Consider the following 50,999-nt stretch of genomic DNA (forward strand, 5'->3'; position numbering starts at 1 on the left):
AGCATTTGTGAACACTCCTTACATGTCGCGGACAGCTGGGAGAGTTACCCCTCCCGACCACCAGCTCACTTGTTGAGATATGAATTCATGTCCGACACAAACTGGCTCGTTGTCATCTGGCCGACCATGAACTTGCCAAGGTCCGTATCGAGTTCGTTGCCTTCTGCTGCCGGAAGCGCCGTGTCCCAGGACTGCTGGAAGTACGGAGCGTTCTTCACCAAGTTGTAGTAGAACGTCTCGTAAGCTGCTTCCTTGGAATGCTTCAGCTGGGCTTCGATCCCATTGACCGCAGGAACATAGCCGATGTTGAGCAAGTCCTTGACGTTCTGCGAGTCGAGATTGTAGTTCTTCAGGAAGTTAATCGCCGCTTTCTGCTGTGCAGGGGTTGCAGATGTCGGAATCGAATAGAAGTCACTCGGGTTGCCTGCGACGTCAGCCGGATTGCCCTTACCGCCAGCCACAGCCGGGAACGGGAAGTAGCCAAGCTGCGAGATGAAGCTGCTGTCGCTTGTCATGATGGAGCCGTATCCCCAGCTGCCCATCAGCCACATAGCTGCTTTGCCGCTGTATAACAAGGCCGCGTCGGACCCATCGTTCGAACCGACTGAGCTGTAGCCAGGTTCGAAGGCGCCTGCTTTGACCAGTTGCTGCATGTCATTGAGAGCTTGCACAATGGCCGGATTGTTCCATGCATCCGCTTTCCCAGCCGCGACATTGTTGTACGGCTGCTGACCACCGATGCGGTCGACGAGGTACTCGAAGTACATTAGGTATGGCCAGTTGTCCTTGCCGCCAACCGCGATTGGAATGATACCGTGCGACTTGAACACCTGAATGTCAGATAAGAGCTGACTCCAGGTGGTCGGCGGTGTGAGGTTGTACTGCTTGAACAACTTTTTGTTATAAAAGAAGTTCACAGGTTGCATGTTGCCGTACGGAATACCGTACACCTTGCCGTTAAATGTGACGGATTTCATGACGGAAGGCAGGTACTTATTCTTCCAGGACGGGTCAGCATTCAGCTGTGATGTCAGGTCAACCACTTTGCCCGGGGTCACATAGTTCTCGAGGCGACCGCCACCCCAGTTCATAAAGATCGTGGCTGCCTGGCCTGCGCCCATCGCAATCTGCAACTTCTGGATATACGGTGTCGATTCAAAGTACTGCGCCGTAATCGGTGCATTCGGATTAGCCTTGTTGTAGCTCGCAATCAGGCTGTTATCTGTCTGTTCAGCTACGCCGCTATCAACGCTCCATAGAGTCAACTGTGTTTCTGCACCTGAAGTTGTCGTGCTGTTTCCGTTGTTAGACGTTCCGCCACTAGTCCCACAACCAGCAACAAACCCAGTTATTGTGAGAACGCTTACACCTGCGAACAATGCCTTGCTAACCTTCTTCACATTTGTTCACCCCTGCTCATTAAGTTTGGTTATCAAATAAACTAAATAGAATTGTAGATCGTTTTTCATTGGGTTACAACACCAATTTGCAAGATTCGCCGAAACCGCTCTCATTTTTCGTACTCAGGTCATCTACATAGCCTCATCCAGGCGAACAAAACGATACCCAAGTCGCAGGCAAACCTCAATCAAATACGGCAGCGCGTCGACGGTCCCCGCCACATTGCCCGCGCTGTGGTGCAAGAGGATCGCGCCATTCTCTAAAGCCGGCACGACATTCGCCACAATCTGAGGCCCAGTTATCCCTAACCAGTCGAGCGAATCTACAGTCCATAGGACAACCTCGTAACCCGCGTCCGCGATGGCTCGCCCCTGCTCCGCTCCGAGTTCCCCGTATGGCGGACGAAACCAGCGCGGGCGCTCGCCTGTAGCCTCTTCAATTGTGTCCGTTGTATTCTCTACTTCTCGCAAAAGCTCGGAGACAGTGACGTCGGAAGCGTGCGGATGACTCCAGGTGTGGTTAGCAATTTGGTGTCCCGCTACGACAATTCGCTTGGCTACAGACCAGTTGGCAGCAACCTGAACACCCAGGCAAAAAAACGTTGCACTAATCCCATATCGTTGTAGGATGTCGAGCACGCTCGGTGTGAATTCGGTGTCCGGCCCATCATCGAAGGTAAGTGCCAGCACCCTCTCTGAAGTTGCTAGTGCCCTTATCCCTGGCGGAGTGTCTCTATGACTCTTGGCGTCATTGTGCATGCAATCCCCCTCCCGTTCCGTTCGTATCCGTACACATTCACGCTTTTGTTAGTTTGTTTGACATCAAAACAAATAAAAGTATAATTTAAAATGTGAGAAAAGGAAAAAGGACTGTATAATAAGTCATTATCAGTCAGCATCGAAATAAGTCATTGACATCGCGGGCAAACTTCACACTAAACACAATTCTATTACCAGATTGGAACATGTCATATGAGAACTGGCGATCAGACACTAATCAAAGAACTGAACAAGAATATCATTATGAACCTGATCCGTAATCAGAGTCCTATCTCCCGCGCACAAATTTCGGTAGAAAGCGGCCTGAACAAAGCGACGGTATCTTCCATCGTCGATGAATTTATCCAAGAGGGCCTCGTGATTGAACTCGGACCTGCCCGCTCGGCGATCGGACGCCGCCCCCGGATGCTTGGATTCAATGCAACCGCTGGCTACGCCATTGGTGTTGAACTTGGCATAGAGTATGTCCACGTGCTGACAGTGGACTTGGCGGGCCGCGTCGTCTCCAGCCACGAGTCGCCCCTACCCACCACCGACGTTCGAAGCGTCGTCGCGGAAATCGTAGCATGCATTAAGGAAGAAATTTCCAATATTCCCGATTCAGATCTTGGCATCATTGGCGTAGGTCTCGGTGTCCCCGGCTTGGTCGACTTCTCTTCGGGCAACGTTCTTTACTCGCCAAACCTTGGGTGGTCGGATGTTCCCTTACGGGCTTATCTGGAGGCGCACATCAACCTCCCGATTTTTATTGACAACGAAGCAAACACGGGTGCACTGGCAGAACAGTTGTTCGGGGTAGGCACAGCTGACGAAAACGCTGTGTATTTTAGTGTCGGGACCGGGATCGGCGTAGGCATCATTTTGAATCACGGACTGATCCGCGGCAGCGGTGGCACAGCTGGCGAGTTTGGGCACATGATTGTTGAAGCCCGAGGCCTGCGGTGTTCCTGTGGGAGTCGCGGCTGTTTGGAAATGTACGCATCGACGCGCGCGCTTGTCAGCAAATACGCGCAGCTCGCTGGAACCACCGTGTCTTTCGACGAAATCATGCGCAGACTTCGCGATGGCGAAAACAATGCGGTGCAAGCTGTCAACAGCATCGGGCACTATCTCGGTACGGGTATCAGTAACGTTATTAACGGTCTCAACCCCAGCCTCGTCGTCATTGGCAATCGCCTGAGCGAAGCCGGGGAATGTCTGCTGAATTCGGTCAAGGACGTGATCCATAGCTCAGCACTCGATGTGCCAGCGTCGCTCGCGCGCGTCGAACTTTCTTCGTTAGGGCGCAACGCGACGGCTACGGGTGCGGCCTCTCTGGCGCTGAACGACTACTTCCAAGGGCCATTCCCGTATGCACACACGGAACCTTCGCGGGTCGGGGGGCGGCAAGGTTAGGGACTAAGGGAAGGGTAGGCCAAACTTGCTGAAAAACCATGCTTGCTACGCCACTCGCCAAAGTGCCAAGTCTACCACGATGGCTTCGTTCCAGTATTTTTTTGAATATCCTATCCTCCCTTCCAACTTATAACCGCTTCACCAGCACAGATTCTACCAGATCGACGACCCACTGTGCAGAAGCTGACACCGATCCTTGCGCAGACTTCGCTTTCCCGCCGCCTTTACTGTCAAGCGCGGGCAGAACCTCCTTGACGAGTGTGTAGGCATCAACTACCGCGTCTTCCGACGCCTGGAAGACCAGGTGCGTCCGCCGTCCTCGCCCGCGAAGACGACGAAAATGCGGCTCTCCGCAGACGATCGACACACGGACGCCGCGCATGCGCTCCGTTGTCAACAACAAGCGGAATCCCCTCCTCCGACATACACTAACTAGTGGCCCTTGAAAAAATCTACATTTTTGCAGCGATCAGGTCGGCCCAATTAGGAAATATGTTATCGATCACGGTGCTTCAATGAGCCTGGAGTTATTACTTGGACACACCTCCCCCCTCCCAATCAAAATTCACTTTACCCCTACTCTAAGAGTTTCTTAAAACAAGAAGAAACACAGTGTATAAATGCTTCTTTTTGCATATTCATTCAAATTTATGTGATGGTCGATCTTGCGCTATTGCTCCCATTACTGCAGTAGCAAGTCTGAAAGCTGCTTTCATAGACTTACTATTTTATGTATGATGTATGAAAAGGAGTGAGAACCTTGTTCGTGGTCAACGTTGAAGCCGCCATATACAGAGATGACGTGTGGCTGGTAATACGAAGAAGCCTAAAGGAATCCCATGCAGCAGGCATGATTTCGTTAGTAGGCGGTAAAGTGGAACATGAAGGTAATCAGAGTGATATCTTGGAACGTACTCTTCGACGTGAAATTGCAGAAGAGGTTGGCATTGAAGTATCTGATGCCATTCATTATGTCCACAGCACATCGTTTGTGGCAGACGACGGTGACAACGTTATTGACGTGGTTTTTCTCTGCGAATACCTGAATGGCGAAGCGGTTTGTAAGAGTCCTGATGAAGTAGACGCTGTACTCTGGCTCCCCATTGAGCAAGTTCTCGGAGACGATGCAACTCCGCCGTGGACAAAGGAAAGTCTGAAACTTGCCCATGACATGAGAAAAAGACTTGGGAGCTAAATGACTTCTCTCCATACCCTTTGTACTGTAGCTTCATTCTCATCGACTGATACCAAAAAGACATCTGGATTGCTCAATCTAGCCCATTCATCGAACCCAAATCGTGCATCGAAATGTCTGAGCAACAAAATCATTAAATTTCCGTGGGTAACAACTGCGTTACATGTAGTTTCGGTTGAGACAAAATCATCTATGGCATGAACAACACGTTCCATGGCATGCTTGCTGGACTCTCCGCCGTCAAATGACAAATCGAAGTCATCGAACGTCTTCCGAAGACAGTCCAACCAGTTATCCATATTCGAACCACTCAAAACTCGTTCCGACAAACGATTATCGACCGTCAGTGGAATATTGTTCCCTTGAACAAACGGAGCGACACTTTGCTGAGCACGCAAATAAGGACTGCAAATGATTCGCTCAATTCCTATGTCTTTAAGGAAATTGGCAAGTAACTCCGCTTGTTCAAATCCTTTGGCAGTGAGAGGTGCATCCTCCGACTAACCTGTCGCTTCACAATGACGGATAACATAAATTTGCATCAACATTCCCCCAGTAAACTAAGTTCTTCTTCTGTAGTTCTTCTGCCCAAGTACGCAACAACTGCGCAGGGCTGACTGCTGCATATTGATACATCAACAGAGCCACAATGTTGTGGCTGACATGCCTCCGTTTGACAGCCGCGACTAGCAAATGGACTGGGCGAGGACCACTGATTTACTGACTGTATCCAACACAACCGATTGCACATTGTTCTTTGACACAAAAATCTCTTCGCCGTCATTCCCAATGCAATAGGCAATTGGAATTGAGACGTCACTATTTCGAAATGATCCATCTGCGTGACTGGCACCAATAATCATTGTTCTGTATTCAGCTGCGACTTTCCTTGCCTCGGAAATCCACTCTTCGAACTGTTCCTCACTGAACATCCCGACTCCGATTGGATGGGCAATCAGGTCAATGCCAACTAGGTCTTGTGATTTTAGACCTTGTACCATCAATTCATCACACAGAATATGACCGATTTTCAGCCCGTCCTCAACTGCAAATGCAGTGTCACTGTACTTGATTCTGTCGATGACGATTTCCCCTTGGCGGTTAATCATAATCACGCGGTCTTTCGGTTTTTCGTGTAATCTTCGATAACCACCAATGAGTACAACGCCATACTTCACGGCTAACGTGCATGCCTCTTTTACATTTTCGTTTAAGTATCCTTCTGGAAAGATGACTGCGTCGACGTGTGGATTACTCTGCAGTTCCCTCTCTAACTGCACTATCGCTTTTTCAAGTTTTGGTTGCACGATTAGTACCTTCATACGACAGCTCCAGTCAAATTTACTCATATGGTTGATATGGGACATTCCTGCCCTATAATGACATAACCAGGAAAGTTCCTTGGTTTATATTTATGCACAGACGGGAGCAAATCCTTGTTGAAGATCAGCCACCGTAAACTGAGAAAGGACGGGAATGTCATAACTCGGCAACAATAACTTCAAGAACGAATACTGTCCATTATTGCTTGAACATAAACGGCATCTGTGAGGCTCGGTAGGTTATCGACAGTTTCACCTGCAATGGATTTTGCCAGGTCACTATATAGGTGCCATTGTGCGTGAACGTAACCCTGAATGTCTTTTGGGAAGTCAGACACGTCCATAGTTTCTTCAACTGATACTGGAACGAAATCGGGTGCACAAGTCGTGGCTATTAGCAGTTGATGTCCGCTTATTCTCAGTGTTCCTTCCGTACCGAAAATCTCGATACGTGGTAGACATCCAATGCTCGCAACCGTACAACTGACGGAAAACGTGGTTCCATTTTCGAAAATACCGATGAATGAAAAACTGTCGTCTGCTGTCTTCCTTGTCGGCACTTGATTCATGGTTATTCCTTTGACTGTAGATACTTCTCCAAGCCAATGACACAAAGCATCAATGATGTGAGACCCTATTGCTCCTAACATTCCGCCTCCTTGCTCTGCTTCCGAGTCCCATCCAGGTTCGAATTCTTGAATCCGTCCCCATATCTGCCACGCCTCTGACCAACTGACGTGAAGAATCTTACCTAATGTACCTTCGTTCAAAACTCGTTTTATGGCTTTCCGTTCGGGCAAGTATCTCCATTCGAAATTCATAGCTGTTACACACTCTGATAATTTTGCGGCTTGTTCCATAGCCCTTGCTTCCACGAGATTCAATGCAGGCGGTTTTTCGCACAGAACGTGTACACCATAAGACAACGCTCCAAGGGTCATTAACTTGTGATCTGCTGGTCTGGTAGCAAAAACCACAAGGTCAATCGGAGCCTGTTCTAACATCTGTTTCCAATCATCATAGGCATGAGGTATTTGAAATGTGGATGCAACTGCTGAAGCCCGACCAGGACGCTGGCTTGCAATAGCCAAAAGGTCGTACGCTGGATGGCGTGCCAAGATTGGCGCATGTACCGTTGCTCCAAACCCAGTCCCTACGATTCCAACACGGATTGACAAACCAACCATTCCTTTCTTGTCGATTATGCTGTGATTTGTCGCAAACCGGCCAGATTGCGCAAGATTCAGAAAGTAAACGCCATCGTATAATCATACAACAGGTGGCACTCAGGGAATTAGAATTTTTGCCCCCTTATGCGACAGACGCAACCACCTTGAAACGAATTCCATTATACTGGCTTGCGGGACACCACTATCAGAAAATGAGGGTTTGTCATAAGTTAATTATATAACGCTGTTTTCTCCGGGATTTTTTTATAAACTCACTCACCGGTTTAGGCTCAATGATATGTACAAGAGTAAAATCCCCTGTCGTCACATTGATAATCTCAGACATAGGTCGTCGAAAGAAGGTTACTTCAACGGGACCAGATTCCTTCTTGTTCAACACTTCCTCCAATAATTCATGAACAAAGTAGTCAGGTCTGTCAAACAACTTAAAATCCATAAACGGATGATGCACGGAATACACAAACCGTCCCCCCGTCTTTATCACCCGGTGAAATTCTTGAAAAGTGGTTGTCCAATCATCGAAATAGTGAAGTGTCAACGAGCTCAATATGATGTCAAAGGTCTCATCTTCAAATAGAAGAACTTCACTCAGATCTTGTTCCAACACCGTGACCTGTGGACCAACTCTTATTCTAGTCGCCTCCACCATTTCCGGACTCAAATCTATAGATGTCACATTTGCACCGCGTTGCATGAATTGCTATGTATACCAGCCAGCGGCACATCCCGCATCAAGAACTTTTAACCCAGTCATATTGTGCGGCAATAATTTCATCATGGCTGGACGTTCGTAAAAAGCATTAAATCCACTTGTTGTATCGACATTCTTTTCATAATCTTGAGCAAGTTTTGAGTAGGCTACTCGCACTTTGTCTTTCAGATTTAGTACCTCCTATTTGGTACATGCTATCTTGCTACCGTTAGTCCGCAAGACTTGTCCTGTATAATCCCTCGTTGAGCCGGTTCCATTTTGTGATCGCGGATAAATTCATTGCCGAATTTATCGATCTGAAGTGTTGTGACACCTTAAGTTATAAACGTCTCTAGCACGCGGTGGTATTCGGCATCAACTTTGCCTGCGACGCGAATTGCATCAATTTCAAATTCGCTCTTGAGAGAAACCATAATCTATCCGCTATCTATAACAATAGTCTTGTTGCGCACTTCTGCCCAAGTGCGCAATAGTGCTGGCTCGTCACTTCCGCATATTCATGCACGACACGATGTCGGCACCCTGTTGTACCTGACCAACGTTCTACTGTATACACTGAGCCTCAACACATCCTTAGGAGTTCCACAATCGCCTGAATAATGACTTCAGGTCTGTCTTCATAAACAGAATGAGTTGAATTAATTGCTGTAATGAACTGGCTCTGTCCCGACAGTTTGCTCTGTTCAAGAATTAAATCATGCCACGTCTGTTCAAATAGCTCTGCTTCATCTTTCGGAATTCCATCATTCATTAATATCTGAATACAATATTTCGAATCCCTGGCAATCACTTTTAACGGAACGTCAGGGAATTGTCCCGATTCCTTTGTTTCCTTGGCACATTGATACCAAACTTCTACCTCTTGAAGCATCGTTTTATACAAGGTGGGATTGGTATAAAACCTTGAAATCCGTTCTCTTGTGTCTTTAGAAAGCTGAGACCGACTGTGATTCAATATATCGGAGTTACATTCAGAAATCTCTGTCGGAGTCATAGAAGCGTAACGTTTACATTCGGCTATCCAGTCAGCGTCTGACTGCTGTTCGTTTAGATTGGGTATTGGTAATAAGTTTAACCTGCTTAGATCAACGGAGGTTGAGTCGACAAGTGCAACGCCAGCAACACTATCGGGATATTCACGAGCAAAACGTTGCACACAAAGCCCCCCATAAGAATGACCTGCCAGGATTATTGGCGTATAAACCTGTAATGCACCCAACAACGACCGTAAATCCCGGACGGTCTGTAGGACCGATGCTCCAAATGGATTGGGTTCACTTTCACCACAGCCAGCTCGGTGAAAGCAAATCACTTTACACATATCAGAAAGTGCACGGATAACCTCGTTCCAGTCATCAATGGAAGAATTCATCCCCGGCAACACCACAACTGTCTTTTCGCCTGTTCCACGAATTTCAGTCTCAAGTTTTCTTTCCCCTATGCTTATGAGACGCCTCATTGGACCCTCCAGTTTGACCACTGTCGTTGTCTAATAACGATGCCCCAGCAAATCTAGTCTAAGGCAACATACTGAGGAAAGCAGGAAGCTCCTTCACGATGTAATCGACCGTGATTTTTGGGTAGTTGTCAGAATCCTGAGTTACAGTTGCTATAAACTCAACAGCCGTCCTAATTTTTGTTTTTGCTAAACGAATTTGAACTGCGAAATCCGACTCTGATGGCAATGTGTCCTCGTACCTGTCTCTGTAGAACCCTTTGTAAGTCTGAGCAAGTTGAGTTTCCAAAGATAGGTCTCCGGTTCTCATGTTTGGCATCGTGATTGCCAAGTCAATTGCTGGATTCCCTTCGCAAAATTTTTCCCAATCAAGCATCACAAGTTCTCCGCTGGAATGCAAGCGACAGTTCGTTGGGTTAGGGTCAACAGATAAACAGCAATGTGGCACAAAGAGGGTTTGAGATAGGTGTTGTGCATTTCTCAGCATGTGCTTGATTTCTTCGCTTTTGGAGCAGCCGTTATACCATATAAAAGCCTGCTCTGTCATTTTGTCATCTCATTTAGGACGATACCACGTGGCATCTTGGTCGAACGAGATATGCGTCAAACTGTAAGAATGTAGTTTGCACAACATGCTGATTTGCGTCGGGTTGTTCTTCCACTGTTCTTGAGGAAAGACTTCAGGCACATATTTGAGAGCGATCCAGTTGGTATGAACTGAATCAATCCCTGCTCAGTAATGTTGTGCAAGGTGGACGCCATGTTCAAAAAGGGAGGGTGAGTATAGTTCGTAAAATTACCGCTCTCTGTTACGAGTCGACGACTTGACCACGACGGCTTCGCTTGTATATTGGAGCCTGCTCGTAGAAGATTGCGATCCCGCGACGCCTCTCAGCGATTCGATGCCAACTAAGTGTCCAAACTTGGATTGCAAAAATTTCATCATGTCATTTGGGTAACCCCTTGGATGTTTCATCATTTTCCACCTGTTCGATTTCGTGATCATCCGAATATCGTTTTGCTCACCTAACCTGCCCGTTAACCGAAGAATTGAAACGTCTGAAACCGGATATTTATGCGATGTTCAGTTTGTGAACTACAGTTCCTCAAAGCGAATGATACGTAGTCCCTGCATTTCAATATCTGGAATTCGTATGTCGTTCGTTAGAAAAGCAGAGACTTCCTCAATCAGACCAGTAGCTAATTGGATGGCATCAGGTGACTTTAGGGAAGGGTATTCCGCGCGCAATTCTGCGGAACGATAAGCTATCCTAGTGTCAACATCACGTACTGTGAGATGTGGAAACTGCATGACAGCTTGACGGTATAAATCTGCAAGATGTCGTTTCTTCTGACGAATTGGTTGAACCAATGTCTCCAGAAGCGTTAGTGAAGAGGTGACACCCGATATTTCTCCGGTTTCAATTGAAGAGAAGATTGGCGCAAGCTTTTCACTCCAAGGGGAGCCTCCAATATAATAGATGAAACAGTTTGTATCCAGTGCAATCCGCCTGATACCATGGAATGAAGGCTTAGTCCCATGCTTGATCCTCTTCCTTCACTGCGCTATCCGCCTCTTCCGCTGTCTTCCATATTTGACCACCAAGTGATTTCAGATATTCAGTGTAACTTGGAACTGCCCGAACGCGTACATCTCCTTCCTCTGTCGGTTCCCAGATTAGGACATCTCCTTCATGAAGATTCAGGCTCTTCCTAATTTGAAACGGGAGTACTGTCTGAAAATTTTTCCAATTCTGCTGTTTGCAAGCACAATGGCACATCCGAGCCACATTATCATTTCGCTTTTAATCTACATATCATTATGCTTTGTGCATGGAGGGATATTAACGGTATGAACAATGAATCGTATCATACTCGATGGAAGGTACACTCTCCGTTATTTGTCTGTCATTACACATTTTCAGGATTACACCGGTATTTCGACATGACGAAAGGTCGAGCCTTCTTCGGCTAAACTGCCCAAAAACGCAGTAAGCGCCGTGATACGAAAATGAATGTTCAAAAAATCATCCACAGGAGGTTTACTCAATATACTCCCGCTTTAGTGCCCATGCTCCCTCGTACGATGTTTATGTTCCGCTCGTAATTAAAGCACTCCTCGATACTGAAGACTTAGCCACTTTCCTTTTTGACGGAGCGCTATCAAGTACGGATACCGCCAGAACGAGCAGAGCGGAACACACATCCCCAATAACGATGTAGCTTCACACAAGCCTTGAACGGCATTCACTTTCTCTATGTCCGCAAAACCAATGACTGGGTGCATCGCATGGTCCAGAATCATGAGGTTAATGATGACAATGAACGCTACCATCAACAATAAGAATGGAGTAAGTACTTTCACGGATGACATTAAACGTGGCGATTTCTTGTGAAGTCGCCATCTTCCAGCGAAAGCTCCTGTTTCAATACTACAAACAGAATGCAACTTGTCTACATGCATAGTAACCAATATTTTCCGATAGCGTATCCTTTGAATAACGGGTATCCACACCAAAATGGCTAAACAAATCCATGGAACATCGAATCTAAACCAATTAGGTATCTGTTCCTTATATGACGGCAAATGGAACATTACAGTTAACGCTACTGACAAGCACCCGACCAATACAAGACAATAAATCACCAATTGCGATGTCTTTATATACGAATAAATACGAGCATTATCCAATTTCTGCATCACCTGAGTCCCTCCCAGTAGATATACTGCGTGAGTCAGTTGCTAACGAGCGTTACATACTATTCATGCTGCGTACTCCGGCCCATTACCTGAAAATCAGCGACTGCTCCCGCATTGTATATTGATGCACCAGGGGACGACCGTTTTTCTTCAGTTCTCGCCCCGATAACCCAATAACCAATGAACCTATGTCAACCTAGCTTCCAGAATTCCATTCTTCCGCTAATAAACCATAAACACTGGAATCAGCCAGTTCGTCGTTTAACTTAACATCTTGACGGAACGTTCCTTCATGCTTAAATCCCAGCCGCTCAGGTATGGCACGGCTCCTTACGTTTTCTTTGATTGCACGAATTTCGATTCGATTCAGCTTCAGTTCACGAAATGCATAATTAATCATGGCTTTACAACACTTCGTCATAACGCCTTTGCCTTCGTATTCCTTTGAAATCCAATATCCAATTGAAGCAGATCGGTTTGCCTGAGAAATACGCAACCCTATAGAACCAATCAACTGATTGTCGTACCAAATGCATGTAGGAATTTCGGTTCCAGCGGCAAAATTACTTAACGAGGCTTGTACAAATGACTTCGTATCCTCCAGAGTTTGGGTTCTTGCAAACATTAAGAATTGTCCAATGTGGTCGCGGTTTTCGACAATGACACTGTGCAATGCCTCTGCATGCCGCATCTCCGTGATCGCTAAATAAATGTGTTCATCGACTTGGTACTTGAACATTGAATCACCGCCAATCTGATATTCAAAAATACAGCACTCATAGATTTGTTTTGAATTGACACACTATTGGATGATCCTGTCCGTTAGCGACACTACGGAGTGCCCAACACAAACGAATTTTCATGCAAGAACAGTGTCAGGAATTCTGTTCAGTCCTTCCCCAATATCGCAGAGCAGTTATAGTCATTCTGGACGTTCTGAACGTTGTACTAGCCCCCACACATTTTCAAACGGGTCTTTGACCTGACATACCCAAACCCGATCTACTCCAAAGGTTGGACCACGCAACTTACTACATCCATGAGCTTCAAAATGAGCAATGGTCTTCAGTATGTCTGATACACGCCAGTATGTAACTTGTCCAGCTACACCCGAAGAGTTTTTTTCATCGCTTGGATGTAAACCGACAGTTACATTCGCCAATCGAAAAGCACAATACCCTTCGTGGTCAAAATACGGCTCGACTCCAAGCAACTCACCATACCACTGTTTAGCTACTTGAACATCAGGAACAAAGAAGAGCACCTCGTCGACTCCTAAAATACCGTCCATACAAGCCCTCCTCGTTTCTGCACTTTACTGCTTGTTTGTCCCATGAGAAAAGCGGTGAACCGCATCAGTATACGGCTAAAGAATCAGATTCAGTTACGTAAAGCCCGCTCGAAGGCTCAACAGCCAACGAGAAGGCAATCCATACCGAGCACAGCCGAAAAATCTACCAGAGCTTGCACCCTCACAAGTAGCTCTCTCCCTGTCTTGGACAAGGTATTTTTTAGCCGCGGCCAAGCTATGTTAAATTAATTAGCAGTGACGATTAGTTTTAACAAATATTCAACACGACTAACGACGTTCTTTGTCGTTATGATTTTAATAACTTTCATCGTACAACTTAAAGTGAGCGCCAAAAGGGTGGTGTGAATTGTCGTGAAAAAATTACCAGTGAAAAGTCCTGTATACATCATCATTATGACTGTATTATTCATTGCTTCAGCATATATCAATATAATTCAATATAAAGAAATTAGATTCTGGAATTGGAAATCAAGGTGTAGGAATAATCACTCAAACAGTTCCTGGACTCCGATATATGGGGATTAAAGGTTCATCCACTTTATCAGAAGATTTATTAATTGCTATAAATAATCCGCCTTATACAAAGGGCGAAATGTTTCTCTCTTATTTCTATAGAAATTTCAAAAGTATAAGTTTAGAACCTCCAAATCACATTAGCATTTCTGAATTTCAAAAGGCAATTAATAACACAATTGATAAAGCACCAAAAAATTGAGAGTTCATTCGATGTGACATTTCCAATGCTTATCCATTTGTCATTCGGTGCAATCGCCATGGAGATATAGGTAATGTTGAGACCTGCTTTTTGAGCGGCATTGTAAGATTGCCTTTTCTCGCTAAACGGAATAATTCGTCAATACTAAATTCTTTGTATTTCTAGCTTCGATATACTTGGTGTTAGGGAAGTTCACTTCAATGGCAATCGCATTGTTTGAATTTACATTAGGAATTGAATGACATAAAATTTTGCATTCTAAATTGCTCTAATATTCCCCTTTAATAATAAAAAATGTTCCACGAATAGTCCCAGCCAATTTAGACTTCTGTCTGGCAAACTTAAACTTTCCTTCCAACTCCTTCGGTACTTCCATCCCGTCAGAAAGCTTAAGACCAACCGCTCGCTTCTTCGGATCATCCACCGTATACATAACATTAACCTCAAGACCATCTTCATAAAAGACATAAGACCATCTGATATTTTCTACTTGAAAATGCGATGTTTCTAAAGGTTTGGCCGCAAACTCAAGATCGCGTTCTTCTTTCAAGATTCGATTTATATAATCAAGAGTATCCTGACTTTCATGAACTGGTACAACTGTAAATTTATGATTGTATTTATTCATAAAATAGCGAGCTTCATGAGCACGTAACCCTGCAAGTGCTTCTGCGACAGGTGAAGACTCTAAACCAACTGTAGACACATTTTCAAAATCAACAACATAGGACATTTCCATGGCTCCTTTTATTTAACTGTACCACAGCTTGCATATGAAGATATCACTTAAGACTTCAATTGATGATATTGTTCTACCAATCTTTCATGTTTTCCACAAGAATTCGTCCATCCCTACTTTGCGCCTCGCGGTCCTTGTTCATTTCCAATACCAGTTGGTTCGAGATGAGGGTTAACTTTTGGACGATCCCGTTTTTTTACAGATTTTCGAGTTGGAGATATTACTCGTTGTCTGACAACATTGAAGGGTCTAAAATCGTTTTGGCGATTTGCTCATCGAGTTCCTCGTAATCAAAATAGCCAATGGTTTCGTACAGTTCCTCTCGCGATTGCATCGAGGAGAGGAACGACTTCTGCGTACCTTCCTGGAAAATGGCCTCAAATACCCGCTCAATAGCTTTCGCAGCCACGCGCACGCTCGTCACTGGGTAAATCACCATGCGATATCCCCATGATTCGAATTGAGCCGCGCTGTAGTAGGGCGTCTTGCCAAATTCAGTCATATTTGCTAGCAATGGAACGGGAACACGTTCCGCAACATACCGAAATTCTTGCTCGCTCGTCAAGGCCTCGGGAAACACTGCATCCGCACCAGCCTCAATATACAGATTAACGCGATGAATCAAGGCATCTAGACCTTCCACACTTTTGGCGTCGGATCTCGCCACTACCACTAGACCCGGCGCTACCCTCTTCAACATTCGAATTTTTTCGACCATCTCTGAAGCTTCGACAAGCTTCTTGCCATTCAAATGTCCACATTTCTTTGGCATCAACTGATCTTCAATTTGGATCGCGGCCACACGAGCTTCTACCATTTCCTTGGCTGTTCGGGCGACATTCAGAACGCCGCCGTAGCCCATATCGATATCCACCAGTACCGGAAGACCTGAAGCACGGACGAGATCAGCCGCGCGTTCGGCCACTTCATTGGAGTAGACCAGCCCCAGGTCCGGCAAGCTACGGCTAGCAGTGTAAGCTGCGCCAGACAAGTACAACGCTTCAAAACCTGCACGCTTGGCCAGGCGCGCTGTTAACCCATCGTGGGCTCCTGGTATTTTAAGAATGTTCGATTGTTGAATACGCATCAAAAACTGCTTCGCCAGTTCCGCCTGACTTGGTTGTTCTTCCACCAGCCATGCCACGCGCATGTCCCCCTCTCCGATGACAAAAATCCCTGCGTTCAGTTTCAACATCTCAAAGTTTTAGGCTTGGGATGGGTCGCTTCTGTTTTTTTCTCTTCAATGAGCTTTTTTCGTTAAGTGAACGCTACTTACCCAAGAGAAAATTGTACAGATGTGAAAAAGCCATGAATATCTCGCAAAGTATGTCCTATGAAGTCGAATTAAGTCTACAAAACATGTTGACCGTCCGTCATTTTCCCTATAGAATTTGTTCTGCAAGCCTCGTATAACGCTAGTAATAAGGTCTGGCGGTTTCTACCAAGCAACCATAAATTGCTTGACTACGGGGAAAGTGGACGACATCTACTAAAAACAGTACAGACAGGTTTTTCATTCCTATTTCTATAGAAATCAGCCTGTCTGTTTGTTTTTCTTAGTTTTAGCCCGCTTTTTCTCCGCAGTCAGACAAGACTGGTTGGGAGAAAAGGCGGGCTATGCTTTTATGCCATCATACCATCTTTGCATAAAATTCTGGGGGGAAGAACTGTGAGTCAGCAGACAACCACGCTCGTCCATAGACAAGCGGCGGAAGACACAGCGTTTCGAGTTGAAACGCTCGGTACTGAAATTGTTCCTGCGAGTCAACGGCATGGAAAGCCTCGCGAACTGTTCTTTGTCTGGTTTGCAGCCGTATTGACTTATACGGGCGTAACCATTGGTCAATTGTTTACCAGTCTTGGTTTAAATGTCTGGGAAAGTTTTCTGGCTGCCATCATTTGTTCTATATCATTTGCTTTACTAGGTTACGCTTCTTGCGCTGGCCCAAAAGGTGGTACAGTGACCTTAACGCTCTCCAAAGCATCGTTTGGTGTTCTTGGCAATAAAGTTCCTGCCCTTTTCAGCTGGCTTTCTGCTGTGGGCTGGGAAGCTGTAACCATGGTTTTGACGGTTTATGCAATGTTAAGTCTCGCTGGATACATTGGACTTCCCTCCAGCGGTATTGGTCCAACAATTGTTGCCCTAATTCTAACCTTGATTCTCACTTACTCCGTGCCCGTGCTCGGTCATGCTACAGTGATTACCATGCAACGCATTCTTTCATATATCCTTGCCGCATGCACCATCATTCTTATTTTTGCCATTTTACCTAAAGTACACTGGGGATTCAGTGTTCCCGTTAAAGATATGGCTGCACATGGCTCATGGCCCACATTTCTGATGGCTCTCTCGATTGGTCTTATCAGTACTTTCTATGGATGGGTCAATTTCGCTGCCGACTATTCACGTTATCTTCCCGCCCAAACCTCGGCTGGTAAAATTGTTTCTGCCACGTTTTGGGGCGGCGGTATTGCTTCACTAATTATGATGGGGGTCGGCATTTTATTAGGTACTTTTGTCAATCCTCAAGCTTTTGCCAGCAACCCTGTAGGAGCGATTGCTCATGCTGTTCCCGCTTGGGCAGCTATTCCCTTTCTCATTGTTGTCGTGCTTGGCGATATTGCCGCTAATTACTTAAACGCCTACAGCTCTGGTATGAGTTTTCTTTCTCTCGGAGTTCCTATGAAAAGATACGGCGCAGTTTTGTTAGATGGCGCACTTTGTACATTGATTGCCATCTATCCACTGTTCATCTCGCCACAATTCATGAATTTCTTTTCCAATTTCTTGTCACTCAACATTATCGTCATTGGTCCCTGGGCAACCATCTTCCTGCTCCATCATTTCTTGATTCGCGGACGTTACTCCGAAAACGGACTCGCTTCCAATCAACCGCATTCCGACTATTGGTATCAGGGAGGAATTCACTGGGAGGCCATTGTCTCGTTTATCATTGGTATTGTTGCGACGATTCTCTGCGTCAACAGCCAACTTTATGTCAGCCCACTCAGCAATCAACTGTTTGGTGGAGCAGACTTGAGCGCTTACGCAGCTCCGATTGTGACAGGTATGGTTTACTATTTACTCGCTTCCCGTAAAATACGTAAGCAAGCAAATCTCTTGAAATCAGCCGCTTAAACGACTTTCTCATCAAAATATACCCATACAAGCAGGTTGAAACTTTGTTATACTGACAAGGATGTCCACACAACTGGGCATCCTTTCTCTATTATCGAGCAGAGAGCGTGATATTCATTCATCGTCAAATCAACATCAAATTACATGAATTGGAGATTTCTTGCTTGTGGATGACCAAAGCCAATGCCAAACGTATCACCTTGCGATTCCATACAGATGGTCAATTACTCGCAATTTCTCACCCGTCTGTATCTCAATCGGTTGTGGAAGAAGTTATCCGTAAACAAGCCAATTGGATTCAGAAAACCCGCTCTCATCTGCTTTCTGAACGAGATCGGACTTATTATCGACTGCAAAGCGGTGAACAAATCCAAGTTTGTGGTAAAAATTATAAATTTATAGTACAACCGAGCCATCAGGACGATCCGCTCCGACTCAAGGTAGATAAAGATGAACATCTGACATTTTTTATCCCTGAACATACACAACCTGAAGAATTAGCGGAAAGCGCCCGCCAATTGCTGATTCAATGGCTTCGCAAAAAGGGAAGTTCATGGTCAACAATGCGTGCTGAGATTTGGGAGTCTCGAATGAATGTTAAGTCTACGCAGATTCGAGTGAAAGAGCAGAAAACAAGATGGGGTAGCTGTTCTAGTCAAGGAAATATCAATCTCAATTGGAGAATATTTCTTGCCCCTCTAGATGTCATTGATTATGTCCTTGTTCATGAACTGGCGCATTTATTGGAAATGAATCATTCGGACGCTTTTTGGCGCATTGTAAAATCCCATCTGCCTCACTATCAGGAATGTATCCAATGGTTAAATCATCATGGTCGTAGTCTTGATGTGCAATTGATAGTGAAATCATGACATTTTCTGATTATTGAACGATTGAGGAAAAGGAGCTTTGGCAACGTGCGTATACGCCGTCAATACCGCTTACCCCTATATCAGCAGAGAGCAGGAAATTATTTATGGAACTCGGCAGAGTCTTTGTTGAACGATACTGATTTTTGGTTACCTGAGAAGCAGGTTTGTATGGAAGTTGGATGCGGCCGTGGCGCTTTTCTTTGCCAACTCGCCAGTCAATTCCCAGATATTCATTTTTTAGGTGTTGACATTGAACCGTATCTCACCGCATTCACCGCAACCCGAGCCCGTGAAGCGGGACTTAAAAATATACGTACACTGTCAGCTGATATATCTACTTTAATGGAACATCTTCCAAGACACCGACTAACGCGAATTTATTTGAATTTCTCTGATCCCTGGCCACACCGCAGACATGAGAAACGCCGATTGACACATCCGCGTTTTATCCAACTTTATGAACGTTGGCTGAATAAGGATGGTGCTCTGGAACAAAAGACGGATAATGGTCCATTTTTTGCATGGTCGATTCAACAGTTTCAAAAGGTTGGCTGGAGCGTTTGCGAGATAGAACACCATGTGGGTGAAAATGGATTGTCCACAGAAACATGCTCTTATAGTGGGAAATATATACAGACTGACTTTGAAGCACGCTTTCGTCAGGAAGGTTTGACCATTCATTATTTATTGGCGATCCCTCCCAAAACTTTATGAATTTATGAATTATCTGGGATTTAAGGATTTTAAACAAAGAAAGGATATGTGTATGTTATCGTTTATGAAAACTGCTCTATTTCAAAATATACCTAATTTAGATGAGGGGTTTTTTGCAACTCATCTGTTTCCTATGCAAATCGACAAACAAGAAATCCTTTTTCTTCAGGGTGATGAAGGCCATCATCTCTACGTATTGGAAAGTGGATCACTCGAAATATACGTTGAACATGAGCAACGGCGTTTGGTTTTAGGCCACCAATTTGCAGGAGAAGTGGTTGGTGAATTGGAACTCGTACACCCTGACCACCATCGCACAGCATCTGTACGCGCACTGGAGCCTTGCTTTTTATGGCGAATCAGCCGCGAAAGTTTTTTAACGATTGTGCACGCTTATCCAGAGATACTTTTGCGAATTGCCCGAATGCTTGCCGAACGTTTACAACAGGCCGATCGTAAACTGAGTTACTTTGCCTTCTTGGATGCCCGTTTGCGAATTGCCAATCTTTTGCTGGACATGGAAAAGAATTTTGGCGTTAAAAATTCTGCGGACGGAAGTACGCATATTGCTTGGCGAACCTCACAACAACGAATGGCAGAAATGATTGGCTTAAACCGTGAATCTGTTTCTCGCACGCTGACAGAATTCGTTCGTCTAGGTTGGATTAAATTGGATGGCAGGACTGTGATCATCCAGAACCAAGAGGAGTTGGAACGTCTCGTGAGCCAATCTATGCTCATCGCTAAAGGACGGCTTTGGCACACGGATATGGCACAGTTAATGTTCACAGACGACAAAGAGAACGACAGACTAGAATGAACTCTACTTAGCGATAGTTGCTCTCTTTTCTGATGAATGGCCTTCATTTATTTCGTTATTGACGGGTTTTGTAAAAAAGAAGGTGAATCCTCCCACAAGTACGCCAATAGCAAATATTGCACCTTTGCGGGGAAGAAATCCGTTACCGCCAGATGATTTCATAGTTTAACGTCTCCCACCGTTTTGATTCAGATAATACTTCAGCAAAATATCCTGATAATCATGAAAAAATTCTTGAGTCTCAGGCAAATAAACACCCATGCGAATTCCTCCGAACAATGGACCACTGACAACCACTGAAAATCTCCCGGACGTTATATAAGTGCCGATGACCTGCAATTCATCTAAAATCAGTAAAAAAGCTGTAATGACATTCATGCCATACATCCATTGATTAGCTTCTTCTGTTACACCAAACATTTGATACCCTGTAACAGGTCCAGATAAAGACAGAGAAAAGGCGCCTGAAGACAAAAAGACCCCAGATATTTTCAATTGTTCTGTAAGCAAAAAAGCTGCTGTTAATAGTCCTAATCCACGATAAAGCGCTTCGATTGCGGCTGTCCCTTGCCCCCCACTCCCACTTTTCATACTCTCCACCATCCCAGCTATTCGCATTACCTTATGTCATCAGCATAAGTTACGGCACAGCAGCAGCCAAGATGTTTACCATTAAAATGAAAGGAATTTTTTTATAGAAAATGAATGAAAAAAGCCCTTCTCGCAAATCATTGGCGAAAAGGGCAAACTTGCTTACTTTTTGTCTTTCAGAAAATCCCTTGAGTAAGTGATAGAATCCTTTTAGGACTTATGCTTATGGACCCGCTGGGCCATTTGGAGCACCAGGTCCCGGAGGAGGCGTTGGTGCTGCCGGTCCAGTTGCAGCTGGCCCTTCAGATTCCGAAGCAAACGACTGCGCCAAATCTGCTACATTCGGGTAACCAAGACCTGTTGCCGGATTCCATACAGTCCCCGCCGTCCCCGTGTAGTAAAGATTGTCATTGCTCGTACCTGTCGCATTCATGGGAGTGAATGGAGAATTTGGCTGTTGAGCAAATTGATAGACTTGCGGATTCCAAAATCCTACTCGTCCACCCACTTTCGCATCAATGAGAGAAGCGATGCCGTTTAACTGTGGAGCCACAAAGCTGGTTCCACCCCAGCCACTTCCCCACTCCTGACCAGCGCCAAATGTGGTACTGTAAATGTTATAGCCTGTGAACGGATCGGCATTCATGGCAATATCCGGCATAGCCCGCCCACCATTAGAACGTCCAGAAATGACAGATGGATTCGGATTAAAGCTCCATGAAGTATCTTTATCAATAGGAGTTAAATAAGGTACTGCATGATACTGTGATACTCCTGGCACGCCGTTTTGATACCAAGGTTGGGAGAAGATAACGCTATATCCTCCACCGCCGCCAGCAATGAAGTTGGGCGCAAAGCTCGCTTCACTGCTAGCTCCAAAGATGCTGTAGTATGGCCAGAGATAATCCCAGCCCCAAGCCCGCTGTGTAGTGACCACCGAGTCAGGTATGCCTAGAGAACTGCCAAAGTTGTTAGGAATATCAGACCAAGGCAATGTAGTTCCACCAGCAGCCGTCACATATGGACTGTCTGCCGGATCATCCACTGCCAGATTGGTTGTCGTCCCATAACCTGTGTCGTTAATGGCATCATAGGCACCTTGATCTCCGGCTGCAATAAACGTGCTGATACCTTGTGCAGCCGCTTCCATAAACACTTCATTGAAAGACTGAGCATAGCCTGGAGATTCTTCGCCTTGCTGAATCAAATAGTTAATAATGGTTTCGCTCTCACCCCAGCTAGCAGACAGAGAGTCGACTTGGTTGCTCGAAATCGCATTGAAAAATGCATCTACAAATCCATAATCCGTATTCGGCGCTTCATAGACATCAATATTGGCTTGTGGAGCAATAGCACCTGACTGTTCAATGTCTAATGCCGTTTCGCTCGATCCAGCAGCTTCTGAAGGAGCGCCTGAACCACCATCAACATTGATATAATTTATGCGATTAGGTTTGACGGAAATGCCATACCCCTGCCAGAACTTGTATGGATCATCCGGATAAACACTGGCCAAGGTGACAATACCTATGGTCTCGCCCTGACCCTCATCTCCTTGCGACTGCAACGGCGTAATATTGTATAGTTTCTCCATCTGTTGTGGTGTCACAACACCCGTAGGTGGTGTATTAGAAGAAGAACCACGGTTGGGAAGTTTACTTAAAACAGACTGTGGTACGCGTACAGCATTGGATACAAAAGGGCTATAGTTGGTCAACCCAAGTACGGCTAAAATAGGTGAACCCACATTGGCGGGTACTTTCGGAGGACCGGGAACACCGTGAAAGTTTTGCCCTTGGAGTCCCATATTCTCTAAATTGACGCTGAATGCTTGGTCAAACTCACCTGCTGTTCCGTTTAATGTAATATCAAGATTATTAGGATAAACATAGGCGGTAATGCCAAATGATTGAAAATAGTTTACTATAGCTTGAATAACGGACTGAGGTTGCCCAAATTGTTGAGCAAACTGAGCGGTACTCATAAACTGGTGGAACTGGGGATTACCCGGAGTTGTACTATTCTGAATAAACTGTTGCAACGCTGCGGTATTTTGGGTCTTTAAAATAATGGATACGGTGACTGGAGTATTCGCTGGAGTATTGCCGAACACGGTGGCATGCGGTACCACGGCTGGACCTATGCCCTGTTGTAAGGTTACCGTCTGTTGCGGTGGTGCAGACATACCCTGCAAGCCAATCATCGATGTGGCTAGCGTGGCCAGCAATGCACCAGCGTACTTTTTTTTCCCCATTCAATGTTCCCCCTACAGGCTGAAATCAAAACCTCGAAATCAAGTCTACTGAATATTTGATATAGACGCAATAGAATTTTTTGTCTAAATTTATCGACTTAATAATGAATTTTAATACATATTTAAGAAAGAACATGCGAGAAATGTGGCAATAAAAAACCTCCATATAAAAATGCTCCTACAATCACAAAAGCTGGATGTACCTTGAGAAAACGGATAAAGAACAACGACACAGCGGCAATCAGTAAATCTTGTACCCAGCCAAGAGTACGCGCACCGGTTTCTAATACCTGCCAGGTAAGAATACCCATAAGTACCGTGATCACCGGTAAAATCCAACGTGTCATTCCTTTCACCACAGCCGATTGACGAAACTTATCCACAAGCCTTAGCATAACGATTAAAGCTATTGCGGATGGCACAATGGTTGCCAAAAGTGCTGCCAAGGCACCCACAGCTCCTCCTTTGCTGTAGCCCACAGCAGCAGCTATTTTAGTCGCTACCGGACCAGGAAGTGCATTGGCAACAGCGAGCACATTTGCAAAATCTCCAGCACTCATCCAATGATAGTGATTCACTATTTGCGCTTCCATCAGCGGAATAGATGAGGGCCCCCCGCCGTAGCCCAGCAAATTCGCGATGAAAAAACCTATCAATAACGCTCCTGTCAAACGTCTTTTCCCCCTTTGGCCGATCCGCTTTTATCCATCCATCGAGACAGTTTGCCCGTTTGTCCAATCAGAGCACCAAATGCGAGAAAAGCCAAGACAACCACCGCATCAGGTATGCGTAACCATAGCAGGCAACCTAAAGCAGCTAGAACACCTAAAAATGCAGCAGGCCAGCGCAGCGATTGTATCGATTTGCGAGTAAAATCGTAGGCAAGCATACCGAGCAAAACGGATATTACCGGATTGACCGCCGCAATCATCAGACGCACTGCATGGTAAGAGCGATAGTGATTAATTATTCCAAAGAAGAGCACAACCAACAATGTGGAAGGTAAAATATGTGCCAGAACGCCCAGTAAAGCTCCCAGCCACCCACCGATTCGAAATCCAAAATAGGCAGCCATCTTAGTAGCCATGGGTCCCGGTAACGTATTAGCCAAGGCCAGAATTTCTGCGAATTCAGAGTCATCCAACCACTGATAACGTGTTACCGCCTCGTAGCGAAAAAGCGTCATGGTGGCAGGACCGCCACCATAACCAACAATCCCCACTCGCAACATGGCTGTCATCAATTCACGTAAATTCCCCTTTTTTTCTACCATGCAGCCACACATCCGTCTGTACGTGGTTCAGTCGCACCAGCTAAGACCCCGTCTGCTCTTCTCCAAATGATTTGCCCTCGGCCAAAGCTGCCACCATCGTTCATAATTTGCAGTTCATGCCCACGCTGACTGAGCGCTTCTGCCACATGTGCAGGAACGTTGCGTTCAATTTGAACTCGATTTCCTTCTACCCATTGCCAGCGAGGCGCATCAAGCGCAGCCTGAGGATTTAATTGGAAGTCAAGTACATTCTGTAAGACCTGCAGGTGACCTTGCGGTTGCATAAAACCGCCCATCACACCAAACGGCCCCATTGCTTCGCCATCTTTGCTCAAAAAACCTGGTATAATCGTGTGATACGTGCGTTTACCAGGAGCCAGTGCGTTGATATGTTGTTCGTTGAGCGAAAAAGTATGGCCGCGATTTTGCAGAGAAATGCCTGTTCCAGGCACCACCACACCTGATCCAAAACCCATATAATTACTTTGGATAAAGGAAACCATGTTCCCTTCGCCATCTGCAGTGGCTAGATAAACGGTTCCACCAGCGTCTGGTTGTATTCCAGGCTGCTTGGCTTCTGTTCCAATTTGCTGCCGACAGGCGCGCAGTTTTTCACTAGACAACAGGTCTTCCTTAGTTGTTCGCATCCATCGGGCATCCGTCACTTCTTCTTTGGCAATTTGAAAAGCTTTCTTAATAGCTTCTATGGACAAATGGAGAACCCACTCATTTTCTCGACCGGCTAATTCATCTTCAGCCAGCATTCCTAAGGCCATAAGAGCCACAATGCCTTGCCCGTTGGGTGGAATTTCCCAGACATCATAACCACGATAGCGAATGGAAATCGGATCGACCCATTCCGGAGAATAGCTTCCCAAATCTTCAATACTCAAAAATCCTCCTGTCGCAGCAGCATGCTGTACAATTTGTTCAGCAATTCGACCGCGATAAAAGGATTCTGCTTGTGTTTCTGCAATCTCAATTAAAGTGCGTGCATGACCAGGAGACCTCCAGATTTCACCAGGTTGCGGTGGTCGTCCATGGGGCGCAAATGTATGAAACCATTCTTCAAACAAGTTTCCCTGCAGTTTTTTTTGATAAGCTTGATAAGCTCTATTCCAATACTTACCTGCTATTGGAGCAACGGGATGCCCTTGTTCAGCCAGTTCAATGGCCGGTGCAAGTACTTTAGAGAAAGGCAGACGACCAAATTTTTTAGAAACAGCTGCCCAGGCCGCTGGTGCACCAGGGACGGTAACGGGTAACCAGCCATAGACGGGCATTTCTTGATATCCCATAGATTTAACTTTTTTGATGTTCAATGCGTTGGCAGAAGGACCAGAGGAATTTAATCCATGAAGTTTCCCCTGATGCCAGATAAGGGCAAAGGCATCACTGCCAATTCCGTTAGAGGTGGGTTCTACAACAGTCAGTGCTGCTGCAGTAGCTACCGCCGCATCCATAGCGTTCCCTCCTGCCTGAAGTACGGCTAATCCAGCCTGGGCAGCAAGCGGGTGGGAAGTTGCCACCATACCGCGTCTTCCATAAACGGTCATACGGCGTGAGGGATAGGGATGATAGAGCGGGTCAAAATTGAGCATAATGGCAATCTCCCTTCATAATAACAACCTTCAACTTCTACGCTTTCGCGGATCAAGCCAGATTTGCAATCCGTCACCGAGCAGATTAAAACCGAGGACCGCTACAGCAATAGCAATACCTGGTACAATCGCTAACCAAGGCGCTTCCGTCAGATAGCCTTGCGCTGTGTGTAACATGGAGCCCCAACTTGGAGTAGGTGGCTGTGCTCCCAGGCCAAGATAGGAAAGGCTCGCTTCTGCCACGATTCCCGAGGCAACCGCCAATGTAGCTTGAATAATCAACGGCGTTGTAATATTGGGGAAAACATGACGCAACATAATTCGCCAATCTCTCGCCCCCAGTGCGCGCGCCGATTGGATATATTCTTTCTCCATCTCGAGCAAAACCTGACCACGCACTGTTCGAACAAAAACAGGAATATATCCAACTGCAATAGCGAATGTCGCATTACGAATACCCGGTCCTAACATGGCTGCCAAAACCAAAGAAAGAATTAAAAATGGAAAAGCTTGAATAGCATCCACCACACGCATGACCAACCATTCATCAACAATACCTCGATAAAATCCACTCAAAAGGCCTACCGGAATTCCTATTACAAGTGAAATGACCACAGAACCAATAGAAACTTCCATAGAAGTTCGAGCCCCAAAAAATACCCGGGTTAAAACATCTCTTCCGAGTTCATCTGTGCCAAACCAGTGGGTAGCATTCGGTGCTTGAAGAATCGCTGAATAATTCAATTGTATAGGCGAGAAAGGAGTGAGCCAGGGAGCAAAAATTGCGATGATGATCACCATGGCCACTAATATAGCACCCGTCCACAATGAAACATTCTTGCGCAAATGTCGCCAACGATTTTTTCGCAGCAGGCGTGTCTCACTATGAAGCTCTGAGTGGGTGATTTCAACTTGAGCCATCTCTACGCTGACCTCCCTCCCAGTTGAATGCGTGGATCAACCACGCTGTAAAGCACATCTACAACCAAGTTCACCAACACCACAGCAACTGCTGCTATCAAGGCGGTTCCTTGCACAGTTGTGTAGTCGCGGCTAAAGACACTTTGCACAAGCAAACTTCCAAAACCAGGGAGAGAGAAAATGGTCTCCGTAATAACCAACCCGCCAAGTAAACCAGCAATTTGTAAACCGCCTGTAGTAATGACAGGAATAAGAGCGTTCTTTAAAGCATGATGAATGATGACACCATAACCTGACATTCCTTTAGCCCGTGCTGTTCGAATAAAATCCATGTCCAAGACATCCAGGAGCGCACCGCGTAACATGCGCATGAGCACAGCCGCTTCACGAATGCCTGTGGCAACTGCAGGTAAAACCATACTCTGTAAATTTTGCAATGGATTCTGCCAAATTGGTACATATCCTGAAGATGGAAACCAGTGCACACGCACCGTAAATAACAGCAAAAACAAGATACCAATCCAAAAAGGAGGCACAGCAATACCTACCGTAGCACTGAACAGTGCGGTTACATCTAACCACTTGCCACGAAAAACAGCAGCCAAAATCCCCATCGGAAAAGCAATTAACAGTGCCACCAGAATGGTGCATACCGCCAGTTCAACAGTCACAGGTAAACGTTGCATGATGAGATGATTGACAGATTCCCCATCTAGCAAAGACTTTCCCAGATTGCCTTGCAGTACTTGCCCAAGCCATTGAATATATTGAATGGGTAACGGTTTATTGAGACCTAACTGTGCTGTCAGAGCAGCAATGGCAGTAGGAGTGGCATCCTGCCCAAGAATAACTTGAGCAGGATTGCCAGGAATAAGATGAATGAGTAAAAACACGATTATAGAGACAATCCAAAGTACAGGTATTGCAGTCAATACGCGCCTGACTATATAAGCCATACGAACTCACCTCTCGCTGCCGTTGGCACAAATGTAATAACCCTATAGAAATCTGCCCCCGCGCGCATGGCTCTTTTTAGGACAGGTAAACATTTTGTAAGCGCAAAACTCCATCCGCATACGCTTTAAATCCATGCAACTTGTTGGTATAGGCAAAAATATTGTTTTGATGGTAGAGGTACACATAAGGAGCATCCTGATGAACAATATTTATGACTTGTTTATAGAGCGCCTTACGTTCAGACATGCTGGAAACCTGTCGCGCTTCATTCAGCAACGCGTCAACCTGTGGATTGGAGTACCCAGAATTATTGAGCGATCCGTTGGTGATAAGGAAACTATAAATGTCTTGATCCGGATCTAGTCGGCCTGACCAGCCTAGCATTGAACCTTGGAAATTATGATTGTCAGCATTGCCTAGTAAGGTACCAAACTCTAATTGTTCAATGTTCATCTTGATACCATACTGACCAAGCATACTTTGAATAATGGTCGCAATTTGCTGATCAACCGGATCGTTAGCTGTCTGCATAGTAAAGCTAAATCCATTCGGTTTGCCGCCTTTGACAAGCAGTGCATGAATTTCTGTGGCATTAGGCGTCGGCGGTGTATCCTCACTTACGGAGTAAACTGGAGAGGCAGGTGAGAATGGGCTGTATCCAGGAACAGCCGACCCTTTCAACATAGCGTTGACCAGCGTCTGACGATTGATGGCCAAATTAACAGCCTCTCGAAGATCAACATTGTTAAAAGGAGGCGTCAAACAATTTAAATAGAAACCTTGATACCCAAGTCCTGGTGTATTCGATACTACATAGGCAGGATTACTGGATAGGGAACTTAACTGTTGAGGTGGAACCGTATCAATGATTTGCACCGCGCCACTTTCCAAATTGGCTAACTCCACATTGGGATCGGTAAAAATTTTAAAGACAATTTTCTTCAGTTTGGGTTCACCATTCCAGTAGTGAGGATTTCGGATTAACGTGATATGGTCGCCTTTGATACGATCTTTAAACATAAATGGTCCCGTGCCGACCGGATCGTTCACAAAATTGGCGCCCTCTTTTTGAACAGCAGTGGGTGACACCATCATCCCTGCGCGACCGGCGAGTATGGCCAAGAGCGGACTAAAAGGTTGCTTTAAGTGGAGTACTACCGTATCGTTGCTGGGTGTATCAATACTTGCTATATCCAAAAGCGAACTGCGCCGCGGAGAGAGCTTGCTCATATCGCGCTCCAAATTGAATTTGACAGCCGCAGCGTTGAACGGTGTACCATCTTGAAACGTGACATGCTGGTGAAGGTAAAAAGTATACGTCAAGCCGTTGTTGCTGACAGTATAATTTTTTACCAAATCCGGGACAATCGATTTTGTGGAAGTTAATCTAAACAACGTGTCATAAATATTCATCATGACTTGACGATCAACCAGTGCGCTGGAAAGAGCAGGATCAAGTTTAGGTGGGTCTGCCGAGAGTCCAACATAGAGTGTACTTGTAGAAGCAGATGTGTTAGCCGCAGGAGTGGTACTTGAATTGCTAGAAGCATTGCTTCCTGAACTCTGACTGCCACAGGCGGTCAATAATCCCGCTGTTGCAATAATTCCGAAAATTTTAGCTGCATGTTTGACTTTTCTCATTACGGGAATCCCCCTCATCTACATCCCTATTTACGCTTATCTTTGCATACGCCCTTCTTGGCGAGCTACATCGAGAATGCGCAGATCTTTTTCTACATGGTCCTGCATGCGCTGATACGCCAACTCTCCGTCACCACTAGCAATAGCCTGCCAAATAGCTGTGTGTTCCGCAAATAGATTCGTTTGTAATTGATTGATGCGCAGCACCAGCAAACAGTAGTACTGAATCAATGTCGAGACATTTTCCAGCATGCGCTGAATTCTAGTATTACGACACGCTTCCCAAATACACTGGTGAAATTCAGAGTTTAATTGAATAATGTCGATCCGTCTCTGACCCTCCAATACCGCTGAGGTTTGCTGCAAATTGTCTGTGATACGCAAAGCAATATCTTCATCCCAACGAGCAGCAGCTAATTTAGCAGCATACGGTTCCATAGACAGGCGCAGTTCATAGATTTCATAGAAATCTGCGTACGAGGGTTCAAAAACGCGTAAACTTCCCTCTCCTTCTTTGACCAGTTGTTCGACCACCAGCATGCGTAACGCCTCGCGAATCGGTGTTCGGCTCGTACTAAATTCTTTGGCCAAACGCGATTCAACCAATTTTTCGCCTGGCGCCAGTCTCCCACTGAGAATCTCTTGTTTTAAGTAGCGGTAGACTTGTGCAGAAAGTACATCAGCACGCTGTACGATTGGATCGGACAGAATACATCACCCTTTTCTACGTTCAGAGTCCGTTGTATAGTCGACGGTCGACCGTCGACTATACAACATCTAAATGAAGTATAGTTTTGAATATTCTGTCCTGTCAATCAATCATTCTAAAAGACTTAAGAATTCCGTAAAAAGTTTTAGAGAGAAATGTCACTTTCTTCCGCCAAACGACGTGCGATGGTTTTGACCATTTGCGGGCTTACCCAAATCACAATGACGCCTAACAAAAGCCAAGCGAGAACAATATAAGGGAACCAATTGTAGGGAGCTGCTGGAACCGGGTACAGGTTGGAATAGAGCGTGTAAGCGAGCGCCAACACAGCAAGAGCAGGAACCACCAAGATACCGGATCGCCAAATCCGCTTTCGCGTGAAGTAAAATATAGCACCTATATTGGTAGCCAAATAAGCAAGCAAAAGTGACAAAACACCAAGTGTTCCATAGTAACCAAAGACGTTTGTTCCTGTTTGCTTGGCAAGAGCCAGCATCTCCAAAAGAGCTATCACCATGACTACGGCCAACGCTACATAAGGGGAACGAAACCGTTTATGCACGTCTCCTAACTTACTGTTTAAAAAACCATCCCGCCCCATAGAATAGAGCAATCGCGAGCCGGTTGTAGCAGTTCCCAATCCACTTGAGAAGGCTGACATGGCCGCACCAAACATGATTGCTGCCGCAAAACCACTGCTCATGTAATGTTGAGCCAGATAACCAAGCGGAGCTGAAGAATTAGCAAATGTTTTGACACCAGCCGCAGTTAATCCGAATCCTAGAGATTGCGCGTAGCTGACTAATACATAAAAGATACCTGTAACAAAGACTGCGGAAGCAATGGCCATAGGAATGGCCCGCTTGGCATTGGCTGTCTCCTCGCCCAAGCTTGATGCTCCCTCAAAGCCTGCAAAAGAAAGAAAGGCGAAAACAGATGCTAAACCAATGGCTGAAAAGCGATTCCCACCAAGTGTGAAAGGTAAGGCGCTGAGATGCCCTGCAGCACCGCCCCGTCCAAGAATCACAACCGTTAAAATGAGAATCAGCAGCATCGAAATTCCTTCAAACACCAGCATGACACGCGCCGAAATACGCACTTCAAGAAATGCCAACAGCCAAATGAGCAAAGTAGCTGCAACGGCAAGTGGCACCCAACTGATATGCATGTTAAGAATCCCCAGGAAACTCTGGAGGAAAGCTCCTACCTCTGCACCCGATGCTCCTGTAAAAGCAAGATACGTAAGAAGCAGAGCCCATCCAGATAAAAAACCTGCCCGCGGGCCTAACGACGCGGTTGTAAAAGCATAAACTGAACCACTACTTGAGAAATGTCGATTAAACTGTACAAAAGCAAAAGCGACAAGTCCAATGGTCACCATAGCCAGAAGAAAGGTCAGCGGTACACTAACCCCGGCAATACTGGCTGCAAGAGAACCGTTTAGAGCCATGGCTGCTGTAGGAGCCATAATGGCGACTGATATGGCCATGGTTTCTAATAAGGATAGGCCATTTTTATGCAAGGGTTGCGACATCTTAAACATCTCCTATGCTGAAAACTTCGGTATGAATGGAGAATAAGCTGCCAAGTGTTTTTTGGGCAGTTCAACTCGTACGGTTTTCAACGGATCGACAATCTGACATATTCTTACGTCCGATCCGGCGGAAAGCAGGAAAATAGATTCACTCCTTGATAAACCACATTCCTGTTGTAACCAGTCAACCATTTGCTTGGTTGCCATAATTGCCGCTTCATCTAATGTAAGTGCCGAAGCAATCGTCATCACACTGTCCTCATGAAAAAGCATGGGCGCTGGCCAGGAACGATTTTTCAGGATATGCAGACTAACCGTTACTTCCCCAGCAATTTCCACACCACAAACTGCTACCTCTCCATCACCCATACATGCATGCAAGTCTCCCATGGCAAGCAACGCTCCTGGTACATTGACCGGCAATACAAGTGTGGCCCCTCTCGTTATGCGTTTGCAATCCATATTGCCACCGTGAAAACCAGGCGTACCACATGCAATCGATTGATCTTCGGGAGGAGCTGTGCCAATCACGCCAATCATAGGAGAAACAGATATGGAAATATCTTCAGAAAATATCACCCGCTGGTTTTCAATCGGTACGACACGGATGACATTTTCCTGCAATTCATCCCCTAAAACACCTAGTCCAGGACCTGTCGTCATCACACCCTGACGGGCAAGATGAATATGTTCAATATTCACCAACAACAAATCTCCCGGTTCTGCTCCTTCTACATAAACTGGACCGCTTGCTGGGTTGATGCGTTCCCAGTCCAATGTCCCAAAGTCCATATCTTCGCTTTGAATTTGATCTTCAAAACAATCACAGGTTTCAAAGACAACACGACTTCCATCAGGTACGCGAAGGACTGGGGGATGTTTAGCTGACATTTGATAAATGACATGTTCTTTTGAAACTCTGTACACCGAATGTAGCCTCCTTTGTCTCTCGAAAAATACTCTCAAGCCTCTACAGATATGCACTTCCCCTGATATTCTCTTAAAATATTTAGAGGATTCAGGCTAAATGAATTGTACTACGAGGTTTCAACGTTTTGAATGGTGCCGAAAGAAAAAACCTGCACTTCTCCTTGTGAAGAGCAGGTTTGCAATCAGAACCCTCTTCTATTCGAGTATTTCCCCTTTTGATTCACGCCATAGGAAGGCAAAAATCAATACCAAGATAGAGGCAATCGCCACTGAATAGGTCATAGATGACGCCAGTCCGCCAACGGATGGCGCGACAGCCGAGACAATCAGAGGTACAACGGCTCCGCCAAGCGCCGCTCCAAAATGGTAGGTGGTTCCTTGCCCTGTTGAACGTACACTCGTTGGAAAATGTTCGGCCAGATAAGTAGGAATCACTGACCAAACTCCACCAATAGAGAAAAATCCTATTAAGAAAGTAAAAATATCACGATCGGCCTGGTTGGAGATGTGCAAAAAGACAAATGAACTGGCAATCGTTCCAAGAGCAGAGACCACGAGTGTCCAACGCCGACCTACTTTGTCAGATACCCATCCACCAATCAAATTGCCAAGAATACCCGCCACGTTCAGAATAATAATAGTATTTGCAATTACAGCAGGTAAAAAATGACCTTTTTCTTTGAGTAAAGTGGCATAAAACACGTTAATTGGATATGTCACACTAAAAGCGATAATGGCAATGATGGCGGCATGCAAAGTGTTCCATGTACGCCCCTTGCCAAAGAGAGCTGATACTGGAACACGTTTGCCAGTTTTTTTCTGCGTTTCTTGCCAACGGGCTGATTCAGGCAAAGCCCGCCATATGTAAAGAGCTACGAGCAAAGCCGGAATACAGGCAATAAAGAATAACTTGTGCCAACCAAGACTGCTATACCAGACTCGATATAGAATGGCGGCAAAAATATAGCCAAATGAGAAGCCAGATTGCATTAATCCAGATGCTAATCCTCTCCACTTGGCAGGCATCAATTCCATGAGCATCGGGGTACCGCTAGCATACATGGAACCCATGCCAAGGCCGTAAAGAATACGCACAATAAAGAGCAGCGTAAAGCCAATTGAAAAACCCGTAAGAAACTCAAAAACACTAAACCAGACAATGGAGATGAGCAGGCTTACTTTGCGACCTCTGGCGTCGCCTAAAAGCCCACCTAAAAATCCCCCGCCAAGCCTAGCAAATGTTGTTGCGGAAGAAACCGCTGCAGCAAGTGTCAGCGGGACGTGATAGTCTTTCATAATATCAATTAAAACGAAAGTAAGAATAGAAAAGTCCATAGCGTCAAACGCCCAGACCAGCGCAATGGAAATAAGCGCTTTCATGGCCAGCCCCTGCTTTTCCGCTGGCGCTGTTGCTTGCGAAGCAGTCGACATCATCATCACCTCTCGATAAAATACAAATAATATTCTGACTCCCACTGCAATTATATCGTCAATTCAAAAAAGAATGTTCTTTCGATAGAAAGGCGTGAGTGAAACCATGAATATAGATTGGGTATGGCTGCAAAATCAATTAGGTCGTGACAAAGTCAGCTTCAACGAAAGTGTGCGCAGTACGCATGCGCAAGATGAATCTTATCATTCACCCCATCTGCCAGACGCAGTAGTGTTTGCTGAATCACTTTCAGACATCTGCCACACGATGGAATTTGCGCGTCAATACTCCATCCCCATCGTGGCATTTGGCGCTGGTTCCAGTTTGGAAGGACATGTCATACCTATAAAAGGCGGGATTTCACTGGACTTGACACGTATGAATCGCATCTTAGAAGTCCGGCCAGACGATTTTTTGGTTTGCGTAGAGCCTGGTGTCACCCGCCAAGCCCTCAATGATTACCTGCGTCCGTTTGGCCTCTTTTTTCCGGTCGATCCCGGTGCAGACGCAACAATAGGTGGTATGGCTGCCACAAACGCCAGTGGTACTACCACTGTCCGTTACGGCGGCATGAAAAACAACGTACAAGCACTTGAAGTGGTACTAGCAAATGGGCAAATCATTCATACCAACTCACTGGCAGCCAAATCGAGTTCGGGTTATCACCTGACCGAACTTTTTGTAGGTTCTGAAGGTACACTTGGGATATTCAGCAAAATTTGGCTCAGAATTTACGGAATTCCTGAGCAAAACATGGCAGCAGCAGCGGAATTTTCTAGTGTTCAGTCGGCTGTCAAAACAGTCTGTAGCCTCATAGGTACGGGTGTCTTATTGACGCGTTGTGAACTGGTAAGTCAACAGTATCTTGAAATTATCAATCGACAACTTGGCACTGCGTACACTGAAACACCTACCCTATTTTTGGAGTTTTCTGGAACATCCTCCAGTATCCTAGCGGATGTTAAGCTCGCTGAAACGATAGCCCTTGAAGAAGGTTGCCTGAAATTTACAGCTGTACGGATAGAGGAAGAACGACGAAAACTTTGGACGGCCCGTCACAACGCCGCTTACGCCTTAATGCGTAGCTATCCTGGCTTGTCACACATGAGCACAGATGTCTGTGTTCCCATTTCTAAACTGCCTGAAGCCATATCGCTTGCGGAAGAGTGGATACGGCGATTACAGATACGCGGCGGTATATTAGGTCATGTCGGAGATGGTAATTTCCATGTCAGCCTCATGGTTAATCCTAACGATAAAGAAGATTTACAACACGCCCAAGAACTTTCCCATCATTTGGTCGATTTTGCATTGTCTGTAGGCGGTACTTGTACAGGAGAACATGGCGTCGGTTTAGGCAAACGCGCTTATCAAAAAGCAGAGCACGGAACTGCATTAGAAGTGATGCGAGAAATAAAACGTTTACTGGATCCTCTGGACATCCTCAATCCCGGTAAATTAGTCGACGATTGACACTCCCATTAACTTAAGAATCCTCAACATTTAGATGGAGCTAAGAGTTCCATTTTTTTTTCGTGATCGCGCTAAAAGAAAAATGAGAAAGTCCGTTCTTGACTGGATAAAATTTAGTTATATAATTAAAATATATGATATAGAAAATTTTATACTATATAATTTATTGTCCTAAGGAATTGTGAGGGGATTTATTCTGGAAACGGATTGGAAAGCACTTGTGCAAACCATGGATCGATCACTGTTTATGATTCTGCAAAATCTAGGTGAACATATGGTCCAACGAGCCAACTTAGGGCTTACGCGTACGCAGGCGTTCGTCTTGTACTACATTCATCAGCAAAAAGTCTGCACGGTTTCTCAGTTAGCCGAAAAGATGGAAGTGAATCCGAGTGCCGTCACAGTCATGCTTGATCGACTCGAAAAACACCGTTGGGTGGAACGAACCCGTGATACTTCCGATCGACGCGTAGTTCATATTGCATTGACAGCGGACGGGGAAGAAATTTTGAAGAAAATAGTGCGCCTGAGAGAACAGGTGTTTGCACACTGTCTGCGTCAAGTTACAGTCATCGATCCGGTTGTTTTTGTTCAAGCCTTAGAGGAACTGGCTGAAATTTCTACAAAAATGGAAATTCATCAGCTATCTTCTCAGGATTCATTTTCGACGAAACCCTAATTTTGAGGTGATACTGTTGTCAACCTATTCATCCGCAGTGCAAACGACCAACCGCATTACTGGTTCTCGTAAATGGTGGGCATTGGCGACTGTGCTTCTGACCATGTTTTTTTCTTCCATGGATCAAACGGTCGTCTCCACTGCTATGCCTACCATCATTGGAGATTTAAAAGGCTTTTCACTCTACGCTTGGGTTTTCAGTGCTTATATGATGGCTTCTTCCATCACTGTTCCTATTTATGGAAAGCTATCGGACGTATTTGGCCGCAAACCGTTTTATTTATTCGGACTCACTGTATTCGGAATCGGATCTGCCATATCTGGGCAGTCCCATACCATGATGGAACTCATCTTGGCACGCGCATTCCAGGGCATTGGCGCTGGCGCTATGATGAGTATGCCACGCGCAACGGTTGGAGATATTTTTGATCCTAAAGAACGTGGTCGTTGGATGGGTGTCATGGGGGCTGTATTCGGGGTATCCAGCATTATTGGGCCATCCTTGGGTGGATGGATTACGGATACCTTCTCTTGGCGCTGGGTCTTTTACATCAACCTACCATTTGCGTTGCTTGCCATTCTGGGCGTTCTGTTCACACTACCCAAAGTACGAGCAGAACACCGAGTTAAAGTGGACTGGCTCGGATCTGTCTTACTCGTCATTGGCCTTTTGCCAATTTTACTTGGATTTACCTGGGCAGGTAGCAAGTACGCTTGGACATCACCTGTTGAAATTATCCTCTTTGCTGGCGGCGCTCTTTTTCTGGTTATTTTTCTTATTTGGGAACGTCGAGCAGAAGATGCGCTTCTTTCTCCAACCTTGTTTAAAAATCGCATTTTCAGTATGTCTTTGATTCTTGGTGTTTTAGTGGGAATGGCGATGTTTGGTAGTCTTATGTTTTTGCCCGTTTACGTCCAAGGCGTTGTTGGTCTAAACGCTCAGGACAGCGGTTGGGTAATGGCACCTATGATGCTCAGTTTCATTGTCGGTAGTATCGTTTCTGGTCAAGTGATGACACGCACTGGACGTTATCGTGTACTTGCCTGGGTGAGTGGAGCTATCATTGTAGTAGGTTCAATTTTGCTCAATCAAATGAACCTGTATACACATTGGTCAACCGTCGTCATCAATATGATTGTGCTTGGACTGGGTATTGGTTCTTTAATGCCTCTGCTCAATGTAGCGGTGCAAAACGCTTTTCCATACAGCATGATGGGAACTGTCAACTCAACTCAACAATTTGTCAGCTCACTCAGTGGAGTAATCGCTTCTCCCATTTTCGGTTCCATCCTCGACAAGTCATTCTCTGCCAAATTTAAGCAGTCCCTGCCAACCGACTTACATTCTTTATCGAGCCAATTGTCTAGCATTAACCCGCAGTCCTTGCTGACTGTGCAAGCTCAAAAAGCCATTGCCGTAAAATTTGCCCCTTATGGTTCAGTCGGTCAAGCGCTTTATCGCCAATTACTGCATACCATCAAATTATCTCTCACTTTTGGCATTCAACACCTCTTTGCTGTTGGATTGATTTTTGCCATTCTCTGTTTTATTGGAACCTTCTTCTTGCCGGAAACGAAATTGAAATCAAAAGAATACTTCGAAGAGAAAAACTAAACATCCGTAGCATATAAATGCCTCCTTCCACGCTATTCCGTGGATTTAGGAGGCATTTCAATATTTTCAATATAGATAGGAGAAGCATCGGATTTACAACTTTGAAGCGACACACTGATGACATAGCTTCACCCAGTTGAATCAATGCCTATTTCATTTTCGGCTGACTCTCATAAGATAAAGCAATACCAGAATCTCTTGACAAGGATGTGATTTGCTTGCATAGCCAGTCTCCGTCTTTGACAGCGTTCGCACAAGCTGAATCCAACTCACGACATGGAGCGTTTATATTTCTGCTCTTATATACGCTCATTGGCATAGACATCATGGCTAAGAAAACTCCACAAGAACAAATGCAAGCACTCAAAGTATGGTTGCCCTGGGGAATCACTTTCCTTCTACTGGCATTCTTTATCATCGCTCCAGAGCAGGAAGCTACGCAAGCAGCGTCTGCCAAGTGATAAACTCCAGCATGACTCTTAATGATCTTGGTTTATCTTCGGCCAGCAATCTGTCGGGAAATGACAAGGCGCTGAATTTCGGCTGTGCCTTCCCAAATTTTAAATATTTTGGCATCCCTCATCCATTTTTCTACGGGGTACTCACGAATGTAGCCATTACCACCTAGAATTTGCACAGCTTCCTCCGTCACGCGCATAGCGAGATCGCCCGCAAACAATTTAGCCATACTAGCTTCCAAACTCGCTGATTTGCCTTGGCTTTGTAACCAACCTGCGCGCCAAATCAATAGGCGGGCAGCATCGATACCTGTAGCCATATCTGCTAATTTAAAAGAGATTCCTTGGTTCTCGATGATTTTTTTGCCAAACGCCTGACGAGTTTTGGCGTACTCCAACGCGTATTCATAAGCTGCTCTTGCCACACCGAGCGCAGCCGCCCCTACAGCTGGACGGGTTCTATCCAACATCATCAGGCAACCTAAACCGCCAGAAATACCTTTAGCGTTACCATCCAAGCCCGAAAGACGATTTTCTAGCGGAATACGACAATCTTCCAACACTACCTGCGCAGTGTGGGATGCCCTAACCCCCAATTTTTTCTCCTTGCGCCCCATCGAGAGACCTGGCGTACCTTTTTCCACCACGAAACATTCTATACCTTTCCACCCACTACCTGGTTGAGTTTGAGCAAAGATGACATGAATATCCGCAATACCACCATGTGTAATAAACTGCTTGGTACCATTTAATACCCAACTATCGCCATCACGCACGGCTGTTGTGCGCATGGATGATACGTCCGATCCGGCATCTGGCTCAGTCAGACCCATGGCTCCTAAACGCAATTCTTTAGGATCGCAAAGCATCCCAATATATTTTCTTTTTTGCTCTTCGGTACCGGTTGCAAGAATACCTGTTCCTGCCAAACCACTGCCTGTGATACAAGTCTGAATTCCTGCACAGCCCCAAGCCAATTCTTCGGCAATCAGCAAATGGGTAATGGCGTCTGTAATGCCTCCGCCGCCATACTCTTCCGGATATTGATAAGTCGTTAAACCTATTTTATGGGCGGCCCTTACAACATCCCAGGGGAATTCTTCCGTTTCATCATAATGTGCTGCAACAGGACGAATCTGTTCTTGAGCAAAATCTCGTGCTACTTTCTGCATTTCTTTTTGTTCAGCAGTCAATTCAAAATTCAGCACAGGCAAACCTCCTAATTTAAGTAATCAAGACTATCCATGGCTCTACTCAGCAGAGAACAAACGACCGTTTGTTTGAGAACAAATTCAGCATACCTATCTTTTCTTTGACTCGCAAGCAAATTTTTTCAAAACCGCTGACAAGAACAGAGCCCCAAAGTACGGGGCTCTCGGGACTCTCTAACATCTATTTGATATGTTGGTTTGTCCGCCGTTCTTGGCTGGACGGATTCTGACCTTTTTCCGAAGTGATATGCCCCTCCTCTTTGGGAAGAACGCTGAGCGTACCTGTAGGTTCCAAAATAGCCCATTTGATGTCGCGATAATTGAAATATCCCTGTTCACGCAACAGTTGAATGAGTAAGTCATGATTGATTTTGCATTGTTTTAAATGTGCATCAATCATTTCACCGTCTTTTAACAGAACAACCGGTACGCCACTCGCCACATCGCGAAACTTCTTGCTTTTCAAGGAAAGCCAAGCGGCAATAACTGTAGCGAAAGAGAAGAAAAAAAGAATAGTAGCATATTTAATGACATCTAGAATGGACTGAGATGTGAGCATATTAGCTCCAACATTCCCCATACAGGCGCCTGCTACCCAATTAAAATAGGTTACTTGGCTGATTTGCGTTTCGCCAATCCAACGCACAAGAATCAATAAAAAGCCAAATGTAATGCCAGCATCAGCAGCCCAAAAAATGACATGTGACAGCATTTTTTCCCTTCCAAACGCCTTCGCCATACTTCAGAGGAAAAATACTCGACCTATTTCGTTGACTCCCAAAAGGAAAATTTTAAATAAATTTCAATGTATATACTGGATAATAGAGATTGAGGATCTGTGGATAAGTCAGATTGGCTACAGAACCCCAGTATTCTGAGCCCCATTGCGACATCACATTAGAACCCACAAAGGTCCAGTTAGCACTTCCTGGCCATCCTGAACGGTATTCTAGAGGTAAAATTTCACCATTGTTGGGCGTGTACACTACATTCCATGTATTGCGAACTGCAGCATCCGTAGCTGGCGTACCACTGAGATACACAAATTTTTGATAATTGACAGTATTATCAACATCGTAAGTCCATCCATTTTCTGTGGTTGGATGGAGGGTATAATACCAAGCAAACATCTTGATTGCTACAGCACCCGCTTCAAGCGCCTGTTGATTCCAGGAAGGAACCCATTCATTCGGCAACACATCTTCACAATATTCTTCAAAACCAATAGTTTGAACGTATAAGATAGGTGCAAACGGATTGTTGAAAGGCCGGATTGCTACACGTATCACAGAGGGCAACGCTGTATTGTAAATCGATTGAACTTGCGCCTGCACATGCTGGACAGGTGCCATAAGTCCCATGGAAAATACACTTAAAACAGCTAGACCGCACTTTGCGATTTGAGTCCCATGACGATTCATAGCTCATCCCCCCTGCTCAAGATTTTTGATTGGGACTCCAGGGTGGCACATCAAATTCAGTCGGTATGGTTTGACGTTTCAGACCTAATTGAGTTGCATATCGAGAAACGAGCTTGGCTAACGCGTTACGATGTAAATTGCCAAGTACAGCTACCGGTTCATTGCGCCGTCCTCCCCGAATTGGGTTTAAAATGATAGGCTGAACCATATCCTGTTTAACTGGCACTTCAAATACGACTTCTTCATTAAAACCATTTGCAACCGCAATAGCCGTGACGATTCCCAGCTTTTCAACACCTGCAAAACGTGGATCTTGCTGCAGTGGAACATCGGCCCTCCAGACTCCGGAAGTATTGGTTTGACCACTGGTCAACACAGAACCATTGGACTGCACCAATATAATACGAGCACCAGCAATTCGCTTAAAATCTTTGCCTGACGCTACACGAAATTCCATTTGCACCCGATTGGCCACAGAAACCGTATTGGCAAGTGCCAAATGCTTGCCAGACCACCCAAACACGAGACCATAGACGAATAGAAAAGTGGCCATTACGACACAAAGTTGTTTTCCAAACATGATGCCACCTCAACTCTCCATTTCTGACATAAAGAATTTTTCGTGACTTATCCTTCCCTTTTTGCTTTTTGTCATGTGTCGTATTCGCATGTCTCTGGGATAAATGGTTTACTTATAGGAGAATTTCTTTGTGAATGCAGGAGTGAACCCATTGTCGTCACAAGCAAACTCTGCACAGCCGTTGTTTTTGAAATTAGATCGCTCTGCAGCACTGCTTGGCAAGTGGAGCGTTTACGCATACGCAGCTTTTCCGATTGTCAATCGTGCCATCAGTATTTCATTTCTTAGGGCTTATGCGAATAGTTGGTCAACCATTTTACTTTGCCTCATGGCTTTAGTTGGTTTATATCAATATAAGCGGTCTCCTAAACTCTCGGCTTTTGCCTGGTCAAAATTTGGAGGCTTGTTTATCCTTTACTGCGTGGCTCTCTTTTTCTCACAACTGGGTCTGCCACACGTCGCTTTTGATGGTCTGAGCATGAATATTGAATATTTACTTTTTGCTCTGCTTCTGCCCTTCGTCATACAAGAGAAAGATATTCCTAAAATGATATTTACAAGCGTTGTAGTTTCCATTCTGCTAGGTTTCGATGGGGTCTTTCAATATATCACCAAGGTTCCTATTCCCAGCGGTTGGGTAGATGTGGGTGAACATGTGCGGACACGTGTCTTCTCTGTCTACGGTTCTCCAGCAGAATTAGCTGCCAACATGGAACTTATGATACCTGTGATTGCAGGGCTGTTTTGCCTGGATAAAAATCGCCGCAGACGCATCCTCTATATGATTGGTGAATTCTGTTGTCTAGCCACACTGCTTTTTACGTACGATCGCGGTGCATGGCTAGGTTTAGCACTAGGTCTTTTGTTGATTAGTCTCTTTTACGACAGACGGCTGCTTGTCCTCCTTATCATCCTATGCGCAATCCTATTTTTCCTGCCTCCAATTCATCATCGTCTGGCTGATTTATTGAGTCCAACCTACTGGATTCAGTCTGCCAAGGGAGGACGAATTATGCGCTGGGAAACTGCGTTTAATCGCATGTCAAGAAATCCCCTTTTTGGCGTAGGACTTGGACAATATGGGGGCGCTATTGCATCGGCATACGGTTATTCCATTTATTCCGATAACTATTATGCTAAAATTTTAGGAGAAACAGGTCTCGTAGGTTTATTACTTTTTAGCGCGATGCATATTGCGATTATCCGTGAAGTCATTCAAACTGTGGTTAGGAAAGCGCAAGGCAGGCAAAAATACCTTGCACTTGGAGGTTTAGCTGGATTAGTAGCTCTGCTTGTGCATGCTTTTTTTGAAAATCTATTTGAATATGCCCCTACGGAGACTGTCTACTTTCTTATCTCCGGATTGCTGATATTATGGGGAAGAACGCTTGATTCACAAAAAACAGATCTTCGTAATCAGGAAGATAAGATACCAAAAGAAAGTTGAGGTTTCCTCATGTCCGTGCTCTACGCCCTGCTGGGTATTCTTTATATCTTTTTGCAAGTTATCACTGGAGTGATTGCTCTTTACCAATTAGCAATCTCCCTATTCGGTTTTCGACACCGTCGGATGACAGAACTCCTTCCTCCGCAAAAAAAATTCGCTGTAATTATTCCAGCGCATAACGAGGAACGAGTTGTAGGTCCACTCATAGAGAGCATCAAAAGACAAAATTATCCAGATCATCTTTATTCCATACATCTGATTGCCGACAATTGTACTGATCATACGGCTGATGTCGGTAAACGTCATGGTGCGATTGTTCATCAAAGAACAGACAACACTCATCAGGGAAAAGGCTACGCGATTGAATGGATGCTGGAGCAATTAGAATTATCAGGCCAGCCTTATGATGCTGTGGTCATGTTTGACGCTGATAATTTAGTAGACAAGAATTTTCTAAACATCATGAATGACAAACTTTGCCGTGGGCATAAAGCCATTCAAGGTTATCTCGGCGTCAAAAACCCGTTTGATACGTGGGTTTCAGTTTCTCTTGCCGTCTCATATTGGTACGATAACCGTATGTGGCAAAATGCCAGACAAAATCTTGGTTTGGCCTGTGCTTTAGGTGGAACTGGGCTATGTATTGATTACTCTTTGTTACAAAGTATTGGCTGGAATGCTACTGGTCTTACAGAAGATTTGGAATTTGGAGTACGTTGCGTAGAGCATGGTGTCTTACCCATATGGGCACATGATGCTATTGTCTACGACGAAAAACCTACAGATTTTATTGCTTCATTTAGGCAACGTCTGCGATGGCAGCAAGGTCATTTTCAGTGTGCGAAACAGTACATGATGAAGATGCTTAAAGAAGGAATTCGTGAAAGAAACTTGATTAAATTTGATACAGGGCTATATTTATTTCAACCCATGCGAGCGCTCATCATTTTTGCTACATCTCTTTTCATGTTTGTTCTTAAATTTCTTGTACCTACGAGAGTGGTTGACCAAATTTCCAACAACACAGTTTCAGATATCTTAATTGTGGTGAGTGCCATTCTTTTCTTGCAAATACCTCTCACTTTATTTATGGAAAGGAAAAATTGGCGCTCTTATTTTGCGTTAGCCATTGTGCCTCTGTTTCTCTGGACCTGGGGACCCGTAACGCTGCATGCCTATCTGACACGCAACAACCGAAAATGGTATCATACCATCCACAAACGCTCTATTCGCCTAGATGAGATTAACACACAGTAAAACCCAGCCTAACAACTGGGTTTTTTAATCTGCAGAAAATCCCATCCATCATCGCAATAAAACCAAGCAACAACCCACAAGGAAAAGTGCCTGCCATGACGAATAGAACATTCACCTTATCGAAATAGGGAGCGTGAATGAGTGAATATACGTTCTATAATGAATTTACCTGACTTATTGGAAATTCGTAGCCTTGTTTGTGTAGAACCACATCCTGACGATAATGAAGTAGGAGCTGCGGGAACGCTATTTCAACTTGCTCAAAACGGATGCCAAATTCACTTTGTCACCGTAACAGACGGCGCAGCTGGAACCTCAAATCCTGATGTAGCGGGAACAAAACTTGCTCATATTCGTCGCAAAGAACGCTTACAGGCTGCCAAATTATTAGGTGTGACTGAATCGATTTTTCTCAACTTCCCTGATGCTGGAACTTACCAAGTGGATGATTTAACCGCTCAACTGGTTGACATATTCCGTAAACTACAACCTCAGATGGTAATGACGGTAGATCCGTGGATGGCTTACGAGGCACATCCTGACCATATCAAAACAGGAAAAGCGGTTGCTGAAGCCGTCCTTTTTTCCAGCAACCCTTGTTATAAACCAGAAGCAGGAGAGCCATTTGCTGTTCAGCAAATCGCGTTCTACGCAACTAACTATCCCAATACATATGTTGATATCACTCATGTTTGGGAAAACAAATTGGCGGCCCTCTTGACTCACAAGAGTCAGTTTGACAATGAAGAATGGCCGTTGCTTTCTGAATATTTGCGTCTGGAGGCAAATGAAATTTACGCTTTAAAGTTGAAGCATGACCAACAACTCGTCACAAATTCAACCCACGGCTCGCCCAAAAATGGCCTAGCTGAAGCTTTTAAAGTACTCTCCAGCCGTCAACTGCACTTCTTTCCGAGTGCGTTATTCAGTTAATCTCTATAAAGTTTCGCTCTTCAAGAAAGCGCTATCATTTTAAATGACAAAAGTCATAGTCATTTTCTGAACTTTTTCATAACATCAACACGCACAGAAAGCAGGGCTTGCCCATGGCTAACGCGAATCTCACTCATTCCCATCAAATACCTCTAGGCAAACAAGTAGCCTATAGTTCTTATCAACTTGGTATCAATATGCTATGGTACGCTTTTAGCACGATTGCCGTGTTTTTTTACGTTACAGTGTTAAAAGTTTCTGCTACTGAAATTTCTTACGGAATGATTGTCTATGGCATCTTAAATGCATTTATGAACGTGTTAGCTGGGCATTGGAGTGACCGCACGCATACTCGACTGGGTAGAAGAATTCCCTATATACTTGCATCAGGTTTACCGTTTTGTCTAACTTTCTACTTTCTTTTTTCCCCACCAGCTGTCAGCAATGATGGACTATTACTTTACTTTTTTCTGCTAACATTTCTATTTGATTTTTGTTTTACATTAGTTGCTCTTAACGCTGGTAGTCTCTTTCCGGAAATGTATCAAGAAGAAAAAAGTCGCGCCTTTGTTTCCGCCTTACAGCAAGTTTTCGCAATTGTCGGACTGATTTTGGGAGTCGCACTATCGAAATCTCTTGGGGAAAGCTTGGGATGGAGTAAAGTAGCTGCCTTATTTGCTGGAATTGCTTTTGTATCCATTTATGTATCCTTGTATGGAAGCTTTGAACGTTCGGGACAGACGGAATCCGCCTTTCATCTGAAAGAAGCTGTCGCATCCACTTTTCGAAACCGTCGATTCTTGTTCTTTGTATCGGCGAGTTTCCTGATTCAATTTTCCACAACGTTGTGCACATCCGTATCTTCTTTTTACACAAAATATGTGGTAAGCATGACAGGTCTACAAAGCTCTTTATTCCTAGGTGGTATTTTTATTGTCGCCATACCTCTATCTTTTCTCTGGGCACGACTGGCTGTCAAAATGACGACCGCTAAAGCTGCATTTTTAGCCTGTATTCTCTATATTTTCACTTCTATGGCTCTAGTGTTCGATCACGCTGTCTGGAGCGTCATTCTTACTGGTTTTATGATGGGTATTCCTGTTTCTGGTTTTCTTGTTTTGCTAAATATACTTCTCGCAGAAGTTATTGATCACGATGCCAAACTAACCGGACGCAGAAGAGAAGGCATGTATCTTGGCATGAATGGTTTCCTTGTTCGTCTTGGTCTCTCGTTACAATACGCTGTCATGGCAATTTTCTTCTCCATCAGTGGATACAACGCACATTTAAGCGTACAAAGCGTACGCACAATTTGGGGATTTCGCCTACTGATTGGCGGATTGCCTGTGGTTGCATTGCTCGTTTCACTCATCCTCCTACTTGCTTATCAACGTTTGCACAATCTGGCCAAATTGTCAGATGAAGCAACAACATTACAATCTGGTCATTCTAACCCACTTTTTTATCTTCACAAGCAATGATTGTCATCTGCTTTTCACAATCTCGGTTTTGATAGAAGAGCGCTAATAAAGATATCTCATCTTTGGGCGGTCTATTGTTTAGGTACCTTGAAGTCCTATGACTTCAACCCGTGTGGAGAAGAAGGTTGCTCCCCCTCCCATATCAGCGATACTTTGCGATGTAAGTACATTGACAGACTGGTATCCAAGAACTTCATCATCCCACCACAGTCCTTGCGAAACAACCAGACCAGGCTGTACATCTGAAGTAATTTCAGCTTGAAGCACAATTGAACCACGATCATTAAAAATTTGAACGAATTGCCCTTGTTCTATTCCTCGAATCTCAGCATCTAAGGGGTGAATTTGTAGCAATGGTCGCCGCTCTGCCTTCTTTAACGATAAAACGTTCGCCCCCGTAGAATTTAAAAAGTGATGGTTTGGAGGAGTAACAAAATATAGCGGATAAGAGATGTCTGCCTGCAATTCCACATGCGTAGGAAGAGAAGGAAGCCCTGCCAGCTTCATCGCCTCTGAATAAAGAGCAATTTTATTTTTCGTCGGCGTCGGTAAATCCTTGTGTTTCATTTCATCATTTATGGGGATTTCTAGTTTTAACCACCCTTTTTCTCGTAAAGATGGGAGTGAGACGTTTCGTAAATATGGATTATTGTCATTTCTCAGAGCCGTTTCAATCATGTCTTCTTCCGTATCATAAAAACAAGACTCCGTAAAACCCATTACTTCAGCCAGTTCCTTAAAGAATGTAAAGTTGGATTTGCATTCACCAAGAGGAGGAATCACTGGTTCATGTAACTGAAGATACAAGTGCCAATAAGATTTATATAAATCTAAGTTCTCAAAATGACTCGTCGCCGGTAAAACGAGATCGGCATATTTACACGAATCTGTCAGAAAAAGATCGTGGACTACAGTGAAAAGATCTTCCCTCGCCAACCCTTTCCTCACCTTGTTTTGGTCAGGTGCAACCTGAGCTGGATTGGAATTGTAAACAAACAGAACTTTGATCGGCTTGTATGGATGGAGTAAAACATCTCCTAATTGATTCATGTTGATAGAACGTGGCTGAGGTTGCGGAAGCAAATCCGGTCTCTGTAATCCGTATGTATTTAATTTAGCGTAATAGCTATTTCCCTTTATAGCACCGCCTCCACGAATCCCCCATTGACCCGTTAGAGCAGGCAGGCAAGCGATAGTTCTTACAATCATTCCGCCATTCTCATGATGTTGAAGGCCATTACCAATTCGAATGAATGATGGACTAGTTGTGCCGTACAGATGTGCCAGTAAACTAAGATCTTCCACTGACACTCCGGTGATTTCCGAAACCTTCTCGGGAGTGTAATCTGTCACGTGTTCTTTCAGCTCAGCGTAGCCTTCCGTATACTTGTTTAAAAATTCCTCATGAACAAGGTTTTCACGGATCAGTAAATGCATAATACCCAGGGCTAAAGCGGCATCCGTACCAGGGCGTATCTGGATGAACCAGTCAGCCCACTTGGCTGAACGGTTATTATGAATATCAATGACAACAATTTTGGCCCCTCGTTTACGAGCTTCATTCGCGAGCAACATTTGATGCATATTGGTGCTGATCACGTTACAACCCCAGATGACAATCAGTTTCGAGTAGATGGTATCTTCAGGATCAATTCCGGCGTTTGCACCCATGGTATAAGCATATCCCGCAGCTCCAGCGGCATTGCAAATGGTTTGCTCGAGCAAGCTTGCACCAAGTCGATGAAAAAACCTCCTATCCATTCCTTCTGCATTCAAGACACCCATATTACCGTAAAAACTATAAGGAAGAATCGATTCAGCGCCATAAGTTTCAATAGCATCTTGTAATTTGCGCTTTATTTCTTTATACGCTTCATCCCAACTGATACGTTCAAAATGTAAAGTACCTTTGGGTCCTGTACGTTTCATTGGATAGAGCAAACGATCTTGATGATAGATGCGTTCTGGGAATTTTCGAACTTTCTGGCATATGGCACCCTTGGTTACAGGGTGATGGGGATGTCCATCGACTTTTATAATTTTGCCATTCTCCACACTAACCAACAGGCTGCATGTATCCGGACAATCAAGGGGACAAACAGATCTTACGAGTTTCATGATCATTGCCTCTCTTTTCAATTGACAACTCTTATCATATTTTCTACTAAGTTGACGATGAAAGTCTATAAAAAAACTTCCGAGCGAACTCGGAAGCCTTATCTTTTCTGGAGCGGGTGACCGGAATCGAACCGGCGCCATCAGCTTGGAAGGCTGAGGTTCTACCATTGAACTACACCCGCACATATTGAACTGACAACAGATGATATTATAACTCGGAACCAAGAAAAACACAAGCTTTAAGTTTGTTGATTTTAAAAACGGCGAATAACTTGTTCGTTCTGTCCACTCGATCATTCAAACCTCAGCGTACTGTAGAAGTGTGAAGGAGGTGCTTAACCATGATTGAAGATTTGCGTCGAGCATTTACATTGGGAGATCGCATTAAAGTGTATGCGGGTGATACTCAAATTGATGGCACTGGCAGTTTCATTGCCTTTCAAGACCGCTTCCTCATCTGGGCAGATTCTACTGGCCTGATTAACTTTACCCATCTTGGCGATGCTATTACCATCCAAAAAGTATAACAGCACAATCCTAGACGCCGAATCCATTGTGGAGATTCGGCGTCTAGGAATTTTATAGTTTACGTATCGAATCATGGCTTGAAATTTTTTGTATCCTAACATAGCCACTTGTATCTGCCCATAACACACCATCTGGTAATACGCGAATCACAATACCCTCACCAATAACAGCATCACCATTGATGAGTTGAATGCGATCACCATACGAAAATGATTTTAAAAGAGGATTTTCTATAAAGCTATAGCTTTGTTCTATGTGATCAACAAAATCGATATCTACCGCCTGTTGTAATTCAACACCCTCATGATGTTTGCTTTCATTATGCAAAATATCTAAGAAAATTTCCGAGACATCAACAGGTGTGGAAATAGAATAAACCTCTTCGGATAGATCTCGTTGAACTGTATCTGTCATTTGGTTACGGAGTACTTGACGATATCTTTTTATTTTTCTTTCAGGTACTGTGCTACTTTCCCAAAGTGACAAACCGCGGATAGGTGAAGTAAATAGAACTTCTATATCCAACTGAATTTCAGACTGAGCAGAGGGGTTTGGCATTTGAGCTACATGAAATGACAACCATCCTTTTGTACGATGTTTTTGTCTCATCCCCTGCTGTTTTGGAATGGCTAAATCTTTTCTTACAATCCATTGTGTCAATGGTTTATGAAACTTACGATTCGCCGCAGCTGATGACATGCTTGTAACCCCCCAAAAACGACGAGTCTCCATGACCCGCATCATTTCACCCGTACATCGTATGAAATGACATACCGTTTCTGCTCAGAATTTCATTACGTCAGTGATCACAAATAACTATTCTTAAACCTTCTATTGAACATAAAGCACTCGTCCATACAATGAATAAAACCCTTGATTTCTCAAGGGTTTCAAAATTCTATGGTGGGCCCACTAGGACTCGAACCTAGGACCAACCGGTTATGAGCCGGCCGCTCTAACCAACTGAGCTATGGGCCCTCAAAAACGGCAAATATAATTATACACATTACAACTAACTTTGACAACATATATTACTGATAAACTTAGATTTTGATATCTCATCAACTTACATGCCAGGAAACCATCCAAGCAAAGAAAAAGAGGCTGTAAGGCAGAGTCCCCAAGGAGGGAAACTCTACACTTAACAGCCACCTGTACTCCTGTCGCCTGGCAACGACCTAGGTTCCCAGGGGTCTTCACCCCAAGTATGCTCGGCGCTGGAGGTCTTCACGGTCGTGTTCGGGATGGGTACGCGTGTATCCCCTCCGCTATGGTCACCAGACTCTTCTTTCCTTTCCAACTGTCTCAGCAAGAGGGATTTTCCTTGGTGAAGGCCTCGACCGATTCGTATCCGTCCGCTCCACGCCTCACGACGCTTCCACGCCGGACCGATCTACCTTATCGTCTATAAGGGGTCTTCCTTCCTTGACGGAATGGGATACGTTATCTTGAGGCAGGCTTCGCGCTTAGATGCTTTCAGCGCTTATCCCTCC

50 protein-coding genes, 2 tRNA genes, 2 rRNA genes, 2 pseudogenes and 1 riboswitch (1 of these 57 only partly in view) are annotated in these 50,999 nt (G+C 44.9%); of the genes and pseudogenes, 16 read left to right on the forward strand and 40 right to left on the reverse strand.

What is annotated here, in order from left to right; all coding sequences use genetic code 11:
- The 3 genes from BUA75_RS07600 to BUA75_RS07610 form a co-directional block, all read right to left on the reverse strand.
- On the reverse strand, window positions 1–5 hold the beginning of the coding sequence (locus BUA75_RS07600; protein ID WP_072874007.1) for a carbohydrate ABC transporter permease. Its footprint begins 889 nt before the window's first position; only the first 5 of its 894 coding nucleotides appear in the window; the start codon lies at window positions 3–5; its stop codon lies beyond the left edge, outside the window.
- A gap of 60 nt (window positions 6–65) precedes the next feature.
- Entirely contained in the window at window positions 66–1,400 is a 1,335-nt protein-coding gene (locus BUA75_RS07605; protein WP_072874008.1) for an ABC transporter substrate-binding protein, read from the reverse strand.
- A gap of 132 nt (window positions 1,401–1,532) precedes the next feature.
- Complete coding sequence (locus BUA75_RS07610) at window positions 1,533–2,159, reverse strand: polysaccharide deacetylase family protein (protein WP_083574183.1); 627 nt, start codon at window positions 2,157–2,159, stop codon at window positions 1,533–1,535.
- 213 nt (window positions 2,160–2,372) lie between these two features.
- Between BUA75_RS07610 and BUA75_RS07615 the strand changes: the two genes are divergently transcribed.
- Complete coding sequence (locus BUA75_RS07615; RefSeq protein ID WP_072874009.1) at window positions 2,373–3,575, forward strand: ROK family transcriptional regulator; 1,203 nt, start codon at window positions 2,373–2,375, stop codon at window positions 3,573–3,575.
- 127 nt (window positions 3,576–3,702) lie between these two features.
- Here BUA75_RS07615 and BUA75_RS07620 read toward each other — a convergent pair whose 3' ends face one another.
- Window positions 3,703–3,978: a hypothetical protein gene (locus tag BUA75_RS07620; RefSeq protein WP_072874010.1), complete on the reverse strand. Its 276-nt coding sequence runs from the start codon at window positions 3,976–3,978 to the stop codon at window positions 3,703–3,705.
- A 357-nt stretch (window positions 3,979–4,335) separates the two neighbouring features.
- Here BUA75_RS07620 and BUA75_RS07625 point away from each other — a divergent pair, with 357 nt between their 5' ends.
- The gene (locus BUA75_RS07625) at window positions 4,336–4,770 is read left to right on the forward strand and encodes an NUDIX domain-containing protein (protein ID WP_072874011.1); all 435 of its coding nucleotides are present in this window, start codon (window positions 4,336–4,338) and stop codon (window positions 4,768–4,770) included.
- Here BUA75_RS07625 and BUA75_RS07630 read toward each other — a convergent pair.
- The 11 genes and pseudogenes from BUA75_RS07630 to BUA75_RS07680 all read right to left on the reverse strand — a co-directional run.
- Window positions 4,767–5,255, reverse strand: a pseudogene (locus tag BUA75_RS07630) (histidine phosphatase family protein); the annotation flags it as partial. The gene BUA75_RS07625 and the pseudogene BUA75_RS07630 sit on opposite strands and share 4 nt — an antisense overlap.
- A 201-nt stretch (window positions 5,256–5,456) precedes the next feature.
- Window positions 5,457–6,119 (reverse strand): carbon-nitrogen hydrolase family protein, encoded by a 663-nt coding sequence (locus tag BUA75_RS07635; RefSeq protein WP_242650273.1) that lies wholly within the window; start codon window positions 6,117–6,119, stop codon window positions 5,457–5,459.
- Between the two features lie 152 nt (window positions 6,120–6,271).
- Window positions 6,272–7,270, reverse strand: a complete 999-nt coding sequence (locus tag BUA75_RS07640) for a Gfo/Idh/MocA family protein (protein WP_072874013.1) — start codon at window positions 7,268–7,270, stop codon at window positions 6,272–6,274.
- Between the two features lie 170 nt (window positions 7,271–7,440).
- A pseudogene (locus tag BUA75_RS07645) lies at window positions 7,441–8,162 on the reverse strand (class I SAM-dependent methyltransferase).
- 394 nt (window positions 8,163–8,556) lie between these two features.
- Window positions 8,557–9,453, reverse strand: coding sequence for an alpha/beta hydrolase (locus tag BUA75_RS07650; RefSeq protein WP_072874014.1), 897 nt, complete (start codon window positions 9,451–9,453; stop codon window positions 8,557–8,559).
- 58 nt (window positions 9,454–9,511) lie between these two features.
- Complete coding sequence (locus BUA75_RS15615) at window positions 9,512–9,997, reverse strand: hypothetical protein (protein ID WP_129583559.1); 486 nt, start codon at window positions 9,995–9,997, stop codon at window positions 9,512–9,514.
- A gap of 549 nt (window positions 9,998–10,546) precedes the next feature.
- Window positions 10,547–10,999: a type II toxin-antitoxin system VapC family toxin gene (locus BUA75_RS07660; RefSeq protein ID WP_072874016.1), complete on the reverse strand. Its 453-nt coding sequence runs from the start codon at window positions 10,997–10,999 to the stop codon at window positions 10,547–10,549.
- Window positions 11,000–11,377: 378 nt separating this feature from the next.
- Complete coding sequence (locus BUA75_RS16385; protein WP_255567393.1) at window positions 11,378–11,500, reverse strand: hypothetical protein; 123 nt, start codon at window positions 11,498–11,500, stop codon at window positions 11,378–11,380.
- A gap of 57 nt (window positions 11,501–11,557) precedes the next feature.
- Window positions 11,558–12,151, reverse strand: coding sequence for a hypothetical protein (locus BUA75_RS07670; protein ID WP_129583560.1), 594 nt, complete (start codon window positions 12,149–12,151; stop codon window positions 11,558–11,560).
- A gap of 196 nt (window positions 12,152–12,347) precedes the next feature.
- On the reverse strand, window positions 12,348–12,890 hold the full coding sequence (locus tag BUA75_RS07675; RefSeq protein ID WP_072874019.1) for a GNAT family N-acetyltransferase: 543 nt from the start codon (window positions 12,888–12,890) through the stop codon (window positions 12,348–12,350).
- 183 nt (window positions 12,891–13,073) lie between these two features.
- Entirely contained in the window at window positions 13,074–13,442 is a 369-nt protein-coding gene (locus BUA75_RS07680) for a VOC family protein (protein ID WP_072874020.1), read from the reverse strand.
- A gap of 535 nt (window positions 13,443–13,977) precedes the next feature.
- Between BUA75_RS07680 and BUA75_RS16090 the strand changes: the two genes are divergently transcribed.
- Window positions 13,978–14,178: a hypothetical protein gene (locus BUA75_RS16090; RefSeq protein ID WP_207549730.1), complete on the forward strand. Its 201-nt coding sequence runs from the start codon at window positions 13,978–13,980 to the stop codon at window positions 14,176–14,178.
- A 268-nt stretch (window positions 14,179–14,446) separates the two neighbouring features.
- Here the strand turns inward: BUA75_RS16090 and BUA75_RS07685 are convergent, their stop codons facing one another.
- Both BUA75_RS07685 and prpB read right to left on the reverse strand, forming a co-directional pair.
- Complete coding sequence (locus BUA75_RS07685) at window positions 14,447–14,911, reverse strand: DUF8821 family protein (protein WP_072874021.1); 465 nt, start codon at window positions 14,909–14,911, stop codon at window positions 14,447–14,449.
- 226 nt (window positions 14,912–15,137) lie between these two features.
- Window positions 15,138–16,061, reverse strand: a complete 924-nt coding sequence (prpB, locus tag BUA75_RS07690) for a methylisocitrate lyase (protein WP_072874022.1) — start codon at window positions 16,059–16,061, stop codon at window positions 15,138–15,140.
- Between the two features lie 241 nt (window positions 16,062–16,302).
- Window positions 16,303–16,404: riboswitch (purine riboswitch) on the forward strand.
- Window positions 16,405–16,586: 182 nt separating this feature from the next.
- On the opposite strand from prpB, the gene BUA75_RS07695 reads away from it, so the two are divergent.
- From BUA75_RS07695 to BUA75_RS07710, 4 genes are all read left to right on the forward strand, one after another.
- Entirely contained in the window at window positions 16,587–18,056 is a 1,470-nt protein-coding gene (locus BUA75_RS07695) for a purine-cytosine permease family protein (RefSeq protein ID WP_072874023.1), read from the forward strand.
- 170 nt (window positions 18,057–18,226) lie between these two features.
- Window positions 18,227–18,928, forward strand: coding sequence for a M48 family metallopeptidase (locus BUA75_RS07700; RefSeq protein WP_238413708.1), 702 nt, complete (start codon window positions 18,227–18,229; stop codon window positions 18,926–18,928).
- A 45-nt stretch (window positions 18,929–18,973) separates the two neighbouring features.
- The gene (trmB, locus tag BUA75_RS07705; RefSeq protein ID WP_072874025.1) at window positions 18,974–19,642 is read left to right on the forward strand and encodes a tRNA (guanosine(46)-N7)-methyltransferase TrmB; all 669 of its coding nucleotides are present in this window, start codon (window positions 18,974–18,976) and stop codon (window positions 19,640–19,642) included.
- A 64-nt stretch (window positions 19,643–19,706) separates the two neighbouring features.
- Window positions 19,707–20,462, forward strand: a complete 756-nt coding sequence (locus tag BUA75_RS07710; protein WP_203114937.1) for a Crp/Fnr family transcriptional regulator — start codon at window positions 19,707–19,709, stop codon at window positions 20,460–20,462.
- 3 nt (window positions 20,463–20,465) lie between these two features.
- Here the strand turns inward: BUA75_RS07710 and BUA75_RS15870 are convergent, their stop codons facing one another.
- The 13 genes from BUA75_RS15870 to BUA75_RS07770 all read right to left on the reverse strand — a co-directional run bounded on the left by BUA75_RS15870 (window position 20,466) and on the right by BUA75_RS07770 (window position 34,304).
- Window positions 20,466–20,624: a hypothetical protein gene (locus BUA75_RS15870; RefSeq protein ID WP_165611975.1), complete on the reverse strand. Its 159-nt coding sequence runs from the start codon at window positions 20,622–20,624 to the stop codon at window positions 20,466–20,468.
- Window positions 20,625–20,627: 3 nt separating this feature from the next.
- Window positions 20,628–21,053: a hypothetical protein gene (locus tag BUA75_RS07715; protein ID WP_072874027.1), complete on the reverse strand. Its 426-nt coding sequence runs from the start codon at window positions 21,051–21,053 to the stop codon at window positions 20,628–20,630.
- 223 nt (window positions 21,054–21,276) lie between these two features.
- On the reverse strand, window positions 21,277–23,307 hold the full coding sequence (locus BUA75_RS07720; RefSeq protein ID WP_072874028.1) for a S53 family peptidase: 2,031 nt from the start codon (window positions 23,305–23,307) through the stop codon (window positions 21,277–21,279).
- A gap of 122 nt (window positions 23,308–23,429) precedes the next feature.
- Window positions 23,430–23,978: a chromate transporter gene (locus tag BUA75_RS07725; RefSeq protein ID WP_072874029.1), complete on the reverse strand. Its 549-nt coding sequence runs from the start codon at window positions 23,976–23,978 to the stop codon at window positions 23,430–23,432.
- A complete protein-coding gene (locus tag BUA75_RS07730) occupies window positions 23,975–24,580 on the reverse strand; it encodes a chromate transporter (protein WP_072874030.1) in 606 nt (201 codons plus the stop codon). The genes BUA75_RS07725 and BUA75_RS07730 overlap by 4 nt, the downstream gene beginning before the upstream one ends.
- Complete coding sequence (locus BUA75_RS07735) at window positions 24,574–26,181, reverse strand: gamma-glutamyltransferase family protein (RefSeq protein ID WP_072874031.1); 1,608 nt, start codon at window positions 26,179–26,181, stop codon at window positions 24,574–24,576. The genes BUA75_RS07730 and BUA75_RS07735 overlap by 7 nt, the downstream gene beginning before the upstream one ends.
- 30 nt (window positions 26,182–26,211) lie before the next feature.
- Entirely contained in the window at window positions 26,212–27,102 is an 891-nt protein-coding gene (locus tag BUA75_RS07740; protein ID WP_083574187.1) for an ABC transporter permease, read from the reverse strand.
- 2 nt (window positions 27,103–27,104) lie between these two features.
- Window positions 27,105–28,058 (reverse strand): ABC transporter permease, encoded by a 954-nt coding sequence (locus BUA75_RS07745; protein ID WP_072874032.1) that lies wholly within the window; start codon window positions 28,056–28,058, stop codon window positions 27,105–27,107.
- Window positions 28,059–28,134: 76 nt separating this feature from the next.
- The gene (locus BUA75_RS07750) at window positions 28,135–29,700 is read right to left on the reverse strand and encodes an ABC transporter substrate-binding protein (RefSeq protein ID WP_072874033.1); all 1,566 of its coding nucleotides are present in this window, start codon (window positions 29,698–29,700) and stop codon (window positions 28,135–28,137) included.
- A 36-nt stretch (window positions 29,701–29,736) separates the two neighbouring features.
- On the reverse strand, window positions 29,737–30,411 hold the full coding sequence (locus BUA75_RS07755) for a GntR family transcriptional regulator (RefSeq protein ID WP_341350431.1): 675 nt from the start codon (window positions 30,409–30,411) through the stop codon (window positions 29,737–29,739).
- A 143-nt stretch (window positions 30,412–30,554) separates the two neighbouring features.
- The gene (locus tag BUA75_RS07760; protein ID WP_083574189.1) at window positions 30,555–31,943 is read right to left on the reverse strand and encodes an APC family permease; all 1,389 of its coding nucleotides are present in this window, start codon (window positions 31,941–31,943) and stop codon (window positions 30,555–30,557) included.
- A 12-nt stretch (window positions 31,944–31,955) separates the two neighbouring features.
- Entirely contained in the window at window positions 31,956–32,870 is a 915-nt protein-coding gene (locus BUA75_RS07765) for an acetamidase/formamidase family protein (protein ID WP_072874036.1), read from the reverse strand.
- Between the two features lie 198 nt (window positions 32,871–33,068).
- Window positions 33,069–34,304, reverse strand: coding sequence for an MFS transporter (locus tag BUA75_RS07770; protein WP_072874037.1), 1,236 nt, complete (start codon window positions 34,302–34,304; stop codon window positions 33,069–33,071).
- Between the two features lie 106 nt (window positions 34,305–34,410).
- Between BUA75_RS07770 and BUA75_RS07775 the strand changes: the two genes are divergently transcribed.
- From BUA75_RS07775 to BUA75_RS07790, 4 genes are all read left to right on the forward strand, one after another.
- Entirely contained in the window at window positions 34,411–35,778 is a 1,368-nt protein-coding gene (locus BUA75_RS07775; protein ID WP_083574190.1) for an FAD-binding oxidoreductase, read from the forward strand.
- A gap of 229 nt (window positions 35,779–36,007) precedes the next feature.
- Window positions 36,008–36,457 carry a MarR family winged helix-turn-helix transcriptional regulator gene (locus BUA75_RS07780; protein WP_072874060.1) on the forward strand — a complete coding sequence of 150 codons (450 nt, stop codon included), beginning with the start codon at window positions 36,008–36,010 and terminating at the stop codon, window positions 36,455–36,457.
- A 16-nt stretch (window positions 36,458–36,473) separates the two neighbouring features.
- Window positions 36,474–38,072 carry an MDR family MFS transporter gene (locus BUA75_RS07785; protein ID WP_072874038.1) on the forward strand — a complete coding sequence of 533 codons (1,599 nt, stop codon included), beginning with the start codon at window positions 36,474–36,476 and terminating at the stop codon, window positions 38,070–38,072.
- A 218-nt stretch (window positions 38,073–38,290) separates the two neighbouring features.
- Entirely contained in the window at window positions 38,291–38,533 is a 243-nt protein-coding gene (locus BUA75_RS07790) for a hypothetical protein (RefSeq protein ID WP_072874039.1), read from the forward strand.
- 32 nt (window positions 38,534–38,565) lie between these two features.
- On the opposite strand, the gene BUA75_RS07795 is transcribed toward BUA75_RS07790, so the two are convergent.
- From BUA75_RS07795 to BUA75_RS07810, 4 genes are all read right to left on the reverse strand, one after another.
- On the reverse strand, window positions 38,566–39,735 hold the full coding sequence (locus BUA75_RS07795; protein ID WP_072874061.1) for an acyl-CoA dehydrogenase family protein: 1,170 nt from the start codon (window positions 39,733–39,735) through the stop codon (window positions 38,566–38,568).
- A 187-nt stretch (window positions 39,736–39,922) separates the two neighbouring features.
- Window positions 39,923–40,480: a DUF421 domain-containing protein gene (locus BUA75_RS07800; RefSeq protein ID WP_072874040.1), complete on the reverse strand. Its 558-nt coding sequence runs from the start codon at window positions 40,478–40,480 to the stop codon at window positions 39,923–39,925.
- 52 nt (window positions 40,481–40,532) lie between these two features.
- Window positions 40,533–41,162, reverse strand: coding sequence for a SpoIID/LytB domain-containing protein (locus BUA75_RS07805; RefSeq protein ID WP_072874041.1), 630 nt, complete (start codon window positions 41,160–41,162; stop codon window positions 40,533–40,535).
- A gap of 16 nt (window positions 41,163–41,178) precedes the next feature.
- Window positions 41,179–41,742 (reverse strand): hypothetical protein, encoded by a 564-nt coding sequence (locus tag BUA75_RS07810; protein ID WP_072874042.1) that lies wholly within the window; start codon window positions 41,740–41,742, stop codon window positions 41,179–41,181.
- 130 nt (window positions 41,743–41,872) lie between these two features.
- Here BUA75_RS07810 and BUA75_RS07815 point away from each other — a divergent pair, with 130 nt between their 5' ends.
- The 4 genes from BUA75_RS07815 to BUA75_RS07830 all read left to right on the forward strand — a co-directional run bounded on the left by BUA75_RS07815 (window position 41,873) and on the right by BUA75_RS07830 (window position 46,860).
- Window positions 41,873–43,189 (forward strand): O-antigen ligase family protein, encoded by a 1,317-nt coding sequence (locus BUA75_RS07815; RefSeq protein WP_072874043.1) that lies wholly within the window; start codon window positions 41,873–41,875, stop codon window positions 43,187–43,189.
- A 9-nt stretch (window positions 43,190–43,198) separates the two neighbouring features.
- Window positions 43,199–44,446: a glycosyltransferase family 2 protein gene (locus BUA75_RS07820; RefSeq protein WP_072874044.1), complete on the forward strand. Its 1,248-nt coding sequence runs from the start codon at window positions 43,199–43,201 to the stop codon at window positions 44,444–44,446.
- 141 nt (window positions 44,447–44,587) lie between these two features.
- Window positions 44,588–45,379, forward strand: coding sequence for a PIG-L deacetylase family protein (locus tag BUA75_RS07825; protein WP_072874045.1), 792 nt, complete (start codon window positions 44,588–44,590; stop codon window positions 45,377–45,379).
- Window positions 45,380–45,492: 113 nt separating this feature from the next.
- Window positions 45,493–46,860, forward strand: a complete 1,368-nt coding sequence (locus BUA75_RS07830) for an MFS transporter (RefSeq protein ID WP_072874046.1) — start codon at window positions 45,493–45,495, stop codon at window positions 46,858–46,860.
- Window positions 46,861–46,938: 78 nt separating this feature from the next.
- Here the strand turns inward: BUA75_RS07830 and BUA75_RS07835 are convergent, their stop codons facing one another.
- A complete protein-coding gene (locus BUA75_RS07835; protein WP_370541539.1) occupies window positions 46,939–48,978 on the reverse strand; it encodes a molybdopterin-containing oxidoreductase family protein in 2,040 nt (679 codons plus the stop codon).
- Between the two features lie 108 nt (window positions 48,979–49,086).
- A tRNA-Gly gene (locus BUA75_RS07840) sits at window positions 49,087–49,160 on the reverse strand.
- Window positions 49,161–49,319: 159 nt separating this feature from the next.
- Between BUA75_RS07840 and BUA75_RS07845 the strand changes: the two genes are divergently transcribed.
- Window positions 49,320–49,505: a hypothetical protein gene (locus BUA75_RS07845; protein WP_072874047.1), complete on the forward strand. Its 186-nt coding sequence runs from the start codon at window positions 49,320–49,322 to the stop codon at window positions 49,503–49,505.
- 52 nt (window positions 49,506–49,557) lie between these two features.
- Here the strand turns inward: BUA75_RS07845 and BUA75_RS07850 are convergent, their stop codons facing one another.
- From BUA75_RS07850 to BUA75_RS07865, 4 genes are all read right to left on the reverse strand, one after another.
- Window positions 49,558–50,205, reverse strand: a complete 648-nt coding sequence (locus tag BUA75_RS07850; RefSeq protein WP_072874048.1) for a hypothetical protein — start codon at window positions 50,203–50,205, stop codon at window positions 49,558–49,560.
- Window positions 50,206–50,407: 202 nt separating this feature from the next.
- Window positions 50,408–50,484: transfer RNA gene (locus tag BUA75_RS07855), tRNA-Ile, on the reverse strand.
- A gap of 187 nt (window positions 50,485–50,671) precedes the next feature.
- Window positions 50,672–50,788, reverse strand: a 5S ribosomal RNA gene (gene rrf, locus BUA75_RS07860).
- Window positions 50,789–50,830: 42 nt separating this feature from the next.
- Window positions 50,831–50,999: ribosomal RNA gene (locus tag BUA75_RS07865) — 23S ribosomal RNA — on the reverse strand; the annotation flags it as partial.

The organism is Alicyclobacillus tolerans, assembly GCF_900142255.1.
Lineage (GTDB): Bacteria > Bacillota > Bacilli > Alicyclobacillales > Alicyclobacillaceae > Alicyclobacillus_I > Alicyclobacillus_I tolerans.

What these genes read in the sequence shown, in the direction of transcription:
- BUA75_RS07750 (WP_072874033.1), bottom strand. Translation starts at nt 29,700, where the DNA reads ATGAGAAAAGTCAAACATGCAGCTAAAATTTTCGGAATTATTGCAACA.
- BUA75_RS07710 (WP_203114937.1), top strand. Translation starts at nt 19,707, where the DNA reads ATGAAAACTGCTCTATTTCAAAATATACCTAATTTAGATGAGGGGTTT.
- BUA75_RS07635 (WP_242650273.1), bottom strand. Translation starts at nt 6,119, where the DNA reads ATGAGTAAATTTGACTGGAGCTGTCGTATGAAGGTACTAATCGTGCAA.
- BUA75_RS07715 (WP_072874027.1), bottom strand. Translation starts at nt 21,053, where the DNA reads ATGAAAAGTGGGAGTGGGGGGCAAGGGACAGCCGCAATCGAAGCGCTT.
- BUA75_RS07775 (WP_083574190.1), top strand. Translation starts at nt 34,411, where the DNA reads ATGAATATAGATTGGGTATGGCTGCAAAATCAATTAGGTCGTGACAAA.
- BUA75_RS07780 (WP_072874060.1), top strand. Translation starts at nt 36,008, where the DNA reads ATGGATCGATCACTGTTTATGATTCTGCAAAATCTAGGTGAACATATG.
- BUA75_RS07845 (WP_072874047.1), top strand. Translation starts at nt 49,320, where the DNA reads ATGATTGAAGATTTGCGTCGAGCATTTACATTGGGAGATCGCATTAAA.
- BUA75_RS07680 (WP_072874020.1), bottom strand. Translation starts at nt 13,442, where the DNA reads ATGGACGGTATTTTAGGAGTCGACGAGGTGCTCTTCTTTGTTCCTGAT.
- BUA75_RS07810 (WP_072874042.1), bottom strand. Translation starts at nt 41,742, where the DNA reads ATGTTTGGAAAACAACTTTGTGTCGTAATGGCCACTTTTCTATTCGTC.
- BUA75_RS07850 (WP_072874048.1), bottom strand. Translation starts at nt 50,205, where the DNA reads ATGTCATCAGCTGCGGCGAATCGTAAGTTTCATAAACCATTGACACAA.
- BUA75_RS07675 (WP_072874019.1), bottom strand. Translation starts at nt 12,890, where the DNA reads ATGTTCAAGTACCAAGTCGATGAACACATTTATTTAGCGATCACGGAG.
- BUA75_RS07760 (WP_083574189.1), bottom strand. Translation starts at nt 31,943, where the DNA reads ATGTCGCAACCCTTGCATAAAAATGGCCTATCCTTATTAGAAACCATG.
- BUA75_RS07820 (WP_072874044.1), top strand. Translation starts at nt 43,199, where the DNA reads ATGTCCGTGCTCTACGCCCTGCTGGGTATTCTTTATATCTTTTTGCAA.
- BUA75_RS07830 (WP_072874046.1), top strand. Translation starts at nt 45,493, where the DNA reads ATGGCTAACGCGAATCTCACTCATTCCCATCAAATACCTCTAGGCAAA.
- BUA75_RS15615 (WP_129583559.1), bottom strand. Translation starts at nt 9,997, where the DNA reads ATGACAGAGCAGGCTTTTATATGGTATAACGGCTGCTCCAAAAGCGAA.
- BUA75_RS07835 (WP_370541539.1), bottom strand. Translation starts at nt 48,978, where the DNA reads ATGAAACTCGTAAGATCTGTTTGTCCCCTTGATTGTCCGGATACATGC.
- BUA75_RS07745 (WP_072874032.1), bottom strand. Translation starts at nt 28,058, where the DNA reads ATGGCTTATATAGTCAGGCGCGTATTGACTGCAATACCTGTACTTTGG.
- BUA75_RS15870 (WP_165611975.1), bottom strand. Translation starts at nt 20,624, where the DNA reads ATGAAATCATCTGGCGGTAACGGATTTCTTCCCCGCAAAGGTGCAATA.
- BUA75_RS07800 (WP_072874040.1), bottom strand. Translation starts at nt 40,480, where the DNA reads ATGGCGAAGGCGTTTGGAAGGGAAAAAATGCTGTCACATGTCATTTTT.
- BUA75_RS07770 (WP_072874037.1), bottom strand. Translation starts at nt 34,304, where the DNA reads ATGTCGACTGCTTCGCAAGCAACAGCGCCAGCGGAAAAGCAGGGGCTG.
- BUA75_RS07740 (WP_083574187.1), bottom strand. Translation starts at nt 27,102, where the DNA reads ATGGCTCAAGTTGAAATCACCCACTCAGAGCTTCATAGTGAGACACGC.
- BUA75_RS16090 (WP_207549730.1), top strand. Translation starts at nt 13,978, where the DNA reads ATGGGGATTAAAGGTTCATCCACTTTATCAGAAGATTTATTAATTGCT.
- BUA75_RS07730 (WP_072874030.1), bottom strand. Translation starts at nt 24,580, where the DNA reads ATGGTAGAAAAAAAGGGGAATTTACGTGAATTGATGACAGCCATGTTG.
- BUA75_RS07670 (WP_129583560.1), bottom strand. Translation starts at nt 12,151, where the DNA reads ATGCAGAAATTGGATAATGCTCGTATTTATTCGTATATAAAGACATCG.
- BUA75_RS07700 (WP_238413708.1), top strand. Translation starts at nt 18,227, where the DNA reads ATGACCAAAGCCAATGCCAAACGTATCACCTTGCGATTCCATACAGAT.
- BUA75_RS07610 (WP_083574183.1), bottom strand. Translation starts at nt 2,159, where the DNA reads ATGCACAATGACGCCAAGAGTCATAGAGACACTCCGCCAGGGATAAGG.
- BUA75_RS07735 (WP_072874031.1), bottom strand. Translation starts at nt 26,181, where the DNA reads ATGCTCAATTTTGACCCGCTCTATCATCCCTATCCCTCACGCCGTATG.
- BUA75_RS07720 (WP_072874028.1), bottom strand. Translation starts at nt 23,307, where the DNA reads ATGGGGAAAAAAAAGTACGCTGGTGCATTGCTGGCCACGCTAGCCACA.
- BUA75_RS07805 (WP_072874041.1), bottom strand. Translation starts at nt 41,162, where the DNA reads ATGAATCGTCATGGGACTCAAATCGCAAAGTGCGGTCTAGCTGTTTTA.
- BUA75_RS07650 (WP_072874014.1), bottom strand. Translation starts at nt 9,453, where the DNA reads ATGAGGCGTCTCATAAGCATAGGGGAAAGAAAACTTGAGACTGAAATT.
- BUA75_RS07615 (WP_072874009.1), top strand. Translation starts at nt 2,373, where the DNA reads ATGAGAACTGGCGATCAGACACTAATCAAAGAACTGAACAAGAATATC.
- BUA75_RS07685 (WP_072874021.1), bottom strand. Translation starts at nt 14,911, where the DNA reads ATGTCCTATGTTGTTGATTTTGAAAATGTGTCTACAGTTGGTTTAGAG.